Below are 57,671 nucleotides of genomic sequence, written 5' to 3'. Positions count from 1 at the left end.
TGTCCAAAATAATTTTGAAATCAAATCCCGAAGGGATGAATTACCAAATAAATTTAGAAAACTTCATGATTTTGGACTATTCTACTTGTCTTGTAAATCAAACCCCTATCTCGTCCCTACGGGACTTTTAACTTCAGTTTGATATTTATTTATTCTATAACTATATAATCCCTAAAGGGATTACATTGGTTTATGCATAATCAAAGCTTTATTGTCCCCTCAGGACAAAATATTTATAGGATAAAGAACAAAGAAATAGATTAAGTCCATTTAGAGACGAAATAAAAAATATATTGGACAGATATGGTATAACTAATGAAGACAAAGTCAAAGTTTTGATTCAATCTTGTTTTTACCGTTATTGAGAACGAGCGAAGTGAGTGAAACAACTTTCAACAAAAAAGAAGATGATGATTTTTTTTACAATAACAGTGAAAAGAGTTGGTGAGAGATCGTTTAATACTGACAAAATACATCGGGGTTAGCAATGATGGTTAAAATAATTTTCCTTATATTAATTGCATAAATCAATTAGCAAAAAGTTTGCAGTTTTTACCACGAAGTGTGGGAATCCACCACTTCGTGGGTGAATACTCATGATAAATAAAGACAAAGCATTTTTGTAACCCAAAACTACAATTTTTATGGAGTACAACATGCACGACAGGCGGGTATGTCCGCCAATATACTAATGGGAAATTTGGCTGAAAATAAAATTTTAGGCTACACGTTGTTCATCTTATGCAACAGAAAAGCAAAAAAATAATTGTTGGCTGCTGCGGCTTTCCAGTATCCCATAAAAAATATTTTAATGCATTCAACTGCATAGAAATCAATATTACCTTTTATCAGCTTCCGGGATTAGACATTGCAACTAGATGGAAACAAGAGGCAAAATCAATTAACAAAGATTTTAAATTTATTATTAAAGCCTGGCAATTAATAACTCATCCTCCATCAAGCTTTACTTACAGAAGACTCAAAGAAAAAATTCCGGATAATAGAAAAAAATATTATGGATATTTTCAACCAACAGATGAAGTATTTAATGCATGGGAAAGAACAAAAGAATTTGCTAATGAACTCGGCTGCGACAAAATTTTATTCCAAACACCGTCAAGCTTTAAACCAAATGGAACAAATATGAAAAACATAACGACTTTTTTTGATTCGATAGGAAACAAAAATAAATTTACTTTTATTTGGGAAGTGAGAGGTAATTGGAACAACAATGAAATTAAAGAAATATGTAAAGAGTTAAATCTAATTCATTGCATTGACCCTTTATCACCACAATTAAATAAACCTGTACACGGTAAATTTAATTACTATCGGATTCATGGCAGTTACGAAGGAAAACGAATTAATTATAATCATAAGCTTAATATTTATGAACTAAATAAAATTTATAATGCTTGTGATAAAGAAATAAATTACGTGATGTTCAATAATTCATTTATGTTTGATGATGCTTCTGCTTTCTTAAGTGATATTGTGGGAAGAAGTAATTTTGTTCCTTGCTGAAAAATATTGTAATTGCATTTTGTAAAGCTTTAATATTTCCTGAGATATGAAGTATCTTAAATTTTTCCCCACCGTTGTTACACTTATATTCGAATATTGGCATAAATTCCTCAATATTTATTCAGCTATAGTTGTTTCTAAGCTTCCTATGTTTTCAATCTGCGCAAAGATTTTATCACCAACAACTACTCTTCCTACTCCTTCTGGAGTCCCGGTAAAAATTAAGTCTCCTTTTTCCAAAGTCATTTTTTCTGAAACATATTTCACAATCTTAGAAGGCGGGAATAACATATTTTTTAATGATGAATTCTGCCGTATAGTGCCATTCACAGAAAGTGAAATATTTTCGTTGCCTTTAAGTTTATAATCTTTTTTCAAAATAAAATCAGAAAGAACTGCAGATGTATCGAAGCTTTTTGAAAGTGTCCATGGGTCACCTTTTTTCATAAATTCAAATTGAAGGTCGCGTAAAGTCATATCCAGACCAACTGCATAACCATAAATTGCATTCTCAGCCTCATCATCATTAGCATTTTTAATTGTTTCTCCTATGTAAAGAACAAGTTCGACTTCATGATGTAAATTATTGGAATATTTTGGATGAATAACTGATTGACCAGAATAAATTACATTTGATGCAGCCTTTAGAAATATGACAGGAAATTCTGGAACTTCATTCCCTAATTCTTTTGCATGAGCTGCATAATTTCGTCCAACACAGACTAATTTGCCAATAGGAACTTGTTCGTTGCTGTTTTTGAATTTTAAAAATTTCATGGAGCCTCATTTAGTAAATTAAAGTTGATCAGAAAATTATGAAAATCTATGCTTAATTAAATAATTGTAAAAAGTAATTTTTTTAAAAAAATGAGTGCAACGTAAAGAATTATTTTTTATAAACTCATGACTAATAAAAGTAATTTTCAAACGTCTCTAAAATATTATTTTTTGCTATTTGTAATTAAAGGAATTGTAAAAATAAATTTGCTGCCTTCACCCAGTTTACTTTCCACCCAGATTTTCCCGTTGTGTTTTTCAATAAATTCTTTGCATAAGATTAATCCTAAGCCTGTTCCTTTTTCACCATGTGTTCCATAAGTTGAAACATAATGATCAACTTTAAAGAGATTTTTGTAAAATGCCTCATCCATCCCTATTCCAGTATCGTTAACTATAACCTTTAAACTGCCATCTTCTTTATATGCCTTAATTGTAATTTGTCCTTTTTCTGTAAATTTTATTCCATTTGAAATAAGATTTCTCATAACTGTATGTAACATTTGCTCATCAGCATAAACTTCCAAATTTTCTGGGCAGTCAATTACTAACTCTAAATTTTTATTTTTGGCAGCGTGTTCAAAAAGTGAGGCTGTCTCTTTAAATAAATGTGATAAGTTAATTTTAGAAGGATTGAATTTTATCTTGCCAGTTTGAGATTGTGACCAAACAAGCAGGTTATCAAGCAGTTGATAGCTTTTATCTGCAGTTGAGGCAATATTATTTAATAAACTAAATCTTTCTTCATCTGTTAGTTCGTGGTAGTTATTCTTTAATATGTCAACACTGCCTAAGATAGTGTTAAAAGGTGCTTTAAGGTCATGTGCAATTATTTTAAAGAATTTATCTTTAACAGCATTCAACTCTTTATACTTATCACTTGCTATCCTTTTAGCTCTGTATCTGCTGTAAATAAACCCAGCAATAACTATAATAAGGAAAGCGATAACTAATAAATAATTTCTCTGCTTTTTATTAAGCTCATTATCTATATGAAGAATAGCATTTTCCTTTTCTATTTTTTCTGCTTTATATGCCGCTTCCATTGAGCTTATTAGGGCTAAATTTTCTTTGCTAGCTATGGAGTCTTTTAATGTAATATATTTTTTGTTATAGAATAATGCTTTTTTATAATTTCCTCTTAGCTCGTAATAGTCTGACCAAAATTTGTAACATTCTAATTCAAGGTAAGCGGTTTTTAAATTTGATGCGATAGCCTGAGCTTTTTTAAGATTATCCTCAGCTTCTTTAATCTTATCCAATTTAGCATAAATTAAAGCTAAGTTATTGTGATTTGTAACCTCACCTTCGGAGTAACTAATTTTGTAGGAAAGATCAAGAGCACGTTTTCTATATTCCAAAGCTTTTTGTAAATTGTTTTGGTCGAAATAAATCCTACCAATACCACCCCAAACTGCAGCTAATCCTTTTTTATCATCGAGCGCTCTATATTCTTTTTCTGCTTCTAAGTAATATTTTAAAGCAACTGTTATTTCGTGCATTTTGTAGTAGACTTCTGCAATTAGATTTAGAGTTAATGCTCTACCAGCTCTATCGTTAATTTCATTACGTATTCTAAGAGTATAGTTTAAATATTCTAACGCTTTGAGATAATTTTCTTGATTAGTGTAAATAAGTCCAATATTTATTGTACAAAAGGAAATACCGGATTTGAGATTTAGTCTTTCAAAAATTTTCAACGCTTTAAGTATGTATTCCAAAGCCAGCACATTATTGCCTTCTAACCTATAAATTCCGCCTAAGTTATTATAAGAATAGGCTATTTGTACAGAGTCTTTTGCTTCTTCAGCATTTTTTAGTGCTGAATTGTACATACTTAGTGACTTATCATAATTACCCAAGTTACGATAGACCACACCCATTAAGTTTAGTGCTTTTGCTTTCAATTTTTTATTGTCAATTTTATCAGAAATTTTTATTGCTTTTTCAGCGCTTTTAAGTGCTTCATAAGGATTTTTACTTCTATTTTGCCAGCAGAAATCTGTTAACAATCTAATTTGAGTTGTATCGGGCAGTTTTGAGATTGCTTTTGATAAAGAATCTAAATTAGATTGAGAAATAATTGTAGCTGGTAATATAAAAAGCAACAAAAGAATAATCATTATATCAAAGTTATTGTTAATTTTTCGTGGTGAATTTAACATAATCTTAAATAATAATACACCTTCGTTAGAGAAAATATTTTTTCCCAAATTCTGATTTCTACATTCAATTAAAGTGTTTTGAGCCAAAAACCAAGTCCCACACCAATGAAAGTAGCGATTGCGTATCCGAGGGTTCCGCAGAGAATGGCTGGTAAAACTAAAGCGTTCCATTTTCTTCCCACAGCCATAGCTGCTGCCGTTGTTGGTCCCCCCATATTAGCGTTAGAAGCAATAAGAATTTCTGCTAAATCAAGATTCAATAACTTGCCGGAGATAAGGATAAAGATCAGATGAATTAACAATATCAGCCCTGCAAAAACGAAAAGTATGGGTCCATAAGAAAGAACTACGCCGATATTTGCACTTGCCCCAATAGCAGCAAAGAAAATTTGCATTAAGAAAGTTCCAATTTGGTCAGCACCCTTTATTTTGCTGACAGATTTATGAAACAGAGTTGCAATTAAAACCGTAATAGCGGTGATAATTAAAATAGCACTTCCTTCCACGAAGTGGTGGATTCCCATTAACTGTAGACCATCTTGTGCTAAAAAACCTAAAGCGCAAATCCCGGATGCAATTGAAAAAGTCTTCGCTATATTTATTAAATCAGTTGAATTATTTCCTGGTTCTACTAAGTTAAAATCTTCGGTAGGACCTTCAGCGTTTTCTAAGTGTTTAGTTTTATACTTTTTTTGAAAAAATTTAAAAGAAGGAATAGCGAACAGAATCAAGAAATACAAAGCCATTACCAAATTATCGGCAGCAACTCCAGCTGTTAGAATCTCAGGTGAGTTTAATTGGACTGCTTGAGAAGCTGCCACATAGTTCATAGAACCACCTATATAAGTTGCTGAAAAAATTGCAGCAAGCTGCCAGTTATGCACTCCTAAGTTTAATAAAGAAAAAGCAATTATAGTCCCGACTATTGTTCCAATTGCACCTAAGAAAAATGCAATTAAGGTCGGACCGGATTCTTTCACAATTCTTTTTATATTTGCTTTAAAAAGCAGCATAGGAATTGCTAAAGGGACGAGGTAAGACCAGACAATATCGTAAGTTGGTGAAACAGTAGGGATTATCGATAAGTTCGAAAGGATAAAAGAGCCAATAATTGATACAACTGCCCCAGAAAGTTTTGAGCCCCACTTAGTTTTTTCGGACCAAATTCCAAAAGTTGCTACAGCAATTAAAATTGCCCACAAAAGCCAGTGTTGCTCAGGTGATACTAATGTTTTTGTACCCATTTAGTTCCCTTTCAAGATTATATGTACTCTGCAATATTAAATATAAGCAAGAGGATATTAAGTGTTATTTTTTTAAAAGCAATGGTTGTTCACCATGCAGTTCAATAATCAGCTATAAAAATAATAAACAACCCTTACTTAAGTCTAAGCATAGATCAAATAAATATCCTTTTGAGGTTCCGAAAGGAATTCGCTTCCATTTTTTGTTACTACAACTTCTTCTTCTATGGTTGCAATGCCGTATCCTTCAATAGTTAGACGCGGTTCAAGAGTATAAACTTGTTTTTCTTCAATTGGTAAAAATGGAAGGTTGCCGTAGCGTTCCCAGCGCGGACCAAGCAATGCACCGCCGTCGTGTGCAAATCTGCCAATCTGATGACCAAGTCCATGTGGATATTCTTCGTAGCCGTGCTTCAGTATATTGTCACGAGCAATAAAATCGATTTCCCAGCCCAGCCTTCCTGGTCTTAATTCCTTTGCAGCCAATTGGATTGACTCTTTTATTACATCAAAACCTTTTTGAACTTCAAAAGGGGCTTTGTCTTCGCCTGGTCTCAATACATACCATGTTCTCTGTAAATCTGAGCAATAGCCATTTATATTAAGACCAAAATCCATGTTAATTACATGTCCTTGTTCCACCTTTCTGTTGGTAGGGCTTGCGTGTGCACCGGCAGTATTTGGTCCTGTAAACACTGCAGGGCATTGTTCTTTATCCCACGCAAGACCATAACCATTTTTGTCAACAATACTTAAAACAAAATCTGCAATTTCTTTTTCGGTTACTCCAGGTTTAATAAAGCTCGTTACCTCATTGAAAATTTTTAGAGTTTCTTTAATAGCTTCTTTCATAAGAGAAAGTTCTTTAGGAGATTTTCTGCCCCTTAATGCTGCAATTATTTCTTCAGATGAAACAAGCCTTTCTGCAAAAGGCGAGTCTTTCAGATGATCAATTAATTCAAGATACATCCCATGGGTGAGTCCATCGGCTAAGATTGAATTTCTGGAGAAGTTAACAGCAATTTTATTAGGATTAATCTTGCTGATTACATCAATTAGTTTTTCTTTAATAGATTTAAGATAGGGGTGAATATTTTTATAAGTTCCCACAGATTTCATATTTTCGAATTCCAAAGAACCAATTATAGCGTGGGTATCTCCGTTTTTTGTAATAATGAAAGCTGATTGCCAGGTAGCATGAGTTCCAACTATCATATCCATCATAGGGTCTTTCATATTTCCAGTCTCTCGCACAAACGTCATCCACATATCAATATTTTTTTCGTTCAAAATTTCAACAGCTTGTTCAATTTTCTCTAAAATTAATTCTTTCATTTAACCTCCGAAATTTGCAATTAATAAAATATTTCAAGAAACTTACTTAATTGCATTTTCTTACGCAAGGAATGAATAAATTCTATCCACGAAGAGGTGGATTCCCATGAAGAAACAATACAGCAGCTTTATCTGTCTACATAATTTTTTATTATAAAAATTTATTGTGCGAGTTTTTGTAATATAAATGAGATTTTTCTTTCAAAGAATAAAAACACTCATACCCTTACTTCAAAAGCAATAAAAATAAATACAATATTTACTTTCCATTAAGTGATGAATTCTCTTCTCTTCGTTTCTAAAAAGTATTTTGGAAGGCTGTGGTAGCACAGGGAATTTGTTAGAAATGAATTTGCGGCTGATAAAAATTTTGAAAAGTATTGTTTTTTATTACTATCAAAATTTTTTAAGTAGGGACAGCAATTATTTCAATTTACCCAACAGATATGGCAGCAAATTATCAACAGCTATTCTAATTTGTTCCATTGAGTCTCTATCACGAACTGTAACAGTATTATCTTGCAATGTTTGTCCATCAACTGTTATGCAATAAGGTGTTCCAGCTTCATCCATTCTTCTGTAGCGTCTTCCCACTGCGCCCTTATCGTCATAAAATACCTTTAAATAAGGTCTCAATTCCGATTCAATTTTTTTTGCAACTTCAGGCATACCGTCTTTATTAACTAATGGGAAAACAGCAGTTTTAATTGGTGCAAGTTTAGGATGAAATCTTAAAACACTTCTTATTTCGCCACGGACTTCTTCTTCGTAATAGGCATCAATAAAAAACGCCATAAATGACCTACTTGCGCCGGCAGATGTTTCAATTATATATGGAATATATTTTTCCTTTGTTTCATCGTCGAAGTATAATTGTGATTTACCAGAATATTGTTGATGACGCGATAAATCATAATCTGTTCTATTATGAATTCCTTCAATTTCGCCCCAGCCGAAAGGAAATTGGTATTCAATATCAGTTGCTTCTTTAGCATAATGAGCTAATTTTTCTGGCGGGTGGTCGTGAAAACGCAATTTAGAGGGGGTCATTCCCAAGGATTTAAACCAATTTATTCTTCTTTCTTTCCATTCGTCATAATACTTTTTATCCGTGCCAGGTTTTACAAAATATTGCATTTCCATCTGCTCAAACTCACGAGTACGAAAAAGAAAATTCTTGGTGTTAATTTCATTTCTAAATGCTTTTCCTATTTGTGCAATTCCAAATGGCAGTTTTTGTCTACTCGAATTAAGTACATTCAAAAAATTAACATAGATACCCTGCGCCGTCTCTGGTCTTAAATAAACAACATTCTCTTCATTTTCTACTGGACCAACAAACGTTTTAAACATAAGATTAAACTTACGCGGGTTAGTAAACGAACCTTTAGCACCGCATTGTGGACAATTAATTAGTTCAAGTAATTTAGGTGCAGTGGGGGGGTCTTCCAGAGCAGCAGTAAATTTATCTACAAGACTACCATTGCTCTCTAATAATTTGGGATTCAGCTCACTTAAAGCTTTTTCCTTGTTTTTATCACTTATTAATTCCGAAAGCGTATCAAGCCGAAAACGTGCTTTACAATTTCTGCAGTCAATCATAGGGTCAGTAAAGTTTTCTACGTGTCCAGATGCAATCCAAACTTTCTGATGCATAAGTATTGATGCATCTATACCTTCAATATCTTCTCTATATGTCATAAATTTCCACCACTCGGTCTTTATGTTGTTCAGTAACTCAACACCGAGTGGACCATAATCCCAGCAGCCATTTAAGCCGCCGTAAATTTCACTTGATTGAAAAACAAATCCTCTTCGTTTTGCAAGTGAAACTATTTTTTCTATTACTTCATTTTGATTATTCTTTGCGATTGTAAACCTCAAAAAATTTTTCTGGCAAATATAAGAAAAGGGCTCTGAAGATAGAAATAAAAGTTAAACCTGATTTCATATATTCTTATACGGGCGGGGTTAAAAGTAATTGGTAAATAAATAGTGAAAATTTAACTAAGGAAGGGTCTGCACTTATCATTATAATCAGCTGAGTATTATTGTGTAAGTACAAACCCTTCAATTACTTTTCGATTTTCACACTTGTGACATAAAAGGTAAAATCACAATTTTTTTGGAAAGATTTCCCTTTATATCGTTTTTTGTAATACATATTTGGTAAAACATTTTTTTAATTCATGCCTGCCATGTGTATTGCATTAAAAAGTAATTTAAACGTACCAAAAGTTTGATGCCTATTTTGAGGTTTAAACCCCAAAAGTACAACATGGCCTTTTTTTTGTTTAACATCTACTGCAGCGCCTCGTTGATAAAGATAGTCCTCCCCATTTAGAAATCCGGATTTTAAGATATTCTTTGTTGGGTATCTAACAACAATTGATCTATCGTATTGACCAAAAGGTACTGTAGTAGCAAAAGCAATATTGGAGTTTTGATAACCAATTATTTCATTTTCTAATCCATAGCCAAGCGGTTGAGTATTGTCTACTATCATTTTTAATAAAGAGCCCGGACAATAAAAGTTATCACTTTTTACATTTTTCAATATATTATTGACATGCACACCCAAGTCTTCAATAGCAAAATTACAAGCATTACCGATTGTAATTATATAACCGCCATCTTTTTCAACAAATGTTTTTAAGTTTTCTACACCTTCTTTTTCAATACCACCTTCATATTCAGGCGGCTTTGGCCTGTAGAAGCGCGCACGACCGCCGCTAAATTTTCCGGTTTTAATTATTTCTGGTTCCATATCAGGAATAATTATCACATCCACTATATCCTTCAATCTCTTGTTTTTAAAATCTTTGTTCTCCAGCCGCTTAAATTCGAAACCATAATTTTCTAAAAGAAGCCTTGTCCAACCTTCATCCATATTTGCTGAATATGAATTGTAAATGCCAAGTCTCACTTTTTTAAGTTCTTTAAGTTTGGAAACATCAACATTTTCCACAGAATAAATTTTTAAGTGAAGCTCTTTAGCAATAGTTTCAAGAAAGCTCTTACTTTTTTCACTTGCCGAAACTACAACACTGCCTTGCATGAATTCTTTTGAGTTAGTAGAAATTTTTTCTGTAGTCCAATAGACAGGTATATTTTCTTTTTGAAGTTTGTTTATTAGTGTAGAATTTACATTCAAGCCGGCTGGAGCAATAAAATATTTGCCAGAAGAATTTTCTACAAAACCAGATTGATAATTTGGGTTATCTAATGATTTTGTTTCCAATGAAAAAGGTTTTTCAATAGTAAAAAATTTCACTCCCATCATATATGGCAACGTCCATCCAGCAACATCGTAAGGTCTAATTGGTGTTTGAGTACGCGACGTTCTTAAGTCAGGATAATCCTGTTCTTCAAATAAATCTTTTACATACCTTCCATTAGGTTGAGCTAAATAAATTATATACGAATTAGCTGGATAAGTAATATTATCGATTTTAAATTCTTTATCAGAATAATTTACTTCAACTCCGCCCAATTGAAGTATTTCAATCATTTTCGAGGTTGTAACAGGGTCATGTTGGTCACGTGGTATTACAAACGCATAAGGGCTCTCAGTTTTCCCTTTTTCAACAGCGTCTTTACACATCGAGTAATAATCGTAAAGTAACCTGGTTTTATACTTAGCTGTACTTTGAAGCAAGCTGTAAGTAAGAGCGAGTTCATAATCAACAATATCTCTCAAGCGCCACCATCCACCGCGCCAAGGGTCAGGATAGTTTGTTCTAATATCATAAGTTGTTATCTCATTTGTAGCTTTCACTTCTGAAGGGTCAATGTAAATTGGACTCGCTACATTACAACTCGCCATTTCAGAAAGCAATGCAATTTGATTATGCCACATACCATTATGCGCTGCTCCTTCCCACCAGCCTTCATAATAAGCATTATCGATAACCCCCTTAAAGCCTTGTTCTTGTAAATCCAAGCATTGCAGTCCCCCCAAAACCTTCTGCCATCTCCAGTTTAATGGATGCACGTTAGGATTAACAGGATCTTTATAAGGCATAACAAATAGCCTTGCACCAGTACTCCCCATTTGATGTTCATCTAACCAAACTTGAGGTAAGAATTCCTTGAATGCGATCTTGGCTACATTTTTTGTTTCGGGGAGATTAAACATGAACCAGTCTCGATTGTTATCATGTCCAGCATAATAATGATAAAGCCATGGCATTGGACTACCATCATATTCAGTGTTAACATACTTATTGTACCAATCAACTACCATTGAAGTACCATCGGGATTTAATGAAGGTATAAGGAGAAAAATAATATTATTAAGTGACTCATTCACCTTTTGTGGCGCAGTACCGGTTATCAACTTGTAAGCTAATTCCATTGACATTTGCGCAGATGCAATTTCAGTTGAATGAATATTACATGTTACAAGCACAACTACCTTACCTTCTTGAGCAAGCTTGTGTGCAACATCATCACTGATTTTTCTTGGGTCTGAAAGTTCAGAAATTATTTGTTTATACTTATCGAGATTTTTAAGATTCTCGGATGAACTTAAAATCGCCATGAACATATTTCTATTAAGCGAGGTTTTTCCTATTTCACGATAAATAATTTTATCAGAATTCTCGGCAAGATGTTTAAAATATTGTTGAATTGTTTCATAGTCTGCTATTTTGTAATCGCTGCCTACCTTATAGCCAAGAAATTGTTCTGGTGATTTTAGAGTTTGAGAGATAACTGTTGCGGTTGAAATCAACAAAAGAAAGAACACCACTAATTTTTTCATAGCAGTTCCCTTTAATTGTTTTTGGCAGTTCGAATATCCGAATTTTTAAGTTTTAATGCAGATTTTTTTTGGGGCATTAGACTATTATGAAAGGAATAAATACTCAACTTTAGTTATTGCAGTAAAGATGCTTAAAAGTCCTTTAATTTATTCAAAAAAATTTGCTGCTGTATTTCTGAGAAAAATATAAGAGTTATGTTATACATGAGTTCTAATTTATGTTTTCTGTTTTTTCTTTTTAGCTGCTGGAAAAAGAATGTTGTTAAGAATTAATCTATAGCCTGGTGAATTTTTATATAGACTAAGATCTGTAGGCGGGTCTCCAACAGCATGCTGATAATCTTCCGGGTCATGACCACCATAAAAAGTAAAAGTTCCTCTGCCATAGTTTCCATGAATATACTTTACTTGGTCTGTACCGGCTCGTTCAGCCAAAATAATTACGGAGGGTTTAATGAGCTTTTTCCTAAACATTGTAGTTTGACCCATAAAGCCATGAATAACATTAACATGGTCTTGTGTAAGCATCGTCGGGACAGGGTCATACTTTGCGGAGAAATCAAACAAAGTAAAATAATCGTTTTGTTGACTTCCTATTTCGGATGGTTGTATATCAATATCACTGAACTCATAGACAAGTGGGTTCATTTCCAAAGTAAAATTTTGGAAGGCTAAAGTGTTTGAATAATTTAGTTTCTTTTGAGCATCTGGGTCGGGAGGGTCGCCGTCATACATTCTATCACAAATATCCACGTTCATTGCAGCAAGAGCAATATCGAAAGAGTCAGTTGCGGAACACATTGCAAACAAAAATCCACCTTGTCCAACGTAATCTTTTATAGCTTGAACAACTGCTTTTTCCATTTCAGAAACTTTTTTGAAGCCAAGTTTTTTAGCTTCATTTTCGTAAGTCATTTGCTGCTCTATATACCATTGAGCATTCCCAAATGAAGCATAAAATTTTCCATACTGTCCAGTAAAATCTTCATGATGCAAATGTAACCAATCATATTTTTTTAAACTGCCATTTAGGATTTCTTCCACCCAAATTTTATCGTACGGTACCTCTGCATATTCTAAAGCAAGAGTTACAGCATCGTCCCAAGGTTTAAATCCAGGTGGAACATAGACAGCAATTTTGGGAGCCTTTTCCAGTCTAACAACATCCATATTTTGGTCGTTACTTTGAACCAGTGCATATATTTTAGCTGCCTCAGTTGGCGAAATTTTTTCAAAAGCTACCCCTTTTAATCTACATTTCATTGCCAAATCTTCTGTGTAGTCAAGCATAAAGGAACCACCCCTATAATTAAGCAGCCAATCTGCAACTGAACCAGATTTTAGTGCATTATAAGTAATCCCGTATGCTTTTAAGTGGTCTGTTTGCTCAAGGTCCATGTATATCAATAACTTTGATTGAGCATATGTTGCAGTTACATATAAGACCAGTAAAAGAAATATTTTTTTCATAATAGAATACTTTTCACTGAAGGCAAAAATAGATTTGCATTTTTCTTTCTGCAATGGATAAGTAAAAGACCTAAAGAATACTTAGGCGGTCTTACGGTCTGATTCAATGAACAAAGGTTTTTCGCCTTTCACTACAGTATCGCGGGTAATTAAGCATTTATCCACATTATCCAAAGTTGGCAATTCATACATTACATCCAACAATATACCCTCAACAATAGAACGCAATGCCCGTGCACCTGTTTTTCTTTTAAGAGTTATTTTAACAATTTCATCTAAAGCTTTCTGATCGAATTCCAGTTCAACACCTTCCATCATGAAAAGTTTTTTGTATTGTTTAATAATAGCATTTTTTGGTTCAGTTAAAATGTTCTTTAGTGCTTTTTCGTTTAACGAATTTAATGGTGCAATAATTGGAAGTCTTCCCACTAACTCTGGTATAAGTCCATACTTAATTAAATCTTCCGGTAAAACCTTTTGCACAAGATTATCTCTATCTTCTTTTATTGTATTATTTATTTCGGTATCAAAGCCAATTGTATTTTTGTTTATACGAGAAGCAATTATAGATTCAATTCCATCAAAAGCGCCGCCACAAATAAAAAGAATATTTTTTGTGTTAACGTTTATTAGACTTTGTTCAGGGTGTTTTCTGCCCCCGCGGGGAGGAACACCTGCAACTGTACCTTCCAATATTTTTAATAGTGCTTGTTGAACGCCTTCGCCCGACACATCTCTTGTAATTGACGTACTTTCACTTTTTCTAGAAATTTTATCTATTTCATCGATGTAAACAATTCCTTTTTGCGCCTTGTCCAAATTGTAATCAGCAGCTTGAAGCAAACGCACCAATACTGTTTCAACATCATCACCTACGTAACCGGCTTCGGTAAGTGTTGTAGCGTCTGCAATTGCAAAGGGGACGTCTAAAATTTTTGCAAGCGTTTGAGCCAATAAGGTTTTTCCTACACCAGTAGGACCAATCAACAAAATATTGCTCTTTTCAATTTCAACATCATCCAAATCAAACATTGAAGAGGAACTGGAAATTCTTTTATAGTGATTATAAACAGCAACCGCTAATATTTTTTTTGCTTTATCTTGGTCAATTACATATTCATCTAAAGCTTTTTTAATCATCTCAGGAGTTAACGAGGCATGAAACTTTTCCTTTCTACTAAAAGACGATAAATTATTTTTCAAAATATCGACGCTAGTTTTAATACAGATATCACAGATATAAACATCAGGACCGGCGACCATACTTGTTACCTCTGAACCGTCTCTTCCGCAAAAGGAACATTTAACCGTTTTACCGCTATTATCCTCTGTCATTTTAACCGCCTTTAGTTGTTAAAGCATTTATTTGTTCACGAACTTCTTCAAGATATAATGAGTTAGGGAAACTTTCAAGTAGCCTTGTATAATTTTCTAATGCTTTAATTCGGTCATTTATAGCAAATTGGTAAATTTTACCTAATAAAAACATTGATTTGTCTGAATATATACTTGCTGGTTTTTGACTAACTGTCCCCTCAAGAATTTTTATTGCAATTGGGTAATTGTTTTCTGCAATTAAAAGTTCAGCATATTTAACCGTTATTAAGTCCTTAAGTATAAACGAGCTTAGCTTAGGCAAGAAATCTTTGATTTTTTCTATCGCATCAGAAATTTTGTTTCGTTCAGTAAGTAAATCAATAGCCGCATAATTTGATAGGGCTGTTGAATCATTTTTTGAGATGGATATTAGAAACGACAATGCAATTGCATCGTTGGCAAAAGAATAAGCTAAATTTGATTGTACCTGGTTTAACTTAGAAAGTGCTTCTTTAAATTTATTAGACCAAAATAAAATCTTAGCATTGTAATATGCAGCTTCATTCTTAAGATTTATTGAAGCTCTCGGATTTTTCTCAACTTTTTCAAAAAAATCTGCCGCAGATTTTAACTCACCTTGATAAATTTTAACCTTCCCTAATTCAATATTTGCTTTAACGCCAAATTCACTTGATGGAGAAAGTTTTGAATCTATTGTTAAAAGACTGTCAGCCTTGTAAAAATCTAAAAGTTTATCTTTATATATCATTGCCATTCGAAATACTGCTTCATCTTTAATGGCCGAATTGTTATTAATATTGATTAAGCTTTTATATGCGTCAATAACTTTTAAGTAATCTTCTTTTCCCACAACTTTTAATTTTTTATATGGCTTCCAATTTTCTGTACTATCTGAATATTTTTGGTCTGTTAAAGCCTCCAATGTTTTTGTATAACCTAAATGAGCAATAGGCAATAAAGATGAGTTCTTATATTTATCAATAATTAATTTATATGCTTTAGTAGCCTGTTCATACTTGTTATTCCTCATTGCTTCTTGAGCGAACCCCAAAAGTCGAACACCTTGAGAATTTATTAACTCATCATATTTTATTATTGAATTAAGAGCAGCCTCGTAATTATCAGCTTGCATATAAAGAAAAGCAAGCAGGTCATAAAGAACCGGCGACCTACTGCTTTTTAGGAAGTTGTTAACTATATCTAAAGATTGTGGTAGAGAACCTGGCCGACTAATATAATTTTGAATTCTTGCTTTTACCACATCAATTTGATTTGGTTTTTGAACCAAAAGTTCACAATATTCTTTCATTGCAGAAGCAAAATCCATTTGTGAAGAATAAATATTAGCTAAGTCATAAGAAAAAATTAACGGGTCGGCAGATTTTCTTTTTGCTTCTTTCAAATATTTAACAGCAGTCTCAAAATCTCTGTTTTGCAAAGCATAATTTGCCATCAAACGATATGCAGTAATTGACTCTGAATTAGATTTTATACCATTATCCCAAGCTTCATGTGCTTTGTCTTTGTCATCCATAATAAAATAAGTAGAACCAAGTAACCCGTAGAGTGTAATGTCAGTCGGCCTTGCTTTAATACCATCTAAAAGCAATTGTACAGATAAATCATACTTCTTCTGCTTCAAATAAACCCGATTTAAGTCTTCTAAATAAATTGGATTGTTCGGCTGTGCATTATAAAGTTCAAGAAAGAGTGAAGCCGCTTTTTCTAATTGACCATCCTGTTCAAAACTTTGTGCAAGTTGATATTTGTTATTTAGCGACTGTTGTAATTGGGCAGCAATTTGACTTGCGACAAAAAATATTAACAGAACTAATATGTGCCTTTTCATATAAAACAAAAATAATCTTTCAGAAATTCACTTTATTATCAGTATAAATCTAAAAATTAACCCTCAACAAACAGGTAAAGAAAGAATAAAATAAATCAATCATTAAAAGTTTTACCATGCTTTTTCATAATATTTTTCCAGGTTTCCAAATCAAGTTTTTCTGATTGTTCGATGAGTAAGATGGGTATACCATTTTCAATTCTATACCTTCTTCTGGTGTTTATATCGGTAGAGACAAGATAGTCGCCATCAACAATCAGGTCAGCACCCGATTCCACACAACATATAGCTTCGAGTAATTCTTTACTTATCATCTTTAGTGCTCATTTGTTAATTATTTGAGTGCAAATTAAATCAAATGCAAGTAGATATACAATGAATTCTTAATTCTCTTAGCAAAAATTGAAAGGGGTAAACCTATTAAGTAAATTTAAAGTGCAACTTTTTTTATTTGGCTAAAAAATTAGTTTATTAATTAGGAGGCAGAAAAATGGAAGAAACAAGAAGCGGAATTCCTTTATTAGGCGAGAAATTCCCAAGCATGGAAGTTCAAACCACACATGGTATGATGAAACTGCCGGACGATATGAAAGGCAAGTGGTTTGTTTTATTCAGCCACCCAGCTGACTTTACTCCAGTTTGTACAACTGAATTTATAGCTTTTGCAAAAAGAAGCGACCAATTTAAGAAACTGAATGCTGAACTAATTGGATTATCAATTGACCAGATTTTCTCTCACATTAAATGGATTGAATGGATTAATGAGAAAGTTGGTGTTAAAATACCTTTTCCAGTAATTGCTGATGATATGGGCAAAGTCGGCAGTAAACTTGGAATGATCCATCCCAGTAAAGGCACAAATACCGTAAGAGCGGTCTTTATTGTTGACCCTGAGGGAATTATAAGACTAATGATTTACTATCCACAAGAAGTTGGCAGACAAATCGATGAGATTTTAAGGGCATTAAAGGCATTACAAATTTCAGACAAAAACAAGGTTGCTATGCCCGAAAATTGGCCTAATAACGAATTAATTGGTGATAAAGTTATTATACCTCCGCCTAAAGATGTTACAGGTGCTGAAGAAAGATTAAAGGTGAAAGACGGATACGATTGGTGGTTCACTTATAAAAGTCTTGATAAATAATTCTCCTTTTTAGCATTAAAAAGCGAAGCGGGCTGAACTAAATAAAATTTCTGTTTACTATCATTGATTTTCTTAGCTAAAAAACCCTCCTCAAAAAATTTTTACTTTAAGCTCTGCTTCGCTTTTTTCTTAATCAAAAAAGTCAAAGCATCCATTTTACTTGAATTTTTTTTGATTTTTTAGCTTGCATTATCCCATCAATAAAATTATTTTCAAATCAGAATTTATGGCTGATTATCTCATTAAAACTTTCTTAGAAAATAATTATAAGCATTAATATAAATTATAGCCTTTTCTTTTAGCTAAGAGAATAGGCGAAGTTGTAATAAGAAGAAAAATAAACATCCAAGGATATTAATTATGGATGCTTCTTCAAATGAGATAAACCTCAGCCAGATTTTAAATTATTTAAAAAATTTAGAATCAAGAATTTCTCGCTTAGAAAACCTTCTTAATCTTGAAAACTATTCGATTCAGTCAGATATAAAAATTCCACAATTTCTACAAATTAAATCTTCTGATAAAACTGATAAGCTTGAATTGCAAATTGGACAATTTTGGTTTGCAAAGAGCGGCATTGTTATTTTAGCATTAGGAATAATTTTTCTTCTAACCTTCCCTTATAACAATCTCCCCCCATTATTCCCAATAGCTATTGGTTATGTTATGGTATCTATATTAATACTGCTTTCTTACTATTGGAGAAAAAATTATGCTTTTGTATCAAAATATTTATTTGGCGGCGGCCTTCTTTTACTTTACTTCACAACACTGCGATTGCATTTTTTTGGGACTGTTCCTTTAATTGAAAATCTTACTACAGAAATAATCTTATTAATTTTCACAAATATTATTTATTTAATTGCATCATACAAAAGAAAGTCATCCTATCTCAGCAGTTTGGGAATTACCCTTTTGTTAACAACAGCATTAATTAGCAATGAAATTTATTTCATTACTTCAGCACTTTTGTTTTCCTCTATTTTAACAGTTTTGTTTAAGAATAAATTTAATTGGGAAGGGTTTTACACTTACAGCATTTTTCTAATTTATTTTACATTCTTTTTGATGTTCATAAATAATCCCTTATTAGGGAACGAAATTCATACCTTAAAATTACCTTACATTACTGTTATATCTCTTTTAATATATGCCTTTATTATTTCAGTAGGAAATCTTTTTAGAGATAAAACTAAACAAGAAGATTATAAGATTATAATCAGCACAATGATTAATTGTGCTGGTTCTTATGGTTTGTTTTTAATAATTACTGTTTCCAAGTTCAAAGAGTTACTGCCGTTATCACATTTTATAGCATCAATTGTATTCCTATTGATATCGATTTTGTTTTGGGTTAAAGAAAAAAGCAAATACTCTACTTTCTTTTATTCGTTATTAGGATATTTTGCTTTAAGCGTTGCAATAATTTCTAAGTTCACCTTGCCTAACTTTTTTATATGGCTTTGCTGGCAAAGTTTACTTGTGGTTTCCACTGCAATTTGGTTCCGTTCAAAGTTTATAGTTGTTGCAAATTTCATAATCTATTTATTGTTGTTTATTGCTTATTTAATTCTTGCTGGCAGAATAGGATGGGTAAGTTTAAGCTTTGGGTTCGTAGCGCTTCTAAGTGCGAGAATCTTAAACTGGCAAAAAGACCGATTAGAGTTAAAAACAGAAAAGATGAGAATTGCATACTTAGTAACGGCATTTTTCATGTTTCCCTATGCATTATATCATATTATTCCACAACAATATGTTAGTCTTTCTTGGATTGGTGTTGCACTATTTTATTATTTGATGAGCAAACTGCTGAACAACAAAAAATACAGATGGATGGCACTTCTTACTTTGGTTCTTACAATTATATATGTTCTGATTATCGGAATTACGATGTTAGAACCTAGCTATAGAATAATATCCTTCTTGGCATTGGGAATAGTTCTTATTATTACTTCTATTCTTTATACAAAATTTAAGTTGAAGGAGGATACAGAAAAAGAAGATAATGAGAATAAAAATGTTACAACTGTAAACTAACACAAAGAATAATAAAATTAATCACAAATTTTCGAACTAAATAACAAATAAAAGAAAATGACACTCAATAGAAAAAAATTCTTGAATATTTTATTAAGTCTTAGTGGAATTGCTGGTTTGGGGGCAATATTTTATCCAATCTTTTCATATTTAATTCCCCCTAAAATTTCAGAACCAAAAGTAAATTCAGTTAAAGTCGGCTCAGCATCGGATTTTCCAAATAACAGTTATAAGATTGTAAAATTTGGAAGGAAGCCGGTAATTCTCATAAAAACTGTTGAAGGAGACTTTAAGGCATTATCTGCAACATGCACTCATTTAGAGTGCATAGTACAATACAAAAGTGATACCCACCAAATCTGGTGTGCGTGCCATAACGGTATTTATGATCTTAATGGCAGGAATGTTTCTGGACCGCCACCAAGACCATTAACTCCATACGATGTAAAAATAATTAACGACGAAATTGTAATTACATCTGCAGGTTAAATTATGATGAAAAAAATTACATCAAATTTAGTTTCTTGGTTGGATGAAAGGTTTGACCTAACACCAATACGAAATCTTCTACTCCACAAAAAAGTGCCCATTCATAAACATTCGCTTTGGTATTATTTAGGCGGCGTTACACTTTTTCTCTTTTTTATTCAACTAGTAACAGGAATTTTACTTTTACTTTACTATAAGCCGGGCGAAGACAGCGCATACGAAAGTGTCAGGTTTATTGTTACAGAAGTAAAATTCGGCTGGCTTATTCGAAATGTTCACAGCTGGTCTGCAAATTTGTTAATATTTTTCGCCTTTCTACACATGTTTAGCGTTTTCTTTACTCAATCTTATAAAAAACCAAGAGAGCTAACTTGGATAACTGGATTTGTTATTTTAGCACTTGCATTAGCTTTTGGATTTAGCGGATATTTATTGCCATGGAACGAACTTGCATTTTTTGCAACTAAGGTTGGAACAGACATAATTGGCATATTGCCTGTAGTAGGAGAAAAGCTAAGAGTAATATTAAGAGGCGGCGAAGATGTAACTGGCGCCACCTTATCAAGATTCTTTGGAATTCATGTGGCAATATTGCCTGCAATTTTCACTTTCTTTTTAGTGCTGCATTTATTATTTATTCAAAGACAAGGGATGCATGAACCTGAACATTTTAAAAATCTGCCCGAAGATAAAAAGAAATATATTCCTTTCTTTCCCGACTTTGCCCTAAGGGATGCGCTTTTATGGTTAATTGTTTTTAACGTAATAATTTTTCTGGCTCTTTATTTCCCTTGGGAGCTTGGCAATAAGGCAGACCCATTTGCTTCTGCACCCAGCGGTATAAAACCAGAATGGTATTTCCTTTTTATGTTCCAAACTCTGAAATTTCTCCCCGCTCACATTTTATTTATTGATGGTGAATTGTTAGGCGTGTTAGCTTTTGGTCTTGCTGGATTGCTTTGGATGCTAATCCCATTTATTAAATTAAAAGAAAAGCCTAACTGGAAAATTCAGCCAATTACTATTGTTGGCATCTTAGTGGTATCATTTATAGTTGTAATGACAATCTTAGGTTATTTATTATAGGGAACTAAACATGAGAAAAAGTTTAACAAAAATTTTTACAGTTATTATTACAATAAGTTTTACTCTTCTAACCTACGCTCAAAAAGAAAAAAAAGAAATCAAAGACGAATCCATTGATTACTGCGTTAGCTGCCATACAGAAAATGATATATTGCCAAATGATTATTCTAATTATGATGTGCACAGAATTTCAGGTCTCTCTTGTTCCGGTTGTCATGGCGGAGATAAAAACAGCAACGACCAAGACATTGCAATGAGTCCAGCAAAGGGTTTTGTTGGTGTGCCAAATAAAAAAGATATACCTCAATTTTGCGGTAAATGTCACTCAAATATTAATATCATGAGAACCTACCAGCCAAGGATTGCTACTGACCAGGTAGAGCAATATTACACAAGTATGCACGGCAAAAGATTAAAAGCAGGAGATAAAAACGTGGCGGAATGCACTAGCTGTCATACCGCTCACAGTATACTTCCAGCAAGTGACCCTAGGTCAACAACGTACGCTTTAAATGTTCCCAACACATGCAATAAATGCCATGGCAACAAGGAATTAATGGATAAATACAATTTACCTAGCAATCAAATGTCAGAATATGTAAAAAGTGTGCACGGTATTGATTTATTAGAGAAAAAAGATACGGGCGCACCTGCATGCAATGATTGTCATGGAAATCACGGTGCTATGCCGCCGGGAGTAACTTCAATATCTTATGTTTGTGGTACATGCCACGTTAACAACATGAACTACTTTAATGCATCACCAATGGCTGAGCCCTTCAAAGAACTTGATTATCATGGCTGCGAACAGTGCCATGGAAATCATGGGATTAAAAAAACATCGGACGATATGGTCGGCGTAGGAAAAAATTCTACTTGTATTGACTGCCATAACGAAGGCGATAACGGCTATATTGTTGCTAAAACTATTAGCAGTTATTTATCATCACTTAATTCGAAATATAGTCTTGCTGAAAAAAAATTAATTGAGGTGCGTGATAAAGGTATGAACGATATTGAAATTGGGTATCTTTTACAAGATGCAAAACAAAATTTAATAGAATCTCGTACGCTTGTTCACACATTTGATACAGTAAAGGTAGGCTCGACAATTATAAAGGGGATTGACATTACAACAAAAGCTATATCCCTTGCTGATGCACAAATCGATGAATACTACACGAGAAGAAATGGTTTTGCTTTTGCTACTGCAGTTTTTCTTATTCTTGCTGTTGGATTGTTTTTCAAAATCAAAAGTTTAAGGAAGTAATTCAAAGAAAAGTTACTGAGCAACATTAATCTCTAACGAGGTGGTGGACTCTCATGATACTTTATTTTTTTCTTAACTACATTAGTAACATGACAAAGAAGAAGAACCTCGAATCTAAATGAATATAGGAATCTCCCCGGCGTGATTTGATAGAATCTTGTGAAAAGGTTATTGCAACAAAGCATTAAACACTATCTCTAAAAACATATTATTGCATACAACACTACTTTACTTCCTCAAAAAAATCAGCAAAATTTTACAAAAATATATTTAACCCAAAAATTCGCTTGAATTCACCAAGTTGTAGTTAGAAAAAAATATGTCAAATTTTTTTACCACTTGCTATTTCTTTAAGTCTTTCAATTCTATCTTCAATAGGAGGATGAGTAGAAAATAACTTCATTATTGCCTTTCCGCTAAAGGGATTAACAATAAAAAGATGTGCGGTTGATGGACCTGCATTTTTCATTGGCAAAACTTCATTAGTCTTAGTCAACTTTTCCAATGCTGAAGCTAGGGCTAATGGCTTACCAGAAATTTTAGCACCGCCGGCATCAGCCATATATTCACGCGACCTGGAAATTGCAAGTTGAAGCAGCACAGCAGCAATGGGAGCTAAAATAATCAAAGCAAGGTCAGCTAACGCATTGTTGTTTCTGTCCCTACTGCTACCATAACCTCCAAACATCGCCGCCCACCCGGCCATCCTTGCAATAAAAGTAATTGTGCCGACTAATGTGGCTGCAATTGTACTTACAAGAATATCACGATTTTTCACGTGAGTTAATTCATGTGAGAGAACTCCTTCAAGTTCGTCTTTATTCAATATCTTCATTATTCCAGTTGTCACTGCTACTGCACTATTTTGTGGGTTTCGCCCAGTTGCAAAAGCATTCGGAGTTGGGTTATCTATAATGTAAATTCTAGGCATTGGTAACTCAGCCTTCATTGATAATTCTCTAACTATATTATATAGCTGCGGCATTTCTTCTGCGGTTACTTCTCGTGCCCCATACATTCTTAATACAACTTTATCAGAAAACCAATAAGCACCAAAATTTAACATCAAAGAAAAAATAAAAGCTATAATCAAACCAGTATCTCCCCCCAACATCGAACCCACTATCATAAAGAGAATCATCATTGCTGTCATTAATATAACTGTTTTAACGCTGTTCATATTAACCCTCGCTAAACTTTTATTTATAATTTATTTAGAATATATATTTATAACAAATTTCACAGACTCGGTAGTTTATAACACATAAACAGATATAAATGTTCCTAATGCTTCTGCATCTGAAATAAGAATTTTGGAGTATTAGAAGGTTTGAAAAGTATGTATATTACTTTTTAGATTGCAAATCAATTATTATGTAATGCCCTTTTAATAGTTTTATGAACAATTTTTATTAATTATTTGTTTGATATTAACTATTTTTTTAGCAAATGAAAAATAATCAATTATTATTAGCATTTATTCTGAATGTATGCACTTTAGCCCAGCAGTCAAATCAAGAATATACTTTCAGACAACTTAGAATGGAGGATGGGCTGTCTCAAAGTACCGCATTTTGTATGATACAAGATAAAAAAGGCTACTTATGGATTGGCACGGCAAACGGCTTAAATAGATATGATGGTTATTCTTTTAAAGTTTATTACAATGATCCATTAGACTCAAATTCTATTTCCGATAATGGTATTTTTTCATTATATGAAGACAAAGATGGTAATATTTGGATTGGGACAATAATGGGATATTTAAACAAGTTTGAAAGAAAAAAAGAAATTTTTAAGAAAATAAAACTCTTTGATAACCTTGCTAATGACAATCCTTGCAAATCATATGAATTCCCGTTTCCCTTCTCAAGGAATAATGAGAAATCAATTATGTCAATTGCTGAAGATAAACAGGGTTATTTGTGGATAGCTACTTGGGGAATGGGTCTAATTAGATACGATAAGAAAAAGAATGAAATTCTTAGATTCCATAAAAATGATAATAACAACAGACATATTACCAGCAATAGAATTAAATCTGTTGTTGTTGATTCCTATGGGAATATTTGGGCAGGTTCTTTAGGCGGCGGATTAGTAAGAATTACACCCAAAGAAAATAATTCTTTCCACAAAGTGATGAATTCTTATGATATTGCTCAATTTAGTTTTTCACCAATTAACAAAAACAGCTTAAGCAGCAATAATATTACATGCCTCTCTTTAGATAACAACGGCAACTTATTAATTGGAACATACGGCGGAGGTTTTAATATCTTAAATAAGTCCGAACTAAACAAAAACAAAGAAGAAATCCATTTTGTAAATTACACAAACAAACCTAATAACTTAAATTCTTTATCAAGCAACATTGTAATGGCTATCATACAAGACCACTTGAATTATTATTGGGTTGGTACCTTTGAAGGAGGACTTGACAGATTAGATTTAAAAACACACAATTACACAAATTTTAAGAACAACCCTACCATGCCCAATTCCCTTTCGAAGAATGATATATTATCACTTTTTGAAGACCGTTCGGGCAACATTTGGGTCGGTACTCATCTTGGAAAAGGAATTAACAAAATCGAAAGAAACTTGGTCAAGTTTAATCGATTGAGCCGGGCCGCTCAAAAAAATGTCGGTCTTAACGATGAGGTGGTATGGGCAATTTACCCAGATAAAGATTCCATACTTTGGATAGGCACATACAAAGGCGGGTTAAACTGCTTCGACAGAAAAAATTTACATTTCACCTACTACATACACAAAGCAGATGATCCTTTCAGTATTAGCGATAATCATATAAGAGCAATTGCGGATGATGGTATGGGAAATTTGTGGATTGGTACTTATGATAAGGGACTCAACAAGTTCAATAAAAAGACTAAACAATTTCAGCACTACTTCCATTCGGATAAAGATACAACATCACTCAGTTCAAATCAGATTCAAGCTGTATATATTGACTCATCAAAAACTTTTTGGATTGGAACTTTTGGAGGAGGCTTAAATTATTTTAAATATAATCCTCACCAAAATGGAAGGATTGCTTTTAAAAAATATCTCCACAATCCTAATGACCAATTTAGTATAAGTGACAACAGAATTTATTGTATTTATGAAGATAAAGAAGGCATATTGTGGATAGGTACTTTTGGTGGTGGCTTAAATAAGTTTAATAAAGAAACTCAAAAATTTTTTCCCTATAAAAATATTCCAAGTGATATAAATAGTTTAAGTGATAACAGAGTCATATCAATTTATGAAGATGAGAACAACTTTCTTTGGGTTGGTACTTTTGGAGGCGGCTTAAACAAGTTCGATAAAAAGACAGAAAAATTTGTTAGATATAATCAAAAACACAGAATCAATAGTACAGTAACTTATGGAATCTTAGAAGACGACAAAAACAATTTATGGTTAAGTACTGATAATGGTCTATTTAAATTAAATACTGTAACAAACAAGTTTATTCAATACGATTTGCACGATGGAATTCAAAGTATGGAGTTCAATGGAGGAGCATTTGCAAAATCAACAAGTGGAGAAATGTTTTTCGGCGGCATTAATGGCCTTAATTACTTTTATCCAGATAGTATTAAAGATAACCAATACATCCCGCCTGTAGTTATTAGCAAAATAAGAATTTTTAATGAACCCATTACAGGTGAGCCTGATACTTTAATTCTTGAATTTAACCAAAATTTTTTCTCGTTCGAATTTGCCGCATTAGATTTTACTTACCCTCCCGATAATCTATACGCATATAAATTAGAGGGCTTTGACATGGACTGGCATTACGTTAATTCAAAAAATAGAATGGCAAATTATACTAATCTCTCTCCTGGTAAATATATTTTTAAAGTTAAAGGCTCTAATAACGATGGACTTTGGAATATGGAAGGAACTAATCTCTACATAATTATCTCACCTCCTTTCTGGCAACGCTGGTGGTTTATTACTGTACTAACAATCGTTATTGGCTTAACTGTATATTACTTAAGCACAATTAGATTTAGAGCTTTATTATCGATAGAAAAACTTAAAACCAAATTAGCCGCCGATATTCATGATAATATTGGAGCTGGACTAACTGAAATTTCAATCCTTAGTGAAATTGCCACTTCTAAAATTAAACTCTCTTCTGAAGTTACTAACGAACTGAAATTAATAAGCGAAAAATCTCGTCTATTAATTGATAATATGAGCGATATAGTATGGATAATTAATCCAATGAAAGACTCATTATATGATTTAATATTAAAACTAAAAGACACATACAGCGACTTATTAAATACAATGGGTATTTCGTTCGGCACAACCTATGTTGAAAAGCTTGCAAGCATTAAATTACCAATCGAATACAAACAGAATTTATTTCTAATCTTTAAAGAAGCTATTAACAATTCAATAAAATACAGTAAGTGTAAAAAAATTTTACTCGAAGCAAAAATTAACAACGATGAACTTCAAATAACTTTATCAGATGACGGAGTAGGAATCGATTTTAACAGCATTAAAAAAGGAAATGGCTTAATAAACATGAAGAGTCGGGCAGAAAAAATACAAGGTAGGCTTACCATAAATTCTAAACTTGGAGCTGGAACTGAAATTAAGTTTTCAAGTAAAGTTAATTTTATTAATCGATTAAAGAAATTAATTGTAAGGGAACTCTGAATTATTCCAAAAATTGTTATTGCGAACAGAATGAAGCAAAGACAAAGTTATATTCTCAAATAAAAAATGAGGTCGCTTTAATAAAAACAATTTGCTAATTAACTTTATGATAAAAGTAGCAATAATAGAAGATAACAACACAATTCGAGAGGGATTAACAGTTTTAATTAATGCAACTGATGGCTACAGGTGTGTCGGTTCTTTTTCAGATTGTGAGTCATTTCTCAATCACCTAAATACATTGAATGCAGATGTTGTTTTGATGGATATTGGGTTGCCAGGCATGAGCGGAGTTGAGTGCATTATAAAAGCAAAACAAACAAAACCTAATTTAAATATTCTAATGCTTACAATTTATGAAGACAGCAACTCAATCTTCAACGCACTTTGCGCTGGGGCATGCGGCTATCTAGTCAAAAAAACTCCTCCAGCCCGTTTGCTCGAAGCAATTAAAGATGCTTATGAAGGAGGTTCACCAATGAGTTCACAAATCGCTCGACAAGTAATAACTGTATTCCAAAAAATAGGGGGCAACACTACTAAGCCTGATTTCGAATTAACTAACCGCGAAAAAAATGTATTAACTTTTCTTGCTGAAGGAAATAATTACCAAGAAATAGCTAATAGACTATTTATAAGCGTTGATACTGTTCGACACCACATTAGGAATATTTATAGAAAACTGCACGTACACTCGCAATCTGAAGCTGTAGCAAAAGCCATTAGAAAAGGTTTAATATAAAACTCACTGCTGTCCAAAATAATTTTGAAATCAAATCCCGAAGGGATGAATTACCAAATAAATTTAGAAAACTTCAAGATTTTGAACTATTCTACTTGTCTTGTAAATCAAACCCTATCTCGTCCATACGGGACTTTTAACTTCAGTTTGATATTTATTTGTTCTATAACTATATAATCCCTAAAGGGATTACATTGGTTTATGCATAATCAAAGCTTTATTGTCCCCTCAGGACAAAATATTTATAGGATAAAGAACAAAGAAATAGATTAAGTCCCTTTAGGGACAAAATAAAAAATATATTGGACAGATATGACAAAACTTATATACTGCATATTCATGTAACCTCACCTTTATTTTTATTTATTAACTTTAAAAAAATCACATGATTATGTAGTTGTACAATATTTTGCTAATTGTTAAATAGAAGTGGCTATTAAACAAATTCATTAAAACGGCAAAAGTTACAATTACTATATTGTTCCGAATAAAGAGTAAATAACTCAAAATAAGGAGGAAAAAATGAAGAAGATAAATAATCAGTTGTCCAACAATCCTTTATCGGATCTAATTAGCGATGATATATATGAAATTCTTCAAAGTCGTAAGCTTATTGATGAAAAGTCCGTAAGGGATTATTTAATTAGAAAAAAATACAGATCCTTGCGTTCTCAAAAAATAAGCGCAAGTGATGCTCTCGATTCCCTTAGAGATGAATACCCATACCTTCAGTTTGATACATTGCGAAAAATTGTTTACCAGGCAAATAAGTAAAAATTTTAGATTACAGCAGGCCTTCGGATAAACTTTCCGGAGGTCTCCCTACAATTCCTACTAACAATAATTATTTTTTTGCAGCTATCCTTTTAGGTTTAATTAAGAAAAATTCTTTCCTTACATTTAAGGTATAAAGTTCAAAGTATTCTGATATTTTTTGCTGCTACAATTACCAGATTTGTTTTACTCTACAATCAATATTTACAACAGCTCCATTATTTATTAATTTGGGCGAAGATGAATATTCATAAAAAAAACTATTTTCTAAGAAGTATCATACACAAAAACAAAAATAAAATACTTGAAACGCTGTTACTGTTTTGTTTAATTAACGCCCCAAATTTTATGACAAAGGTGATAAATTGAAAAAACTTAGAAATGTTGCTATAATTGCTCACGTTGACCACGGAAAAACAACACTGGTCGATCAAATTTTAAAACAATGCGAGATATTCAGGAAAAATCAAATTGTTAGAGAAAGGTTCTTAGATTCAAATGAACTTGAACGTGAACGAGGGATTACAATTCTTGCAAAAAACATAAGCATCCCTTATAAAGATTATAAAATAAACTTAATTGATACTCCTGGTCATGCGGATTTTGGAGGTGAAGTTGAACGTGTGTTGAAAATGGCAGATGGTGTTTTGCTTCTTGTTGATTCTTTTGAAGGTCCAATGCCACAAACAAGATTCGTACTAGAAAAAGCTTTGGCACTTCACTTAAAACCAATTGTAGTTATTAATAAAATCGATCGACCAGATAACAGACCAAACGAGGTGCTAAATGAAATTTTCGATTTATTTATAGACCTTGGCGCAGATGAAAATCAATTAGAATTTCCTATAATCTATGCAAGTGGACGAGAAGGGTGGGCAACAAAAAATCTAAATGAAAAGCCAAAAAATTTAATACCTCTTCTTGATTCTATCATAAAAGATATTCCACCACCACAACATCAAAGTGGAACTTTACAAATTCAAATAACCACTTTAGACTATAATGACTATGTGGGAAGAATTGGAATAGGCAGGGTTTTTAGAGGTACTCTTAACAAAAATAACAACTTGTCCATTATTAAAAGAAATGGCCTGATACACAGCGTTACAATTAAACAAATATTTGTCTTTGAAGGAATTACAAGAATTGAAGTTGATGAAGTGCAATGCGGCGACATTTGCGCAATTGTTGGTATTGATGATGTTGATATCGGCGATACCATTGCAGACACCCTAAATCCAGAACCGCTACCAATAATTTCAATTGATGAGCCTACAATAAGCATGACGTTTACAGTAAACAACTCTCCTTTTTATGGCAAGGAAGGAAAATATGTAACTTCACGTCAAATTAAAGAGAGGCTATACAAAGAACTAGAACATAATGTTGCACTCGATGTCCAAGAAACAAATTCTCCAGATTCATTTAAGGTTTCCGGCAGAGGAATATTACATTTATCTATTTTAATTGAAAGCATGCGCCGTGAAGGTTTTGAACTACAAATAAGAGAACCAAAAGTTATTTACAAAGAAATAGATGGTAGAAAAGCCGAACCAATTGAAATTCTTGTAGTTGACGTACCCTCTGCTTATGCTGGAAAAGTAATAGAATTAGTAGGACAAAGGAAAGGCGAGTTAATTAAAATGGAAAATAAAGGCTCGTTAAACAAACTCGAATTTCATATCCCTTCACGAGGAATAATGGGCCTGAGAACAAAAATTTTAACTGCAACTTCTGGTGAAGCAGTGATGCATCATCGCTTTTATCAATACGAATATTTTAAAGGCTCAATAGGTAAAACAAGAAATGGCGTTATGATATCAATCGGCGATGGACCCGCAACTGCTTATGCAATTGATTCTTTACAAGATAGAGGTAAATTTTTTATTGAACCGGGCGAAATGGTATATAGCGGACAAATTGTTGGCGAACATTCAAAAGAAAACGATATTGAAGTAAACGTACAACGCGGTAAAAAACTAACAAACATGCGAGCATCTGGTTCAGACAAAGCAATTAAAATTATTCCACCGATTAAATTTTCACTGGAAGAAGCACTCGAATATATTGAAGATGATGAAATGGTAGAAGTTACACCTAAATCTATAAGATTAAGGAAAGTTTACCTTGATCCTCACGAGCGAAAGAAATTTAATCTAGGCAAAACAAAATAAATTATTCTACATCAAGAATGCCCAAGGCATTTTTAAATACAAATTGCTTGGTAAAATAATTATACTGCGCCTGTATATCATTACTTTGTGCTTGCAGATAGTCTTTGTAAGCTTGTTGTAAATCCACAAAAGTTGCTATTCCAAGAGTATAATTCTCTTGTTTAATTTCCCAACTTTCTTTTGCTGATTTTAATGCTGTGTGAGAAACTTCTAACTGAGTTTTGGCAGTTTGAAGGTCTAACAATGCGTTTTTCACATCACTTTTAATTTGTCTTTCCAAAGCGTTTAAATCTTCTGTGGTATTTAATATTTGCACCTTTGCTGTTTGAACCGCTAAATCTGTTGCCCAGTGTGAAAAAACAGGCAGGTTTAACGATAAGCCTACATTGTAAATTTTTCTGTTAAAAAGTTCTGATGGTTGAACTGAACTTGTAGAAAACCTGTAACTGCCAGTTAAACTTGGTAGATAATCTGAACGTGCTATTGTAAGTTGATTAAAAGCATTATCCAACAAAAGCTTTTGGCTTTGATAGTCTTTCCGATTGCTTAATGCTATGTTAAGTAACGAACTGAAGTCAGCATTGGCAATAGCTGTATCCTCACTTGTTGAATCAGGTAACTCAAATGAATATTGATCAGTTATATCAAGCGACAGGTAATTTAACAAGGAAACTTTAGCCTTCTCGTAACTGTTTTTTGTCTGCAGTAAAGATAGTTCTGCATTTGCAACTTGTACTTCTTGAGAATGGACATCTGAAAGAGGCACGCTTTTTAATTCCTGCATTTCTTTAATCTTATCTAACAAGCTAAGGTTGTATTTATAGTTTTCTTCCTCAAATTTCAAAAGTTTTTCGTAGCCTATAATTGCATAATATAAATTAGCAGTCTGCATAACTATATCTTGTTTCTGTTTTTGCAAATCATATTTAGCTGCCTGCAAACTATTTTCTCTTTGATTTATTGTGGCAATATTTGACAAGCCATCAAATATGGTCACACTGCCATTAAGTCCCACCGTATAACTTCGAGTATCAACTTGTGATGGTGGGATTACAGTTTCCCTGCCAAAATAATCAATTTGCAATCCGCCACCTTTATCACTTACTCTTTGCCAACTCCATGAACCTGATAAGTTTAAAGTGGGCAACAAGTTACCGTAAGCGTTTTTTACAGCTGCTCTTTGTGTTTCTAAATTATTAGTACTTTTAATGAGTGAAGTATTTTGATGCAGCGCAATAGTAATTGCATCCTTCAATGATAATTTTTTTTGTGCGTTAACTTCAGAAATTAAGGTAAATATCATCACGATAAATAAAATCAATTTTGCTTTCATTTTTGTTTCCGATTAGTCATTATTGAGTGTTTTAAAAATAACAACGCTTATTTTCATCAATTTTAGTTGGAAGGTTTTTTGGTTCTTTTTACTCATACCTTAAAGCATCTATTGGATTAAGATTAGCTGCCTTTCGCGCCGGGTAAAATCCAAAAAAGATACCAATTGCCCCCGCAAAACCAAATGCTATTATTACTACTTCTGGTCTGATAATAGCTACTTGCTCAGTGTAATTATTTAATATGTATGTTACTCCCAAAGAAACTAATATTCCTATAAAACCACCTGTTAAGCTAAGCACAGTTGCTTCGGTTAAAAACTGCATTAAGATATCGGAAGCTCGTGCCCCCACGGATAACCTAATTCCAATTTCACGTGTACGTTCTGTAACAGAAACCAACATAATGTTCATTATACCAATTCCACCCACAATTAAAGAAACGCCTGCAACAGAAGCCAAAAGTATAGTAAGAATTTTTGATGTTTGAGTTGCAGCCTCACTTATATCAGCTTGATTTCTAACTGTAAAATCATCTTCTTCACCTTGAGTAAGTTTATGCGCTTCTCTCATAATTTGACGTAATTGTTCTTGAGCCTGTTGAATTTGCTGTGTGGAAACCGCACTCGCTTGAATAAAACTAATGTACCTCCCCCCCAGCAATCTATCTAAAACAGTTGTTGCCGGTGCAAGTATTATATCATCACTATTAGTTCCCATAGCACTCTGACCCTTTTCAGTTAAAACACCTATCACCTTAAAAGGAACATTTCTTATTCTAATTTGCTGTCCAATTGGGTCTTCATTGGGGAATAGCTGCCGCACAACTTCTTTGCCTAACACACAAACTTTTGCTCTAGAAATAACATCTCTCTCAGTAAAAAAATCTCCTGAAGCAAGCGGCCACGACCTTATTTCAGGGTATTCAGGTGAAACGCCAAGCACTTGTGTAAACCAATTTCCAACCCCTCCAATCACTTGTGAATTTGCTCTAACTATTGGCGTAACAGCCTTAATAAGAGTGGCATTCTCTTTTATCCTTTGAACATCGTCAAGTGTAAACCTATTAATGCTTCCAAAACCGCCTCTTACTCCACCTTGATTTATACTTCCAGGAAAAATTATAATCATATTAGAACCAAGAGAGGCAATTTGATCTTCAACTTGCTTTTGGGCACCATCGCCAATTGCAACCATTATTACTACAGCAGCAACCCCTATAATTATACCCAGTGCTGTAAGCAAGCTTCTCATTCTTGACTTAAAGATACTTCTAATAGCTATTTTAAGCATATTTTTTACTTGCATGTTAAGTTACCCTTCGACTTCTTCTACAATTTCTTCTTTCAATTTTTCTAATTCTTCTTGTGCATTTAATCTTTTGTTCACAACAAAATCTCTTATAATTTTACCATCTCTAAGTTCAACTATTCTTTTTGCAAAGTTTGCAAAATCTCTTTCGTGAGTTACAAGTATAATAGTAATGCCTTCATCATTTAATTTTTGGAAGACGGAAAAGACCTCTACCGAAGTTTTGCTATCCAAATTACCTGTAGGTTCATCGGCTAAAATAATTGATGGTGAATTAACAAGAGCACGTGCAATAGCAACGCGCTGCTGTTGACCTCCTGACAATTGGTTAGGCATATGATGCATTCGATCTTTCAGTCCTACTCTTTCAAGTGCTTCCATAGCTCTTTCTGCAGGATTTTTAATTTTGTTTATTCTATCATACATTAAAGGCAGCTCAACATTTTCTAATGCAGTTGTGCGGGGAAGTAAATTAAATCCTTGAAAAACAAATCCAATTTTTTGATTTCGAATGTCTGCGTATTGGTTTTTTGTTAGCTTGCTTGTATTAACACCATCCAGGTAATATTCACCGGAGGTTGGCTGGTCCAAGCAGCCTAAAAGATTCATTAAAGTAGATTTGCCAGAACCTGAAGCACCCATTATAGCAACAAATTCACCCTCATCAACATTAAGGTTTACAGAACGCAAAGCATGAACTTCGACTTCTCCAACCTTGTATACTTTGCTTAGGTTAGAAATTTTTATGATGTTCTTTTTCAATTGATTACCCTCGAACTATGAGTTATCTAATAAAAAATCGACCGCCGCCTAATGGGTTCGAACGGTTAGTATTCCTGCTTATACTATTTGTATCGTTACCTTCCATTCCTGTTATAACTTTCATTCCTTCTTTTAAATTTCTGCTTCTAACGATTTCGGTATTTTTACCATCAGTTAAACCAGTCACAACGAAGGTCATTTTTAATTTACCGTTTTCATCTAAGTACCACACTCTTCCAAAATTTCTGTTTCTTCTCTGTGCTGAATCCATTGATTGTCCAAGACTGAATTGTCCACCACCAAATTGTTGAAATCTTTGTTTAACACTATCAGGAAGATTAGCTCTTTGCTTTTCCATTTCTTTTCTGAATTCTGCTAACATCTCCTCTGTCGGTTGAAATCTTAATGCAGCATTAGGAATCAGTAAAACATTATCTCTTTCAGCAGTGTAAAAATCTACTGTTGCAGTCATACCAGGTAAAAGCAATTTTTGTTGATTAGGTGCACTAATAACAACAGTATAATTAACCACGTTTTGTACTGTTTTAGGACTTAATCTAATTTGAGTAACTTCCCCGGAGAATTTTTTATCTGGATAAGCTTGAACAGTAAATTCAACTTTTTGTCCGACTGATATTTGACCAATGTCGCTTTCGTCAACATCAGCAAGTATGCGCATTGAAGAAAGGTCTTCTGCAATGGTAAAAAGTGTAGGTGCAGATAAACTTGCTGCTACTGTTTGTCCAGCTTCTACATTTCTGTTGATAATTTTTCCTGATATTGGTGCAGTAATAAACGCATATCCTAAATTTAATTTTGCTCTATCGAGTGCTGATTCAGCTGATTTTAACGAGGCAAGTGCCGATTCCACATCGGTTTGGGATTGAATAAAATCCAGCTCCGAAATGAAATTCTTTTCATACAGCTTTTTATTTCGTTCATGTTTTGCAAGTGATTCTTTATACATTGCCTTTGCTTTTTCAAGGTTAGCTTCCGCGTCTCTTACATTAGCAGCAAGTGTCGTCGTATCTATTAATGCCAATAATTGTCCTTTTTTCACTTCATCGTTGAAATCCACAAACAACTTGGCAATTCTTCCAGAAACTTGTGTGCCCACATCAACAGTTGATAGTGCTTCGAGTGTACCTGTACTTGTAATTGTTGTGCTTAAGTTCCCCCTTGTTACTTCGGCAAAAGTAAACTGAACTTTCTTATCACTATTACCACCCAAAAACAGATAACCAGCAATTAAAACAATTATTACAGATACTATGGGTATAAGATATTTCTTTTTCATTAATTTACCCTGTTCACTTTTTTAATAAAAATCAGTTTATTTTATTGAACTTGCCTTCTTCCGTACATTCTGTTTCTTTGTTCTTCAATAAACTTCTTAAATTCTTCTTTTTGATTTTTATTGAGAATTTTTTCTATCTCAGCATTAGTTTCATCTGCTAATTGTCTAAACTTTTCTCGCATTTCTTGTCTTGACCCGCTGTTATCGTTAAATAATTTTGACATTTTTTCCTGTTGTTTTTCATAAATGCTTTCAACTTTTTTGGTTTGTTCCTCGTTTAATTTAAGTCTTTCAGCAAGCATTTTAGCTCTTTCGGCAGGTGTTCTTCTCATTTGCGCATTTGAGAAGCTGACAAATAATAAAAGCATCAAAAACGAAAATAATGTTGTTTTTAACATGGCGATTTTCCTTATATTTTTTTTCCCTGTTGCTTTGACATCTGAGATTACTTGACAGTTTAATGAGAAAATACTTTTACAAAATTTTTTGAGTTATTTAGCTTTATTGACGGCTGATCCAAAATTTTTCACTAAAGAAATTTGCCTTTGAGCTGCATTAATTAACCACGCAGTAGAGAAATTTCATTAGTTTTTACCTTGCCAGACATGTGCTAACAACGACTTAAGTACAGTCATCCAGCGGAAAATTTATATCTAACCACAAAGTGGTAAATTTTCACAACAAGGTGGTGAATTTTCATGAACCTTTCAGTTTATATACTTTTCTTTGGTAAGTAACCTTATGAGCAATGCAAATCAGTTTCTCAATGTCTATTTAGAGGAGTGCTTAACAGGTATTTCATGGTACTAGTGCCTTTTTAGATAAATAGTCTTTATACCAATTGTACAATGGAATTGTTAATGGAAGCGCAGTCATCTTTCCGCCAAATCCTAAAAACCTTACAGTAAACATCTTCACAGGAACAACATTTATTTTTTCTAATAGAGAATTATCTACTTGTATACCATATTTCAAGGCAAGTGACGATGTAGCTTTTTCAACCTCATAATCAAATTTTTTTATCCTTAATTGTGTCCTTAGTATATTTTTCACATCACTATACTTTAGACTGTCCTTATTTTCTGCAATTTTTCTACCGATCAGCTTTACTATTGAGTATCCTTCAGGAGTTTTAATTGGTCCATAAATTTCATTTAACTTTAATTTTGCAGCCACCTTTCCAATTTCCCCGCCCTCAGTTACGGGAAAAAAGCCCCATTCTCCGCCAACAGCTTTTAGACTTTTTCTTTGAGTATATTTTTTCGCAAGCTCTCTAAAATCATGACCAGCATTTAGAAGAGTTAGTACTGTATCTATAACATCAAGGTCAGAATTAAGAATTTCCAGAATATTAACTTGCTCTATTCCTTCAATACTATGGTACTTTTGTTTATAATAAGCATAAAGTTCATTTTCGTTTACATTAAGCGTATCAAATATTTTTTTAAGCTCGATTTGAGCGAGGTAATTTTCATTCCAAAGTTTGATATCTTTTTGTATAGCGGTTGATGATTCTAAACCACGTTTTTCTGCCTCTTTTACAAGGATTGACTGTTCAATGAAGCTCCTTACATTCTTATGTAATTCAGTTTCAATCTTACCATTAGTTATTTCGTCTACTCTAAATTTCTGATGGAGTAAATAAAAGATAAATTGTTGAAGCGTTTTTCCATTTGATGGAATTTTAACAAAATAATCCGTTTCCTTATGTTCAATGTCTTGAAAAATCTTCATTAACATTTCATCTGTTAATTCGTAACTGCTTATATCAGCACTATCTTGCCCTTTGTAACTTTCCGTTAATGTTTTCTTAATTTCATTTACAAGTTTATAAAACAATTTTTTATCAACTTCTACCCTCAAGCCGCCAAGTTTTTCATCTAAATATATTTCGCTTCGTTTGCCGGCTTTTCTCTCAAATATTTTTTGATATACTATATTACTGACAGCATCTTGTGTTTTATTTATAACACTGGGATTAGTGTGCACACTAATTAATTTTACAATAATCCAGCCATCACGAGTATGAAATGGTCTTGTAAATTGGCCAGGACTTAAGGCAAAGACTAAATTTTCCAACTCTTCATTCTCAAAGTCACCAAAAGTTACTCCTTTACCAATCAATTTTATTAATCGGGAGTTATTAAATAAAGCCGAATCCACTTTGTTATTTTTTGTAAGCTGCTCATAAGCAGAATTAATTACAGTCGAATCTTTAGAGGCATACATATCTATCACTAACTCTTTCATAAACTTAGTAACACCTTTTTTAATTTCGTTCCCGCTAATAAGTACACTATCTAATATTACCTTACGATACAATTCATCTTTCAGTAATAATTCTTTTAATGAGCTGATAGACAATTTATAAACAATAGAAGAATCAAGACCATCCTGCATTGCTTTTTGTGACCAAAGCTTTTCAGCAATCAGTGAGTAAAGAAATTCTTTTTTTGTTGTGTCAATATCCTCGTTATTTTTATCTGTAAAAAAGGGTGTCAGTTGGAATCTATTTTTAAATTCTTCTACAGTAATATTAATATTTCCTACACGTGCAACCACATCTTCTTCATTTTGTGCAAGGAATTTATTAAATGGGTATAAAAAGAATATTAATAAGCATAAATATTTTAAAAAGTACTTCATTCCTTCACACTCCCCATTAAAATTCCATGCATGTAGTATTTTTGAAGTGCAAGAAAAACAATTAAAACCGGAATAATTGTTAGAACAGAACCAGCCATCATCAGTTCTGTATCTTGTACATGTTCTCCCATTAAGTTTGCCAATGCAACCGGCATGGTATACATAGATGAATCTGTCATTACAATTAACGGCCAGAGAAAATCGTTCCATGTACCCATAAACGTAAACAAACCAAGTGTAACTAAAATAGGTTTACACAACGGCAAGATAATTTTTCTATATATAAGGAATTCCGAGGCTCCATCTATTCTCGCGGCTTCTATAAGGCTATCAGGAATCGATAATGCATACTGTCTAATTAAAAATATGCCAAAAATACTTGCCATACCAGGTATTATTATTGCAAAATATGTGTTAATTAATCCCATTTTTTTTAACATTAAGAACACAGGCAACATGGTTACCTGAGCAGGTATAATCATTGAGCTCAACAAAAAATTAAACAATGATTTCTTTCTGGAAAACTTAAATTTTGCAAAGGCATATCCAGCCATTGAGTTAACAATTAATGAAAAAAATGTCACTCCCAACGAAATTATAAGACTATTTATTAAATATCGACTTAAATCAAGATTAGTAAATAAGGTTTTGTAGTGTGAAAAATCTATTTTAGAAGGCAATAGTTTAGGAGGATATATATTAGCTTCGCCAGTTTGCATGAACGATGCAGAAATCATCCAAAGAAATGGTAAAAATGTAAATACACCAATTATAATAGCAAGACAAACAATTAAATATTTTTTGGTTCTATACATATTTTTCTTTTTGGAGTTTGAATTGAATTATTGTTCCAATTAAAATTATTACAAAAAGCATAAAAGCTATTGAGGTTGAATATCCAATATTCCACCAACGAAATCCTTCCTGATACATGTACAAAACTATACTCAGCGTACTATTCAAAGGACCGCCCTGAGTCATTACATACGGTTCAGCAAACAATTGAAAATAACCAATCATAGTTATAACACTAACGAACAAAGTGGTAGGGGCTAACATTGGTATGGTTATATATTTAAACTTTTGCCATGCATTAGCACCTTCGATGCTTGCAGATTCATATAATTCCAAAGGAATATTTTGTAGGCCGGCGATAAAAATTATCATGTTGTAACCAAAATTCTTCCAGATTGCCATTAAGATAATAGAAGGCATTGCAAGTGAAGGATTGCCCAGCCAATCAAGCGGACCAATGTTAAATAAACTTAAAAAATAATTTAATAGACCAAATCTTGGATGATAGATATATTTCCATACTATAGAAACTGCTACTAAGGTTGTAACAACCGGAAGAAAGTAAATTAATCTAAATAATTTTTTAAAAGGAACAAACTTAGAGTTCAGCAGAACAGCGGTCCCTAAAGAAACAACAACTGATAAAGGTCCTCCAACCAGAACAAAATAAAAAGTATTTTTTAAGGCTGTCCAAAAAAGCGGATCATTAAGAAGTTGAACGTAGTTTTCAAAACCAACAAAACGCAGATAAGAAATATTCCCCAGAGAATAAATATCAAAATCTGTAAGACTAAGAAAGAAAGCAGCAATAACTGGTAAAAAGAAAAACACTGTTAGAACAATTAATGAAGGACCTAGAAATAAGATTAATATTTTTATGTTTACCGATGACCTCATTTTTTACCTTTTTATAAAGAGACTATTCTAACGTTCTTTACTTAATATCCATCTTCTTTTTTCGAGAATTTTATTTGCATCTTCATCAAGTAAATTTAGAGCTTGCCGGCTATTCATTTTATTAGTAGCAACTGCCTCAGCATACTGCTGAATTTTAGAAAAAACAATTTGTTCCCACTCGGGAATTTTAGGTGTAGCCTTAGTTTTATGTAATTGAATATAAAATGCTCTCATGTAAGGGTCATTCGCAAATGTACTATCTTCCCACACTTTTTTTACTGCAGGCAGAGAAGAAACTAATTTGTAAAACTGCAATTGAGTTTCGTTTTTAGATAAATATTCTATCCATTTCCAAGCGTAAATTTTATTTTTAGAATTTTTATTCAGTACTAGACTTGAACCGCCAGCTAAGGAATAACCGGGATAATTGCTATCTGGGGATGGTAAGGGTGCGGTCATCCATGAATCTTGTAAACTTATGGGCAAACGCTTTTTCATTTCGGTTACATTCCAAGGACCTGTTATATAAAAAGTAAAAAAGCCCTCCGCAAATGCTTGGTAGATATTAAGAACTTGCTGCATATCTGTAGGAGCTAACCTTTCTCTGTAAAATTTTATAAGGAAATCAAAAGCATCTTTGAATTTTTTGCCGGAAAAGTCAGCATATTCATCATTATCTTTAAGCAAACTTGAACCATTTTGAATTCCAAAAATTATAAATGGGACCCACTCATTAGTTGGAATCAACATTGCATATTTCGTTTGTCCTTTAAACTTGTCTCTAATTTTGACTGACATTTCAAACAATTCATTCCATGTTTTAGGTGGGTCTTTGTACCCAACACTTTCTAGGATATCTTTACGATAAAAAAGTACTCTTGTATCAACATACCATGGGATTCCGTAAATTATTGAATCAATAACGTTCGTGTCCCATATCCCTTCAAAATATTTATTTGCCGAAACAACAGAAGAGTGATTTATAAAATTATTTAAAGGAGCAATAGCATTTAGTGCTTTAAATTCGGGTATCCATGTGTTCCCAAGTTGAAAAACGTCTGGCAATGTTTCACTTGCAAAAGCAGTAATTAATTTTTCATGTGCTGCAGTCCATGGTATCTGCTGAACTTTTATTTTGATATTAGGAAATTCTTTTTCGAAATCCGGGATAAGTTTTGAAACCACCTCACCTTCTACTCCCATTGCCCAAAAGTTTAAGGTAACAATTTTATTTTCGGTTTGTGAGCAGCTCCATAATAAGAAAATGCAAATCAGAAAACTAGAAGCTCTCACCTTCACCTTTCCAAAGGGAAAAGTGGTGATTCTTGCGTGATAACTATTCTGATATATAAGTATTGATTTCACAAAAAACTCAAGCAGTTCTTTTATCCTTAATTTTACAATAATAATACTATCATGCTTATTGTTCTATTTCAAACTACAAATTGAATCCTTGGTAATTCCCCGTAAATAAGCCGAGCACACAGCAAAACTTAAATCTCATTTTAAATAAATCATTTTCCTTGTTATTGAGAAATTGTTTGCAGTCAACCTATAGAAATATACACCACTAGAAAGTTTATAGTCAGAAGCTGAAAATTGAACTGAATAACTACCGGGTGATTTTTCTTCATTGACAAGCGTTGTCACTTTACTTCCTAACATATCATAAACGTTCAACGTAACATAACTGTCAACTGGTAATTGATAACTTATTACTGTAGTTGGATTAAAAGGATTTGGATAATTCTGCTCAAGTTTGAATTCCCCAGGAATAATCGATTTTTTTTCTCTTACAGATGTGATAGAATCTTGAACAAATCCTATTTTGTTAAGTGCATCTTGAATTTCTGAATTCATCATGAAATATTTCCATAACAAACCAGTCCTATAGTTTTCAATCATATCGATTATTGGTCCCTCGTCAATAGCAAGATAGCCATTAGAAAACCACTCACCTTTTACGTCCTTTGAAGCATAGGTTAGATTGAATGCATCATAAAAACCATAATCTCCCCACAATTTATTTTTATATGTTCTGTAAAAATGTTTTAATGCTTCAATCGATTCCTGAGGAGTATAAGGCATAGAAGAAATTGCTGCTGTTGGCGCAATTGTGCCATTGTCGTTAAAATAAGGTTCATGAGCAAGGTAATAAACATTAGGAATGCTGTAACTTGCAGTTAAACCCCAATTATTTTCACCATAACCAACAAATTTTTTAGGATTAGCAATACAGTACGCACGATTAATTAAAGTATGATTTCTATTCTGTTCAAAATAGTTTGCGTATTTATCTCTAATGCCGCGCGGGTCAAAACCCAAAAAAGAATAATGTGCAAAAAATAAAGGTCCACCATAAGGTTTTCCCACGTAGAGTTTATAGCCGTAATAAGTATTATTGTTTACAAAAGTTGAAAGTCCAGCCCACCCTTTATCATACAAATCAGCCGGCACAGGATGAGTTGGCGAAGCAATTGCCAACAAATAAACAATAAGTGCTTCGTTCCAGCCTTGTACTTTAAGATTGATTGCAAAATTATAATTTGGCGACCAGTTCCAATAGATAGCTGTACCGTATGGAGGTCTGCTATACCAATCCCATTCTACATCTTCCCAAATTTGAGTAATCATATTTCTTATTTGAATTTCCTTTTCATCATTTCCGTCAAAAAATTTTCGTGCAGTTAAAAGTCCTTGTATCATATACGAAGTTTCCACAATATCGCCGCCGTCGTCTTTCTCACCAAAAGGAACAACTTTACCAGTTGTACCGTTAATCCAATGCGGAAATGCACCATGAAATCTATCAGCTTTATTCAAAAGGAAATCAAGTATTTTTAAAATTTTGTCTATTCCTTCTTGTCGAGTAATAAACCCGCGATTAATCCCAACAAGAATTGCCATAACACCAAATCCGGAGCCGCCTATAGTACAAGTTGTATCATCGGGATACCTTTCTCGTGCTAAGCCAGAATTTGAATCGGCATAATCCCAAAAATATCTAAAAGTGGCTCTTTGAACCATGTCAAGAAATTCATCGTCGGTCATCTCATGAGTAAGAGTAACAACCGAATCAGAAAGTGCTGATTCGTTACCGGAATTATCCACTGCACTTATTTTGAACATGTTACGTATTCCAACACTGCCGTGAAAAAGCGAGAGAAAATTCTTACCTTTAGGTACAGTTGTATAATACAAAAACTGTGTTCCATTCCATTTATAGATCTTATATGCAGAAATGTCATTTTCACTATTTGGTTTCCAAACTAAATCAACATGAAGTTCATAAGAATAAGCTTTAAATCCTTGAGGTGTAGCAGGTGGAACTGTATCCGTTTGTGCGTAAAGACAAAGGTCAAAAAATAAAGCAATCCAAAGCACTATTACAAAAAATATCTTCATACACTCACCTTTGTTTTCAACTACTAAACAGACCACAATAAAAATTAATTATCTATTTTTTCTTCAATACTTATTGAAAAATCATTTTTCGAAATAAGTTTTTTAGAACTATTCAAAAGAAGAACATCAATTTTATAAACGCCTTTTTTTATTTTTTTGGGCAATGTGAATTCATTCTTTTCCCAAGAAAAATGTTTAACTGAATTTTCATCTATCTTATCAATTTCCATTTCACCAATCATTTTCCCGTTTAATAAAAGTCTTAGTTTACAATTGAAAAAGCTTTGATGGAAATCGTTAATTATCCAAATATCAAGCAGAAGTTTTTGTCCTGGGAAATAAGTATCGCGCATTACTTTCACAGAAACGTAAAGTGGTTGAAAAGCTTGCTGCAATGCAAAATAACCTTTCTTCTTCTTTTCATAATAATCAATTACAGACCAAGTAATTGATGGCCAGCAATCAATAAACATAAATTGGAACAATACATTTACTTTTTGAAATTTTTCTCTTCTGTAAAAATCAATTGCTGTTTTTATAAGATTAGCTTGATAGGTTTGGGAATTAGAAATAAATTCTTTTATACTGTTTCCCCTTTCAATTTTCGCAATGTGGAAAGTCTGTTCATACTGAAAATTATGATATTTCCATTTTTGCCAATCCGGTTTCTCAATTTCTTCTTCTGGCAAAAATCTTCTTAATGTGCTAAAATCTGGAATTGCTTGAGCACCGAATTCTGTAACTAATGGTCCCATTGGACAAGCAGCAAAATGCTCTTTATTACCCCAATACCAGCCGTCATAAGGATGCTCTTCATAGTTGGATGCGAGTCTAACAATTCTGCTTTTGTCTATCCTTAAAACAGCGTTATATAAAATTGGGTCGAGGGATTTTATTTGTTCTCCTGGTTCGTTATGACAACACCAAAAAGCAATAGAAGGGTGATTATAATGTAGCTTAACCATATCTTTGATTTGACATGCAGCATTATCAGCAAAATTTTGAGATTCATCATATGTCCATTGCAAAGCAAAATCTTGCCAAACTAAAATTCCTTCTTTGTCACATTCATCATAAAACTCTTTTCTGTTCACATGGGCATGAACCCGCAGTGTGTTAATGTTTGCTTCTTTAACAAATTTAATTTGTCGGGAAATTTTCTTGGGATTTAGTTCAGATAAAAATTGTGTTGGAATTATATTTGTCCCGCGAAGAAATAATTTTTTCCTGTTCAAATAAAAGATTTTATTCTCATCTAATTTAACCTCTCTAATTCCAAGCAGGGTTGAAATCTTATTAATTTTTTCTCCTTCAATATTTATTTCATAAAGGTATGGACTGCCAATATCCCAGCTCCACCAAAGTTTAGGATTGTTAATTTCAAAAGAAAAACTAAATGAAGATGATTTTTTCGACAGTTCAATTACTTTATCAATTTTTTTTACATAATTATTATGCTCTTTTCTCTCAACCGAATTCTTTTTCGAGAAGTCAACTGCATCTTTCAGGTATATTGTTAATTTATCTTTTAAGGGAGCCGTTAACTTTGAAATATATTCAGCAGTGAATGTTACAATTGCCTTTGAATAGTTCCGATTTAATTTCGTATTAATACGGAAATTTGTAACAAAAACATTTTGTGCAGAAATTAAGTTCACGTCGTTCCAGATTCCACCTGTATTTTTATCCTGTCCTCTTTGTAAATCCCAGCCACCTGGTCTGCAATCGTGGTGATTAAAAATTCCTTTAATCAATTTTTTCCTGTTAGGCCATACAGTTTTAGGCTTTTCAAATGGGGAGTTTACTTTAACAACCAAATCATTTTCCCTTTTTTCACTAACAAAATCAGATATGTCAAAGTAGAATCTTTGAAAATAACCTTCATGATGACCAATATATTTTTCATTTAGCCACACATCGCAAAAGTAATCTACTCCATTGAATTCAAGAAGCTGCAAGTCGTGATTATGTTTATCAAAAATAAAACTTTTATAAAACCAAACAGAACCGTTGTAATTATCTAGTCCTGACAATTGCCAGTTAGAAGGAATTCTCATTATGGGTAGTTTTTCAGTTGAAAATTTTTTTATTACTGATTCAAAATCCAATTTATCTTCCGGGTCAGTAATAAAATTCCACATGCCATTTAGTGATATTTTTTTAATATTATCTTTCATTTTACCTAGTTGAGCAAGATTGTTAATAAAAAATTTCAAGGCTAACTGGTGTTTTACCGATGTAAAATGGGATTGAATTTTTAGTGAATTCCTTCTGTTCAATTCCGTTGACTAATACTTTTTTTGGCACTTTTCCATTGTTAAAATTTTTTAATACAACCTTCACTTTCATCTTCTCTTTTTGATTAAGCACAACATTGATATGATATTTTTCACGAAGTGGAGAATTCTCGATGAGCGAATTCTCATCATTTTCTTTTTTTATGAAATAAGAAACATCACCGAAATATGAGGGTAAATGCTCTACATTCATTCCATCGGGGGAATCAATCCATTCCTTATAAAGACCAGCACCAATAACAAGTGAAGTATCATATTCATTTTCGTAGAGAAACATTGTGCGCATCGAGTTTATAAATTCCGAGCCAACCCATGTATGCGGCATATCGCCAATAAATTTAGGCGTTCGGTAATCTTTCCATACAACCTCAGCCCATTGATTCCATTCAGAAGGTCTTTGATCTGCAAAGAAAAAATTTAATTGGTCATGTGCTCTTTCTACTTGATTAAGCAAAACAAAAGTACTGATTGTCCTTAATTCATACGGTGTATAATTTATCCATTCTATTTCGTTTCTTTCTCTTTGTTGGAAGAATTGGTAATATTTATTAAAAGTATTTTGAAGAAGTTGAAAAGGGAGATTCTCCTTTTCCCCACAAGGATAAATCGCTATTGCTGTTGACGTTGCATCAAAATCTCCTAATTCAGCGCTACCCGGAATATAATCTATATTTTTGTACTTAACTGCAAGATTAATCGAGTTATACAAATTCTTTTTAAACTCATCTCTAATTTCAGTAAAGTTTTTAAGATGGGCTTTATCATTAAGTGTAGAACATATTTCAACCGCATCATTAAGTCCCTTTAACGCCCAAAAATCATCCCAGTAAGAATGCATCGGTTTTGCAGAATATCCTTCATGACTAATTGATTCTGGCAAAATTCCATATAAAGAACGTGTACTATCATTACCATTTCTAAAGTGCTCATTAGTCCTTTGGCTAATCAAAAACTCTAAATATTCTACTGCTTTAATAACCTTAGGAAATTGTTTTCTTAAATAAGTAGTATCTTTTGTAAAACTAAAATATTCTTTTACCAAGTAGATAAATTCGCCGTTGCTGTCATTTTCTGGGACTGGGTCAGGTCCTCTTCTATCCACAACACAAGGAACTTTGCCATTTTCATACTGAAATTTTGAATACCACTCAATAAAGTTTCTTACTTCTTTTGTTAAACCGTTCTTTAATAAAGCTGATGAAGTTAGCGAACCATCTCTAATCCACGACCGTTCATACGATCTTGAGCCGGGCTGAATTCCAGCTTTATCTTGATTTATAAGAATATATGCCAAATTTGATTTTAGAGTATTAACAAGTTTATTGGCGGATGGAGGTAGTTTGTATGTTACCTTATTCAGTTTCTCTTTCCAGAATTTAAGTGTTTTGCTATAGCTTGCTTTTAGATTTTCCAAAGAAAGATTTTTTAAGGGCATGTTTTCATGGAAAGGTACACAAATGGCAATTAACTTTTCTTCATTAGGTAATAAGTCAAATTTATATTTGAAAGCGGCAGAAGCAAAGCCTGTTGAATCAGTAATATTTTCCACAAAGTGGTGAATATTCATATTCATTGTCATTGTTGAAGGAAGTCTGCCTTCTGCTAAGTAATTAATAATTTCACCATTATCAAAATTCGATACACCAAAATCATCAGCTGGTTCCATCGTATAAATAATTTTTTTATCATTAACAATTACATAAGATTTTTTGTACTCTATTTTATTAATCTTGGCTACGCCTCCCATATCATTTAAAAACTGGTAATAAGGATTCACTTGGTATGGTCTAATCGCTAAATATAAATTACCTGATTTCTTTTTTGAGGAAGCATTTTTTAATAAGTAAGTAACAAATAACTTTGAACTTTCATTGGGTTTCCCTTCGGCAAATGCTTTGATTTCTAAATTCAGTTGTTCACTTTTCCATTTAACCGAGGGGATTGGTAAATAGTTTTCTTCTAATGAGTGTTCTATTGCCACATCGTTCCATGTTATTAATTTTCCATCAGTATAAATAAAAGGCTCAATTGAAAATTGGGACTTATCTATTTCTACCATTCCATCTTCATTAATTAATGCTTCTTTAGTGTCTTCGCTAACGCCAACTATTGTCCAGTAAGATGCTTCACGATTAAAATAACGAGGGAAAAATCCGCGTGGAAAATCTTTTGTTATGTTTATGAAAAAATTATTGTCATTTTCCGAATAATCAGAGGGAAGTATTTTTATTTCTGCTATTCCAATTTTTTCTTCATTGTTTTTAGAGGTAATCTCTAATTTCAAATAACTTGCTTCTAATTCCCTTAATAGAATGTAGTTTGGGTATGGGGATTTCTTTTCGAATTCATAAACGGTCTCCCATTTTTTAAAATCTTGAGATGCTTTTATTCTGCACAAGGCACTAAAATTTTTTTCAGGCCAGTTAATTTTTAGTCCACCTATTTCTCTGCTGCCTTTTAGGTCAATTAATATTTCCGACTTAGAATCGTTGGTTGTCCAGATTGTATTTATATTTCCATCTGAGAGATATTCTTCATTGCTAATTTTGTCAGATGAAGTTATAAGAGGAGTTAGTGGAGTCAAATTGATTTCAGGTAATTGAGTAAAATATAGTTCATCGATATAAACAGTTCCTTTTCCACCATTATATGATGAGATAGTAAATTCGATTTTATCTATTTCACGCATTTGATGATCTGAAGCAGGACCCCAGGCAAACTCAATATGTTTTTTTTTAATATTAATTTTTTGCCAGTTATGAGGGAATTCAAAATTTCTTTTATTTACCCACCAGACATTCTCACCGCTTTTATCAAGAAGTTTAAATTCCAGATTATTATTTGGTGAATCTCCTTTTATATAAAAAGAAAATTTATAATTGGACGGCAGTTTAATAGGAAACACTTTTTGTATTCCACCGTAGCCAGTTCCTTTTGTAAAGTTATAATCAATCCGTATTGCTTTACCATTAATTCCATCTACAGTTGAGATGTGTAGTTTGACTCCCTCAGATGTTATAACTTTCCAATCCTCAGCAGACTGAAAATTATCTATCAATAAATCTTGTGAAAAGATATTATTAACGAATAGAAGTAAAGAAAGGAATAAATAAATTATTATTTTAAGTGTAGAAGCAAGTTTCATTATATTTCGAGAGCATTATTTTTTTTCGAAACCAAGTTTTTTCAAACCATTAATAACAATTGGGTCTTTCATAAAATATTTCCACACGAATCCGTTAAAATAATTTTCTATCATGAGAACGATAGGTCCTTGATCAATACCCAAATAGTCTTTGTCGTACCAATTTAAGGTAGGGTTAAAGGCATCATAAAATCCATAAGGACCCCATAACCCTTTAGGTCCATATTTTTCTTTTATATTCATTAAAGAAGGGATACAAATTTCAGGTGCAAAAGGAATTGAAGCCGCAAGTGAATACGGTGCCAGGGTTCCATCATCAAAAGTTGAATCTAGACCTGAAGTACCCCTTGCTGAGTAATCCCAAAATTTTTTTTCATCAAAGTTATATTTGCTGCCAGGGCCATCACAGGCACTCAGCCCCCAAGTTAAGCTGTCGTAACCTATCCAGCCGTTTGGATTTTCAATTGCATATTGCCTTTGTACATAAGTTGCCCTTCTCGAATTTTCAAAATAATCAATCCCTTTCTCTTTCATATATGAGTCCGTCCAATTTCTCATATCCAGAAAAATCATAGAAAACTGATGAACAAAAAGAGATGGAAAAACTACGTGAGCTAAATTTTTATATGGTTCTTTCCATTTATAAAAACTAAGCCATGTTTGGTAGCCTTTATCTACATTTGGCATATCCATCCCAGCAGCAATAATATAGAGAAATAAAGCTTCTGTATAACCCCACCATCCTAATTGGTTAAACCCAGTATTTGGTTCCCATCCCAATGAAATTGTGTAGGGATATTTTGGTGAATGTTTAAGAGTAAACCATTCCCAGTCAACTCTTTTCAATAATTTGTCAGCAAGTTGACGAATTAGAACTTCTTTTGGATTTGAGTGATTATAGAACTGCCTTGCAAAGATGAAGCCGCAAAATAACAATCCTGAATCAATTGAAGATAATTCAGAATTCCAAAACCTTTTGCCAGTTGACATATCTAAGAAGTGATAGTAAAAACCTTTGTAGCCAGTAGCAAGCGAATCCAGTGACTGTTCAGAATTCCAGAAAAATTTTAACGCTGCAAGAGTGAGATTAATTGCTTTTTTTCTTTCAATCCATCCTTTTTCAGAAGCCAGTGCCCAAATTGGAATTGCAAATGCCACCGCAGCAATTGACGCTGGAGAATCTTGTGAACTCACCACCTTGTTGTTTGTACTTCTATCTTTCACTAACCCGTTTTCTGGATTTATTTCGTTAATAAAGTAGAGAAACGATTTATACTGAAGTGTATCCAAAAAATTTTTTTGTTCAGCGCTTAGTTGAAATTCATTATTCCAATATGGTTTGTAGCTTTGGCAATAAATTGCATCAGAAAACAGAGGCAAAAGCAGTAAAATCAGTAATTTTAGCTGAAATTTATTTTTCATTAAAAGCTTACCCCCACTGTAATTCTATGAGCTTCTTGAAGAACGCCATAATCTGCCCAAGCATAATCAAATTTGGCAGTTAAGAAATTGCCTATTTTAGTTTTAACGCCTGCACCCAGCACTAAACCGCCCTCAAGGTCCGGCATAAACAAATTTCTATAACCAGCACGAAGTGTAATCATATCAATAAGATTCAACTCACCGCCAATATTTATGCTTTCATTATTATCATTCGGATGAACTGCATCAGCAGAAACAAGTAATTTATAAGAATCGCTAAATTTAACTAAGTAAGAAATTCCTGCTCTAAATATAGTTGGCAGAGAGTACTCATCAGTACGAAGTTCAGCTGGTAATCTATCATTATCTCCATATTTCTTGGGGTCAAAGTCATAGTTAATATAAAGGTCTCTTCCGTTAAAAGATGCTCTTGTTCCAAAATTTGAGACACTTGCACCAATTGTAAAATCACCATCCATTAATTGATATTGTACTCCGAAGTTCATTCCAAAGGCATTAAGACTGCTATGCCAGATTGATTCATTTATATAATTAACTTGTAAGCCAACAGACACGCGGTCGGTTAACATTAATCCATAGGCAAGACCCAATGAAAAATCATTTACAGTATACCTTTCACCTGTACCAAGGGGTTTTTCAACTGTTCTTACATCTATTTCACCAGAATTTAAAGAAGTTATTACAAGGGAAAAAGTGCCAATACTGCTGATGTTCATAGCAGCAACAGCGTAATTATATTGAATATCGGCAAGCCACTTATTATAAGTGAACTGCACATCCACACCTTGAAGTCTGCCCAAACTTGCAGGATTATAAAAAAGCAAAGAGGCCTCGCCAGAAAGAGATACTCCCGCATTCCCCAAGCCTACAGCGCGAGCACTTGGCTCAATCTTAAGAAACTGTCCTATTGTAGTACCCGTTTTACTTTGCGGATAAATATTAACACATGAAAAAAGAAAATACAGTCCATACAAAACGACTATATATAATTTTTTATGTAATCCGTTCGTTTTCATTTTATCACCATTAAAAAAATTTCATTTAATGATTGCAAATTTACCAATGTAAGTACCATTAGAACCTCCATCAACGTGATATATATAAAGACCGGGTGCAACTTCTAGTTGATCTTTATTTCTTAAATCCCACGCAATAACTCCAGAATTTATATCACCGCTGTGGTGCAGAGTTTTGACAAGCTCACCGTTAATGGTAAATATCTTTATAGTACAGTTTGCAGGTAAATTTCTAAACTCAATTTTTCTTTCACCTCTGCCGGAGACTGCAAATCTTTGCGGTTCAAAACTTGCAGCACCTACATAAGGATTAGGAACAACATAGGGTTTTTTATCAAATTGTTCTTTGGATAAATTTTCATCTAAGTATTGAGCTTTTGTTCTAAAAGTAAACTTATCGGCTTTAGAAAAAGGAAGCTTCAGTTTTAGATGAAAAACACTACCTGCCGAGGGAGGAACAATTGGGTTTTTCCCTAATCCAGTGGTATCTACATCAATTCTCCAAACTGGTCTTATTTTAGTTGGATTAGTAGGATCAATAGAAAGAATTTCAATATAATCGCCAGGGTTACTAAGCACACCCGAGTTACTAACATTCCTAAACCTAAAATCTAGTTGTTTATCCCCATCCGGAGTTTTTGCAATTACCTTAAAATAAGTAGGTTTAGCAGGCAGTCCTATTCCAGCAATTGAAGTATCTTGAACGGTCGATGCATACACAATATCGATATCATAAGGATAACCTGGTCTTCTCAAAGATACTGGTAAGCCAATAGAATAACGTACTGTATATTTTATATTTGTCTGACTATTTTCAAAACCCGTTTTATCGTTATCAATTTGCATTGTTGGAATAGTTTTTACAACAGGCAACAATCCATCTCCAACAGGACCTCTTCCTTCGCCATTAAAATCTTTGCCAAAATAAAATAAAGTATCACCGGTTGTGAGATCTGTTAAGTAATAATAAGACGCTTGAACACTATCTTGTGGATGTGTAAAACCAATTTCAAAAAGATGGTCTTGAGGAACTAATTTAGAATTTAGTACTTCAACTGAAACCTCGCCAAATCCGTTTCCTTCAGAATGAACAATATCGTAAGCACTTGCTGCTTTGTAGCCTGTTGCAGGAGGATTAGGAATTACTTCAACAACATTTTTGGGTAAAATTGTACCTCCTCTCAAAGTTTGGCTTACAGAAATTGAACTTTCTGAAGGATAAATTTCTATTGAATCATCACCGGTATCGTAAGAGGTTACAGCATAAAAATACCTTTGACCATTTGTGACAGTCGTATCAGTAAATGTATGTGAAAGACCAGTATCTTCACCAAGAAAATATGCAACGCCTTCAACAGTTAATTTAGAAAAACCTTCTATTCCATCTTTTAAATCAAATTGAGCTATAGGTCTTCCATTTCCTATAGGACCAGTTCCCGTACCGGTATAAATCACTTGTGGGTCTAAGAAAGCAGGGTCTGTACTTCTGTAAACTCGGTAACCTTCAAAATCGTTTCGGTTTGTTACAGGGTCGTATGCACGCTCGGCTGCATCATCCCAAGTAAGAGTAACAAAACCATCGCCTGTAAATGCATTTACTGTTGGTGTCGGTGGCGGAACTGCAAATTGGTAATTAGCTTTGTAAATCTGTAAAACAACTTTTGTTGTATTTCGTAATTCTCTTAAATCTTTTCCAAAGCCCAGCGCTAAACTGAATCTTTCCCTTTTACCAGTATCAAGTATAAAAGGTCCAGACGCAAATAAAAAACCAATGTTATAATTTAGAGCTAATGGTTTATCAAAAGCGCTATCGGGAGAAGTGAAAATATTATACAGTCTTTTAGGCCACTCTTTACCATCGTCGAAAAAAACAATTTGATCGACTCGCGGGTCGGGATTACCAGCACCGGCCTTTATACGATTTAACTTAAATCCAGTAAGTCCTATTTGGTCTGATTCATCGATGTCGGTTTTATCGAAATTTGGTTCACCTGGAGTAGGTATACCATCTCTTTCACCTGTATCGTGAGTTCCAAAAACTCCATCAGCGCCAGTATCATCAAACTCAGCCATCCAATTCATGTTTTCATCGCCGGTCCACCATGAGCCAAGTATATATGCAGGTCTTTTTTCCAGCGGTCCATAAAATTGTTCGAACAGCTGCATGTTATAATGTGATTGAACGTATGCCTTAATTGCTTCTTGACCTACTATATGTTCTCCGGGTCCGCCGTCTCTTTTCTCGTCTATAATTCCATCGCTATCATTATCGATTCCATCGAAAGGATTACCTGGTGTTTCTAAGTATGAATATCCTAGATAACCTGTTGGTCCAAAAAATCCATTGCCGTATTTATCCCAAGTGTAAACAAGATTTAATCCTAAGGACTTATCAAAGTAAGCATTATCGTCATCAGATTCAGCGATTCCATCTTTTCCTATAGCCGAGCCGCCCACGCCGGAGTCCATATACAAACCGAAAATAACATTATTATCGTACTTTGTGGTGCTTTCGTTGGAAATATCATAATGAAAAAAAATGACATAGGCAGATTGAGGGTTAGACCATTGAAATCCTCTTTGTTCCACTTTTAAGCCAAGTCCTCTGCGAGTTCTATCTCTTGAATCAGGGTAAAAGCTCCATGCATCGTAATAATTATCATCATAAACACAAAAACTCTCTTGATCAGCTTTAGGAGCTTTGCCAAAATAACCATTCCACGAGCCCTTCCAGCCAGGGTCATCCTGGTCGTTAAGTTTATCAATCCAAGCGTCTGGCCAAGTTCTCGGATCGTTACTCATAGCCACAGATCGGCCTACGTTAATATTTGGGTCTGTCTGAAAGTAACCTGGTCTTGGTTCAAAGCGCATAGTTTTGTTTGTAAATGGACTTGTTCCCTGCCGTTCTCTGTAACCAGTTAACATTATATATGCATCTTTGCCAGTTTCCTGAACGATTTTCGACAAAACAAAGGGGGTGGTACCATCACTGTAGTTTTCACCTGAACCCTTAGGAACCTCAACTGAATGGAAAACACTATAGTCAACTTTTAAAGGATCTGGGGGATAGTCGCCAACCATACCATAATTATAAAACATAGTTCTAATTTTATTTGCATCGTGCATTCCCATCCTTTCCATATCAATGCGTCCTCTAAGTTCAGGTGGGACAACAGGCAAATAATTCTGTGGTGTAACCATTCTGGGGAAAAACAGTAATAGTATAAGAAGAGGCATTATTTGTTTAGCAAGTTTTTTTCTATTAAAATTTTTCTTAATCATAATCATTTACTCCCAAATGTAATTCCAAATTCGATTCGACGGGGCATATAGAACCTTGATGGGTCGGTTAATTGAGCTCTTTGTGCTTCAGGTGTAAGAGTATAATCCGGGCTTCCAGTAGAAGCAAAAACAAAACCGTTCAGAAAATCTTGATTAAATAAATTAAATGCTCGTGCAAAAACACTAATACGCAACGCACCTATGTGAAAATACTTTTCACCTCTTAAATCAACTACAAAATAGGTGGGCTTTCGCCCTGTATTGGTTTCTAAATCCGCTCCGAAACCAGTCCCAATCTCCGGCGTGTATGGTGTACCTGTACCTAATTTAAAAATAGCACTAATGGAAAAATCGTCAGGCAAGTTATACAAAACAGTTGCGTTAAGAGTATGTCTTTGGTCCCAATCAAAGAAAATTGTTCGTGGTCTAGCATCTTTGCCTGCAGCGGCTCTGTTTGCAGTTTCTCTTGGGTCACTTGAATTTCCCTGTGCATATTGAAGAGTATAATCAAGTGTGGTGGAAATATTACCAAAATTTCTTTGAGTTAAAGAAATTGTAAACCCATATACATTTCCAAAGTCGACGTTAGTAAACCTTGCGTACTCTGCCGCTGTGTATGTGCTTACAAATTCAACACCTAAAAGGTCTCTTATGTCCTTATAAAAGAAAGAAATTTCTGCGCCGAAGTTATTGCCAATGGCTTGTTTATATCCAGCTTCATATTGAATTGTAAATTCCGGGTTCAAATCAGGATTACCCATTACACCATAACTTATACCCCCTGCTTGAAGTTCATCAAGTATTGAATAATCAGCATTGTTATAAAGCAGCCCAAGGCCTGGCAATTGATAAAAATGTCCATAAGAAAAATAAACTGAAGAACTTGAAGTAAGAGGAAAACTTAAGCCTAATCTTGGTGCTAAAGCAGTTTTAATTGTAGTTCTTTTTAAGAAAGATTTAGGTGCACCTTGAATGGAATTTGCGGGATTAGACAAGTCACTTGGTATTTTTGCATGTGGATCGAAATACTCAAATCTTAAACCTGCTCTAACAATTAAATCTCCCAATTCAATTCTATCTTGAAGATAAGCTGCCATTTGTTTAGGAAAATAAGTCTGAATGCCTGGAACACGTGGAATATTTTCGCGTGGTTGAAGAATTTCTACACCGTTAACGTTTGTAGTAACAATAAAGCCTGGACTTCCAAATGTAATTTCTGAGTATTGCCCTTCAAAACCAGCCTCTAACAAATGAATGCGGTTAGCCTGCCATGTAAAATCACCTTTTAGGATATATGAAATTGTTTTTTGTTTAAAGCGTGATAAATCTACCCCCTGTAGAAAAGCTCCATCTTCATAATTAGGGTCGCCTTTAGGTTGACCGGCCTCAAGGTAACGGGGGTCATATAAGTTTTCATACTTATAATCAGAATAATTAAAATAATTTTGTCTAAGATTAATTTTGTAAAACATTGAGGTTGAGAGAGTGTGAGTGAACGATAAACCGTGTGATAAAGATTTTGTAGTATTCTCTTTAATGCCATCAGGGTCTAACCTAAAGTAATGATTATAATATGAACGCTTTGTAAGATTTCCGGTAGCTTGATAACTAAGTTCAACATTAGGAATAGATTTATTTGTAAGCTTAAACTGTCCACTCCATTCTTTATAGTACTGCATTGGAACCAATTTATTATCACCGGTCGGATTAAAAATTTTCTGCTCAAAATTATTTTTATCAGTAGGTAAAAATTTTCTAACACCAAACAAATAGCCATCATCTAAAAACCTTCTACCACTAATCAAAAATGATGTATTGCTAATGCCTGTTGGACCACTTAGGGTTAATTGTAAATTTCTTATACCTGTGGGATTATAAGTATTATTATGGGGGTACCGTTTTGTATCCGTGGTAAAATAATCTCCGCCGTAAATTTCTCCTGAAAATTGAAATCTATCACCACCGCTTCTTAATACTGCATTAACAACTCCAGACATTGCTTGCCCGTATTTTGCATCGAATGTACCGCTTATAACCTGGACTTCTTCCAGAATTGATTTATCTAAAGTAAGAGTAGAAGAATTATCATAAGGATTAACAACACTAACACCATCAACTTGGTATTGTACCTCACCAATTCTTCCACCCCTAAAATGCCCATCAATTACACCAGCCTGTAAATTTACTATTTCATTAAGACTTTGCAGAGGCAGATTTTTAATTTCTTCCTTATTAACTGAAACTACAGAACTTGTTTCATTGAAATTAACAATTGGCCTTTGAGCAACTACAACTACCTCCTGTCCCTGAACAGCTTCTGGTGTAAGTGTAACATTTAATTGAGTGGTTTGGTCAGAGGTTATTCTTACATTCTCATAAACTTTACTCTGATAGCCAATATACTGAAACTTAATTTTATAAGTGCCCGCTCTTAAGTTAATAATTGAATAATAACCATCTAAATCGGTTGATGCACCAGCGGTCGTTTCTAAAACGATAACATTGGTACCTATTAAAGGCTGACCATTTTCATCAACCACTCTGCCTGCTAATTTACCAGTTGTTTGTGCAGATAAATAATCATAAGTAAACAACATTATCACGGCTAACAGTAAAAATCTAATTTTATGAAAAGTCTGCTTTTTAACAGTCTTGTTCATTTTAACCTCATCTTAGAAATTAACAAAAGGAGAGGCATTCTAACGCCTCTCCAATTAAACACCAATAACCAATATCTTACTTAAGCAGTAACATTTTTCCTGTGTTACTATTTGTTATTTGGCCTGTAATTCCATTTCTATATATAATCTGGTAAAAATAAACTCCTGAAGCAAAAGTGTTAGCATTAAATTCAAAATCGTGATAACCCTTGCTCAAATTCAGAAGATTTTTTGAGAAAACCCTCTGGCCTAAGATGTTATAAATATTAATTGTTATATCACCCGAAGAAGGAAGTGAATATCTAATTTTTGTAGATGGATTAAATGGATTAGGATAATTACCTATTATCTTAAATTCCAATGGAACAGATTGGTTTGCTTCTTCGACACCTGTAACAAAATCAACAGGACTTAAATAAGCCCAAGGTGTAGCAGGGCCACCTTGATTTTCTCTAAACCACCATGTCCTCGTCCCATAATCCGATAACGCATCATCAAATGAATCCCCATCTGCC

The 57,671-nt window shown here is 33.4% G+C and carries 38 protein-coding genes; 10 read left to right on the top strand and 28 right to left on the bottom strand.

The features are described 5' to 3' along the window. Positions 1-741: 741 nt before the first annotated feature. On the top strand, positions 742-1,524 hold the full coding sequence (locus ABRY23_13055) for a DUF72 domain-containing protein (protein MFA3783982.1): 783 nt from the start codon (positions 742-744) through the stop codon (positions 1,522-1,524). Between the two features lie 117 nt (positions 1,525-1,641). Here the strand turns inward: ABRY23_13055 and ABRY23_13050 are convergent, their stop codons facing one another. From ABRY23_13050 to ABRY23_13005, 10 genes are all read right to left on the bottom strand, one after another. Beyond that, positions 1,642-2,301 (bottom strand): fumarylacetoacetate hydrolase family protein, encoded by a 660-nt coding sequence (locus tag ABRY23_13050; protein ID MFA3783981.1) that lies wholly within the window; start codon positions 2,299-2,301, stop codon positions 1,642-1,644. Between the two features lie 164 nt (positions 2,302-2,465). Next, positions 2,466-4,553 carry a tetratricopeptide repeat protein gene (locus ABRY23_13045; GenBank protein MFA3783980.1) on the bottom strand — a complete coding sequence of 696 codons (2,088 nt, stop codon included), beginning with the start codon at positions 4,551-4,553 and terminating at the stop codon, positions 2,466-2,468. Continuing rightward, positions 4,535-5,710 carry a DUF819 domain-containing protein gene (locus tag ABRY23_13040; GenBank protein MFA3783979.1) on the bottom strand — a complete coding sequence of 392 codons (1,176 nt, stop codon included), beginning with the start codon at positions 5,708-5,710 and terminating at the stop codon, positions 4,535-4,537. The genes ABRY23_13045 and ABRY23_13040 overlap by 19 nt, the downstream gene beginning before the upstream one ends. A gap of 144 nt (positions 5,711-5,854) precedes the next feature. Continuing rightward, complete coding sequence (locus ABRY23_13035; GenBank protein MFA3783978.1) at positions 5,855-7,045, bottom strand: M24 family metallopeptidase; 1,191 nt, start codon at positions 7,043-7,045, stop codon at positions 5,855-5,857. 423 nt (positions 7,046-7,468) lie between these two features. Then, a complete protein-coding gene (locus ABRY23_13030) occupies positions 7,469-8,929 on the bottom strand; it encodes a glycine--tRNA ligase (protein ID MFA3783977.1) in 1,461 nt (486 codons plus the stop codon). Positions 8,930-9,227: 298 nt separating this feature from the next. Continuing rightward, on the bottom strand, positions 9,228-11,810 hold the full coding sequence (locus ABRY23_13025) for a M14 family zinc carboxypeptidase (protein ID MFA3783976.1): 2,583 nt from the start codon (positions 11,808-11,810) through the stop codon (positions 9,228-9,230). A 216-nt stretch (positions 11,811-12,026) separates the two neighbouring features. Beyond that, entirely contained in the window at positions 12,027-13,280 is a 1,254-nt protein-coding gene (locus ABRY23_13020) for an asparagine synthetase B (protein ID MFA3783975.1), read from the bottom strand. Between the two features lie 81 nt (positions 13,281-13,361). Continuing rightward, on the bottom strand, positions 13,362-14,615 hold the full coding sequence (gene clpX / locus ABRY23_13015) for an ATP-dependent Clp protease ATP-binding subunit ClpX (protein ID MFA3783974.1): 1,254 nt from the start codon (positions 14,613-14,615) through the stop codon (positions 13,362-13,364). A gap of 1 nt (position 14,616) precedes the next feature. Beyond that, positions 14,617-16,467 carry a tetratricopeptide repeat protein gene (locus ABRY23_13010; GenBank protein MFA3783973.1) on the bottom strand — a complete coding sequence of 617 codons (1,851 nt, stop codon included), beginning with the start codon at positions 16,465-16,467 and terminating at the stop codon, positions 14,617-14,619. Positions 16,468-16,562: 95 nt separating this feature from the next. Next, positions 16,563-16,781, bottom strand: coding sequence for a Trm112 family protein (locus ABRY23_13005; protein MFA3783972.1), 219 nt, complete (start codon positions 16,779-16,781; stop codon positions 16,563-16,565). A gap of 176 nt (positions 16,782-16,957) precedes the next feature. Between ABRY23_13005 and ABRY23_13000 the strand changes: the two genes are divergently transcribed. The 5 genes from ABRY23_13000 to ABRY23_12980 all read left to right on the top strand — a co-directional run bounded on the left by ABRY23_13000 (position 16,958) and on the right by ABRY23_12980 (position 22,496). Further along, positions 16,958-17,614, top strand: coding sequence for a peroxiredoxin (locus ABRY23_13000; protein MFA3783971.1), 657 nt, complete (start codon positions 16,958-16,960; stop codon positions 17,612-17,614). 360 nt (positions 17,615-17,974) lie between these two features. Further along, positions 17,975-19,651 carry a hypothetical protein gene (locus ABRY23_12995; GenBank protein ID MFA3783970.1) on the top strand — a complete coding sequence of 559 codons (1,677 nt, stop codon included), beginning with the start codon at positions 17,975-17,977 and terminating at the stop codon, positions 19,649-19,651. Between the two features lie 57 nt (positions 19,652-19,708). Next, entirely contained in the window at positions 19,709-20,140 is a 432-nt protein-coding gene (locus ABRY23_12990) for a ubiquinol-cytochrome c reductase iron-sulfur subunit (protein MFA3783969.1), read from the top strand. A 3-nt stretch (positions 20,141-20,143) separates the two neighbouring features. Beyond that, complete coding sequence (locus ABRY23_12985) at positions 20,144-21,226, top strand: cytochrome bc complex cytochrome b subunit (protein MFA3783968.1); 1,083 nt, start codon at positions 20,144-20,146, stop codon at positions 21,224-21,226. Between the two features lie 10 nt (positions 21,227-21,236). Then, the gene (locus ABRY23_12980; protein MFA3783967.1) at positions 21,237-22,496 is read left to right on the top strand and encodes a cytochrome c3 family protein; all 1,260 of its coding nucleotides are present in this window, start codon (positions 21,237-21,239) and stop codon (positions 22,494-22,496) included. Positions 22,497-22,818: 322 nt separating this feature from the next. Here the strand turns inward: ABRY23_12980 and htpX are convergent, their stop codons facing one another. Then, positions 22,819-23,676 carry a zinc metalloprotease HtpX gene (htpX, locus tag ABRY23_12975; GenBank protein MFA3783966.1) on the bottom strand — a complete coding sequence of 286 codons (858 nt, stop codon included), beginning with the start codon at positions 23,674-23,676 and terminating at the stop codon, positions 22,819-22,821. Between the two features lie 269 nt (positions 23,677-23,945). Between htpX and ABRY23_12970 the strand changes: the two genes are divergently transcribed. The 4 genes from ABRY23_12970 to typA all read left to right on the top strand — a co-directional run bounded on the left by ABRY23_12970 (position 23,946) and on the right by typA (position 30,869). Continuing rightward, positions 23,946-27,179 carry a two-component regulator propeller domain-containing protein gene (locus tag ABRY23_12970; protein MFA3783965.1) on the top strand — a complete coding sequence of 1,078 codons (3,234 nt, stop codon included), beginning with the start codon at positions 23,946-23,948 and terminating at the stop codon, positions 27,177-27,179. Positions 27,180-27,285: 106 nt separating this feature from the next. Further along, positions 27,286-27,921, top strand: coding sequence for a response regulator (locus ABRY23_12965; GenBank protein MFA3783964.1), 636 nt, complete (start codon positions 27,286-27,288; stop codon positions 27,919-27,921). A gap of 522 nt (positions 27,922-28,443) precedes the next feature. Next, complete coding sequence (locus ABRY23_12960; GenBank protein MFA3783963.1) at positions 28,444-28,695, top strand: hypothetical protein; 252 nt, start codon at positions 28,444-28,446, stop codon at positions 28,693-28,695. Between the two features lie 365 nt (positions 28,696-29,060). Beyond that, positions 29,061-30,869: a translational GTPase TypA gene (gene typA / locus ABRY23_12955; GenBank protein MFA3783962.1), complete on the top strand. Its 1,809-nt coding sequence runs from the start codon at positions 29,061-29,063 to the stop codon at positions 30,867-30,869. 1 nt (position 30,870) lies between these two features. Here typA and ABRY23_12950 read toward each other — a convergent pair whose 3' ends face one another. The 17 genes from ABRY23_12950 to ABRY23_12870 all read right to left on the bottom strand — a co-directional run. Next, a complete protein-coding gene (locus ABRY23_12950) occupies positions 30,871-32,202 on the bottom strand; it encodes a TolC family protein (protein MFA3783961.1) in 1,332 nt (443 codons plus the stop codon). An 88-nt stretch (positions 32,203-32,290) separates the two neighbouring features. After that, the gene (locus ABRY23_12945) at positions 32,291-33,508 is read right to left on the bottom strand and encodes an ABC transporter permease (protein ID MFA3783960.1); all 1,218 of its coding nucleotides are present in this window, start codon (positions 33,506-33,508) and stop codon (positions 32,291-32,293) included. A 6-nt stretch (positions 33,509-33,514) separates the two neighbouring features. Beyond that, positions 33,515-34,273 (bottom strand): ABC transporter ATP-binding protein, encoded by a 759-nt coding sequence (locus tag ABRY23_12940; protein MFA3783959.1) that lies wholly within the window; start codon positions 34,271-34,273, stop codon positions 33,515-33,517. 22 nt (positions 34,274-34,295) lie between these two features. Then, on the bottom strand, positions 34,296-35,570 hold the full coding sequence (locus ABRY23_12935; protein MFA3783958.1) for an efflux RND transporter periplasmic adaptor subunit: 1,275 nt from the start codon (positions 35,568-35,570) through the stop codon (positions 34,296-34,298). A gap of 41 nt (positions 35,571-35,611) precedes the next feature. Then, complete coding sequence (locus tag ABRY23_12930; GenBank protein MFA3783957.1) at positions 35,612-35,968, bottom strand: hypothetical protein; 357 nt, start codon at positions 35,966-35,968, stop codon at positions 35,612-35,614. Between the two features lie 400 nt (positions 35,969-36,368). Then, a complete protein-coding gene (locus ABRY23_12925) occupies positions 36,369-38,216 on the bottom strand; it encodes a peptidylprolyl isomerase (GenBank protein ID MFA3783956.1) in 1,848 nt (615 codons plus the stop codon). After that, complete coding sequence (locus ABRY23_12920) at positions 38,213-39,031, bottom strand: carbohydrate ABC transporter permease (protein ID MFA3783955.1); 819 nt, start codon at positions 39,029-39,031, stop codon at positions 38,213-38,215. The genes ABRY23_12925 and ABRY23_12920 overlap by 4 nt, the downstream gene beginning before the upstream one ends. After that, entirely contained in the window at positions 39,024-39,908 is an 885-nt protein-coding gene (locus ABRY23_12915; protein ID MFA3783954.1) for a carbohydrate ABC transporter permease, read from the bottom strand. Before ABRY23_12915 ends, ABRY23_12920 begins: the two co-directional genes overlap by 8 nt. A 27-nt stretch (positions 39,909-39,935) precedes the next feature. Beyond that, positions 39,936-41,273, bottom strand: a complete 1,338-nt coding sequence (locus ABRY23_12910) for a sugar ABC transporter substrate-binding protein (GenBank protein MFA3783953.1) — start codon at positions 41,271-41,273, stop codon at positions 39,936-39,938. A gap of 135 nt (positions 41,274-41,408) precedes the next feature. Continuing rightward, positions 41,409-43,313, bottom strand: coding sequence for a glucoamylase family protein (locus tag ABRY23_12905; GenBank protein ID MFA3783952.1), 1,905 nt, complete (start codon positions 43,311-43,313; stop codon positions 41,409-41,411). Positions 43,314-43,357: 44 nt separating this feature from the next. After that, on the bottom strand, positions 43,358-45,490 hold the full coding sequence (locus ABRY23_12900; protein MFA3783951.1) for a glycoside hydrolase family 2 protein: 2,133 nt from the start codon (positions 45,488-45,490) through the stop codon (positions 43,358-43,360). Positions 45,491-45,512: 22 nt separating this feature from the next. Beyond that, positions 45,513-48,755, bottom strand: coding sequence for a discoidin domain-containing protein (locus ABRY23_12895; protein ID MFA3783950.1), 3,243 nt, complete (start codon positions 48,753-48,755; stop codon positions 45,513-45,515). A 15-nt stretch (positions 48,756-48,770) separates the two neighbouring features. Next, positions 48,771-50,177: a glucoamylase family protein gene (locus tag ABRY23_12890; GenBank protein MFA3783949.1), complete on the bottom strand. Its 1,407-nt coding sequence runs from the start codon at positions 50,175-50,177 to the stop codon at positions 48,771-48,773. Continuing rightward, a complete protein-coding gene (locus ABRY23_12885; protein ID MFA3783948.1) occupies positions 50,177-51,214 on the bottom strand; it encodes a PorV/PorQ family protein in 1,038 nt (345 codons plus the stop codon). The genes ABRY23_12890 and ABRY23_12885 overlap by 1 nt, the downstream gene beginning before the upstream one ends. A gap of 21 nt (positions 51,215-51,235) precedes the next feature. Further along, positions 51,236-54,496, bottom strand: coding sequence for a hypothetical protein (locus ABRY23_12880; GenBank protein ID MFA3783947.1), 3,261 nt, complete (start codon positions 54,494-54,496; stop codon positions 51,236-51,238). Positions 54,497-54,498: 2 nt separating this feature from the next. After that, on the bottom strand, positions 54,499-57,156 hold the full coding sequence (locus tag ABRY23_12875) for a TonB-dependent receptor domain-containing protein (protein MFA3783946.1): 2,658 nt from the start codon (positions 57,154-57,156) through the stop codon (positions 54,499-54,501). A gap of 76 nt (positions 57,157-57,232) precedes the next feature. Continuing rightward, the coding region (locus tag ABRY23_12870; GenBank protein MFA3783945.1) for a T9SS type A sorting domain-containing protein at positions 57,233-57,671 on the bottom strand (439 nt) is incomplete at its 5' end.

The organism is Melioribacteraceae bacterium 4301-Me, assembly GCA_041538185.1.
Taxonomy (GTDB): Bacteria; Bacteroidota; Ignavibacteria; order Ignavibacteriales; family Melioribacteraceae; genus Pyranulibacter; species Pyranulibacter aquaticus.
This window is presented reverse-complemented; position numbering and strand designations above follow the sequence as displayed.

Excerpts from the sequence above, each read along its gene's own strand:
- ABRY23_13055 (MFA3783982.1), top strand. The coding sequence starts at position 742 with ATGCAACAGAAAAGCAAAAAAATAATTGTTGGCTGCTGCGGCTTTCCA.
- ABRY23_13050 (MFA3783981.1), bottom strand. The coding sequence starts at position 2,301 with ATGAAATTTTTAAAATTCAAAAACAGCAACGAACAAGTTCCTATTGGC.
- ABRY23_13040 (MFA3783979.1), bottom strand. The coding sequence starts at position 5,710 with ATGGGTACAAAAACATTAGTATCACCTGAGCAACACTGGCTTTTGTGG.
- ABRY23_13035 (MFA3783978.1), bottom strand. The coding sequence starts at position 7,045 with ATGAAAGAATTAATTTTAGAGAAAATTGAACAAGCTGTTGAAATTTTG.
- ABRY23_13025 (MFA3783976.1), bottom strand. The coding sequence starts at position 11,810 with ATGAAAAAATTAGTGGTGTTCTTTCTTTTGTTGATTTCAACCGCAACA.
- ABRY23_13020 (MFA3783975.1), bottom strand. The coding sequence starts at position 13,280 with ATGAAAAAAATATTTCTTTTACTGGTCTTATATGTAACTGCAACATAT.
- clpX (MFA3783974.1), bottom strand. The coding sequence starts at position 14,615 with ATGACAGAGGATAATAGCGGTAAAACGGTTAAATGTTCCTTTTGCGGA.
- ABRY23_13010 (MFA3783973.1), bottom strand. The coding sequence starts at position 16,467 with ATGAAAAGGCACATATTAGTTCTGTTAATATTTTTTGTCGCAAGTCAA.
- ABRY23_13005 (MFA3783972.1), bottom strand. The coding sequence starts at position 16,781 with ATGATAAGTAAAGAATTACTCGAAGCTATATGTTGTGTGGAATCGGGT.
- ABRY23_13000 (MFA3783971.1), top strand. The coding sequence starts at position 16,958 with ATGGAAGAAACAAGAAGCGGAATTCCTTTATTAGGCGAGAAATTCCCA.
- ABRY23_12995 (MFA3783970.1), top strand. The coding sequence starts at position 17,975 with ATGGATGCTTCTTCAAATGAGATAAACCTCAGCCAGATTTTAAATTAT.
- ABRY23_12990 (MFA3783969.1), top strand. The coding sequence starts at position 19,709 with ATGACACTCAATAGAAAAAAATTCTTGAATATTTTATTAAGTCTTAGT.
- ABRY23_12985 (MFA3783968.1), top strand. The coding sequence starts at position 20,144 with ATGATGAAAAAAATTACATCAAATTTAGTTTCTTGGTTGGATGAAAGG.
- ABRY23_12980 (MFA3783967.1), top strand. The coding sequence starts at position 21,237 with ATGAGAAAAAGTTTAACAAAAATTTTTACAGTTATTATTACAATAAGT.
- htpX (MFA3783966.1), bottom strand. The coding sequence starts at position 23,676 with ATGAACAGCGTTAAAACAGTTATATTAATGACAGCAATGATGATTCTC.
- ABRY23_12970 (MFA3783965.1), top strand. The coding sequence starts at position 23,946 with ATGAAAAATAATCAATTATTATTAGCATTTATTCTGAATGTATGCACT.
- ABRY23_12965 (MFA3783964.1), top strand. The coding sequence starts at position 27,286 with ATGATAAAAGTAGCAATAATAGAAGATAACAACACAATTCGAGAGGGA.
- ABRY23_12960 (MFA3783963.1), top strand. The coding sequence starts at position 28,444 with ATGAAGAAGATAAATAATCAGTTGTCCAACAATCCTTTATCGGATCTA.
- ABRY23_12950 (MFA3783961.1), bottom strand. The coding sequence starts at position 32,202 with ATGAAAGCAAAATTGATTTTATTTATCGTGATGATATTTACCTTAATT.
- ABRY23_12945 (MFA3783960.1), bottom strand. The coding sequence starts at position 33,508 with ATGCAAGTAAAAAATATGCTTAAAATAGCTATTAGAAGTATCTTTAAG.
- ABRY23_12935 (MFA3783958.1), bottom strand. The coding sequence starts at position 35,570 with ATGAAAAAGAAATATCTTATACCCATAGTATCTGTAATAATTGTTTTA.
- ABRY23_12930 (MFA3783957.1), bottom strand. The coding sequence starts at position 35,968 with ATGTTAAAAACAACATTATTTTCGTTTTTGATGCTTTTATTATTTGTC.
- ABRY23_12925 (MFA3783956.1), bottom strand. The coding sequence starts at position 38,216 with ATGAAGTACTTTTTAAAATATTTATGCTTATTAATATTCTTTTTATAC.
- ABRY23_12920 (MFA3783955.1), bottom strand. The coding sequence starts at position 39,031 with ATGTATAGAACCAAAAAATATTTAATTGTTTGTCTTGCTATTATAATT.
- ABRY23_12915 (MFA3783954.1), bottom strand. The coding sequence starts at position 39,908 with ATGAGGTCATCGGTAAACATAAAAATATTAATCTTATTTCTAGGTCCT.
- ABRY23_12905 (MFA3783952.1), bottom strand. The coding sequence starts at position 43,313 with ATGAAGATATTTTTTGTAATAGTGCTTTGGATTGCTTTATTTTTTGAC.
- ABRY23_12900 (MFA3783951.1), bottom strand. The coding sequence starts at position 45,490 with ATGAAAGATAATATTAAAAAAATATCACTAAATGGCATGTGGAATTTT.
- ABRY23_12895 (MFA3783950.1), bottom strand. The coding sequence starts at position 48,755 with ATGAAACTTGCTTCTACACTTAAAATAATAATTTATTTATTCCTTTCT.
- ABRY23_12890 (MFA3783949.1), bottom strand. The coding sequence starts at position 50,177 with ATGAAAAATAAATTTCAGCTAAAATTACTGATTTTACTGCTTTTGCCT.
- ABRY23_12885 (MFA3783948.1), bottom strand. The coding sequence starts at position 51,214 with ATGAAAACGAACGGATTACATAAAAAATTATATATAGTCGTTTTGTAT.
- ABRY23_12880 (MFA3783947.1), bottom strand. The coding sequence starts at position 54,496 with ATGATTAAGAAAAATTTTAATAGAAAAAAACTTGCTAAACAAATAATG.
- ABRY23_12875 (MFA3783946.1), bottom strand. The coding sequence starts at position 57,156 with ATGAACAAGACTGTTAAAAAGCAGACTTTTCATAAAATTAGATTTTTA.